Origin of the sequence: Pseudomonas sp. FDAARGOS_380 (assembly GCF_002591235.1) — a bacterium.
Lineage (GTDB): Bacteria > Pseudomonadota > Gammaproteobacteria > Pseudomonadales > Pseudomonadaceae > Aquipseudomonas > Aquipseudomonas salmasensis.
In genome coordinates this window covers 3,357,194-3,413,236 of record NZ_CP023969.1, presented here as the reverse complement: position 1 = coordinate 3,413,236, position 56,043 = coordinate 3,357,194, and the positions used below count along the sequence as shown (strand labels likewise).

Genomic DNA, 56,043 nt, shown 5'->3' with positions numbered 1-56,043 from the left:
CTGTTTACGTGACATCCGGCGCCGTGTCAGCCCCGCTCCCCGATCGGCAGCCAGATTTCCACCGTCCCCGTGCCCTTCCTGGCATCAAAATCCGCGCTGTAGCGCTCGAAATCCGCCCCCATGACCTTGTAGCCCGAATGCGGCAGCCATTCAAACATGATGCGCTCGTAGGTTTGCTCAAGCGCCTGCACCGGCCCGAAGTGGGGGAACACGGCATAGTTGAGCGGCGGGATTTCGATGTACTCGAAATTGCTCGGCACATCCTTTTTAGCCGGGACTTCAACCCCTGCCAGGTAATCGAATTCGCCGTGGTGCGGGTTATGGCACACCCCGTAGGTCACACCGCCGACGCGCTTCTTGAGGTATTTGATACAGGTATCGAACAACTCCCACAGCCGTGGGATATCGCCCACGGTGGCCTTCGAATATCGCCCTTGCACCCCGGCGATCACCAGGGCCTTGCCGGCTTCCAGGCGTGGCTCCAACGGTTGTTTTGTCTGCTGATCCATACGAACAGTCTCCTTCTTATGAGGGAACAAACCCGCATCGAGTATAGGGGCATATCTGCGTTGCACTCCATGTAGAAAAATTTCCTAGCATCTAGACAACTGACCATCATCGCCCGTATTGTCTGCCCCGCAGGCCACCGCAGTGGCCGACGTCGCTCGGACGGTTCCGGGCGCTTACGTACCTCGAGGCAACAATGGCAGACCAAGGTTCGCCGCGCCGCTTTGCGCGCATAGATCGACTCCCCCCGTATGTTTTCAATATCACTGCCGAGCTGAAGATGGCTGCGCGTCGGCGCGGCGAAGACATCATCGACTTGAGCATGGGTAACCCTGACGGCGCCACGCCTCCTCATATCGTGGAGAAAATGGTCACCGTCGCCCAGCGTGAAGACACCCACGGCTACTCCACCTCCAAAGGTATTCCGCGCCTGCGCCGGGCGATTTCGCGCTGGTACAAGGACCGTTACGCGGTAGATATCGACCCGGAGTCCGAAGCCATCGTGACCATCGGTTCCAAGGAAGGCCTGGCGCACTTGATGCTGGCCACCCTGGACCAGGGCGATACCGTACTGGTGCCCAACCCCAGCTACCCGATTCATATCTACGGCGCAGTGATTGCCGGCGCCCAGGTGCGTTCGGTGCCGCTGATACCCGGCGTGGATTTCTTCGCTGAGCTGGAGCGCGCGATTCGCGGCTCGATCCCCAAGCCGAAGATGATGATCCTCGGCTTTCCGTCCAACCCGACCGCGCAGTGTGTGGAACTGGACTTCTTCGAACGGGTGATCGCCCTGGCCAAGCAGTACGACGTACTGGTGGTGCACGACCTGGCCTACGCCGACATCGTCTACGACGGCTGGAAAGCCCCCTCGATCATGCAAGTGCCCGGCGCCAAGGACATTGCGGTGGAGTTTTTCACCCTGTCCAAGAGCTACAACATGGCTGGCTGGCGCATTGGCTTCATGGTGGGCAACCCGGAACTGGTCAACGCCCTGGCGCGCATCAAGAGCTACCACGACTACGGCACCTTCACCCCGCTGCAAGTGGCGGCAATTGCGGCGCTGGAAGGCGACCAACAGTGCGTCAAAGACATCGCCGAGCAGTACCGCCAGCGCCGCAATGTGCTGGTCAAGGGCCTGCATGAGCTGGGCTGGATGGTGGAGAACCCGAAGGCGTCGATGTATGTCTGGGCCAAGATTCCCGAGCAGTACGCGGCCATGGGCTCGCTGGAGTTTGCCAAGAAACTGCTGCTGGAAGCGAAGGTGTGTGTGTCGCCGGGGATCGGCTTTGGTGAGTATGGCGACGATCATGTGCGCTTTGCGCTGATCGAAAACCAGGACCGGATTCGCCAGGCCGTGCGCGGGATTCGCGGGATGTTCAGGGCGGATGGGTTGGTCAGCAAAGCCTGACCTGCCTTACCTGAAGAAACCCAATCAATGTGGGAGCTGGCTTGCCTGCGATGGCAGTGTTGGATTCACTACCGCTATCGCAGGCAAGCCAGCTCCCACATTTGATCAGCTCCCACTCTTGCTTTGGGGTGTGGCTTACACCACCAACGACAGCAACATGATGAAGATCAGCGCCACGATCGACAGAATGGTCTCCATCGCCGTCCAGGTCTTGAACGTCTCGGCCACGGTCATGTTGAAGTACTGCTTGACCAGCCAGAACCCCGCATCGTTGACGTGAGACAGGATCAACGAACCCGCACCCGTCGCCAGCACCAGCAACTCGCGGTTAACCCCAGGGATCATGCCGACCACTGGCACCACAATGCCCGCACCGGTAATGGTCGCAACCGTCGCTGAACCGGTAGCAATCCGAATCACCGCCGCCACCAGCCACGCCAGCAGGATCGGGTTGATCTGCGCGTTCACCGCCATATGGCCGATCACGTCACCCACACCGCTGGTCACCAGCATCTGCTTGAAGCCACCACCGGCACCGATAATCAGGATGATCGCCGCGGTCGGCGCCAGGCTGGCGTCGAGCAACTTGAGGATCTGCTTGGAGTGGATGCCCTGGCGATGGCCAAAGGTGTACAGCGACAACAGCAAGGCCAGCAACAGCGCGGTGATCGGGTGGCCGATCATGTCCATCCAGTTGCGCACCACGTTGCCTTCGGCAAACGCGATATCGGCAAAGGTTTTGAGCAACATCAAGAACACCGGCAGCAGCACGGTGATCAGGGTGATGCTGAAGCTGGGCAGCGACTTGTTATCGGTCTCGCGGGCCAGTTGGTCCACCAGTTCCTGGGACGGGTTACCGGGGATGTACTTGGCGATGAACGTACCGAAGATCGGGCCGGCGATGATGGCGGTCGGCAGCGCGACGATCAGACCGTACAGGATGGTCTTGCCGATGTCTGCGCCAAACACGCCGATGGCCAGCAGCGGGCCCGGGTGCGGTGGCACCAGGCCGTGCACCGCCGAGAGGCCAGCGAGCAGCGGAATACCGATCTTGATCAACGACACACCGGTACGCCGGGCGACGATAAACACCAGCGGGATCAGCAACACAAAGCCGATCTCGAAGAACAGCGGGATGCCCACCAGGAACGCGGCGAACATCATGGCCCACTGGACCTTTTCCTTGCCGAAGGCGCGGATCAGGGTCTGGGCGATCTGATCGGCACCGCCGGACTCGGCCATCATCTTGCCGAGCATCGTGCCCAGCGCGAGGATGATGCCGACAAAGCCGAGCACCCCGCCGAAACCGTCCTGGAACGCCTTGATGATCTTGTCCACGGGCATGCCCGAGGTCAGGCCAAGGAAGCCGGCCGCGATGATCAGTGCAATGAACGGGTGCACCTTGAACTTGGTGATCAGTACGATCAACCCGATGATAGTGACTACTGCATCTAGCAGCAGGTAAGACTCGTGGGACATGCCAAACATGGGGGGTCTCTCCTGTTTGTTGTTGTTATTAAAGCGGGTGTTGAACTTCCTGCCGGGGATAGCGCTATCTTTTCCGGCAAAAAATTAATGAGTAGGTTCAAAGCCGTGCTTGCGCCACCAGATATTGGTCTGCTCGGCCAGCTCCTTCACGCTGTCTTCACTGGCGTTGAGCGCCAGGGTCAGCGGCTCGCCCTTGGGCGATTCGAGGGTGGCGAACTGGCTGTCGATCAGGCTGGCCGGCATGAAATGGCCGGGGCGGTGAGACACGCGGTCGGCAGCGACTTCGCGGGTCAGCTCCAGGAAGACAAAACCCAGGCCCGGCGCGGCTTCGCGCAGGTGGTCACGGTATTTTTTCTTCAGCGCCGAACAGGTCAGTACGGGATGCTCGCCGGCTTTCAACGCGCGGCGCAGTTCATCGCACAGGATGTCGAGCCAGCCGGCGCGGTCGTCGTCGTTGAGGGGGTGGCCGGCGCTCATCTTTTCGATGTTCGCGGCAGGGTGAAAGCTGTCGCCTTCAATGGCAGTGGCGCCGTTGAGGGCGCACAGGGCTTGGCTGACGCTGGACTTGCCACAGCCGGAAACACCCATGATGACCAGGGCGGTAACAGGTTGACTCATGAAACACCTCAGGACGCAGATAGCGCTACCTTTGCATAGCGTAAGGCTAGTGCAAAAACAGGCTTTTCCCGCGCCGACTTGTCATTTTTATGGAGTGACGCGTGCATCCGCTCCAATCATTCGAACCGGATCAGGCAACCCTAGGTTCAATAATTTGCAGCCCTTTGGAGACAGCGCTACCTTAGTGCCTCGATTTTTGTTTGGCAAGCCGCCTGATGACCTCCAAGAACGATAAAAATACCCGCACGACGGGCCGCCCTACCCTCAATGAAGTGGCGCGCCTTGCTGGCGTCAGCCCGATCACCGCCTCCCGCGCCCTGCGCGGCATCAGCACGGTGGCCACCGAACTGGTGGAAAAAGTGCAACAGGCCGCCGCCGAACTGAGCTACGTGGTCAACCCCGCTGCCCGCGCCCTGGCCTCGGCGCAGAGCCATTCGGTGGTGGTGCTGGTGCCGTCACTGTCCAACCTGCTGTTTATCGAAACCCTGGAAGCTATCCATCAGGTACTGCGGCCCAAGGGCTTTGAAGTCCTGATCGGCAACTCCCATTATTCGCGCGATGAAGAAGAAGACCTGTTGCGTAACTACATGGCCTACCAGCCACGGGGGTTGTTGCTGACCGGCTTTGACCGCACCGAAAGCGCGCGACGAATGGTCGAGGCCAGCAATGTGCCCTGTGTGTACATGATGGATCTGGACCCCAATGCCGGGGTGAACTGCGTGGGCTTCTCGCAACTGGCCGCCGGCGAGACCGCGGCCGCGCACTTGCTGTCCCGGGGCCGCAAGCGCCTGGCCTATATCGGCGCACAACTGGACCAACGTACTTTGCTGCGTGGCGAAGGCTTCCGCCGCGCCTTGCAGCAAGCAGGCATGTACGACCCGGCGCTGGAGCTGCTGACACCACGCCCGTCTTCCGTGGGCCTGGGTGGCGAACTGTTTTTGCAACTGCTGGCCGCCCACCCGGATGTGGACGCGATCTTCTTCGGCAACGACGACCTGGCCCAGGGCGCCCTGCTCGAAGCCCTGCGCCACGGCATCAAGGTGCCGGAACGTGTAGCCGTGCTGGGCTTCAACGACCTCCCCGCCTCGTCATTCATGGTGCCGCGCCTGAGTAGCATCAGCACGCCACGGGAAGCCATCGGGCGCCGAGCGGCGGAGCATTTGCTGACGATCATGGCGGGCCACAAGGTGGCCAAGCCGGTGGTGGATATGGGGTTTGAGTTGCAGGTGCGCGAGAGCACCTGAGCGTCGCGCCGAACGCAATCAATGTGGTGCCCGCAGAATCAGCGCCTGGCACAGATCCCCTGTGGGAGCGGGCTTGCTCGCGAAGGCGGCGGGTCAGTTAATCAATCTTTAACTAAACCACCTGAAATCGCCATTTCCCTTTCAACAGGCGGTTGTCAATGTACGCAACCACTCATCGGCCGACACAGAAAACTGTCATAAATGACAGTAGACGCGAACTGTGTACACGGCCTAAATATTAGGCGCAGCCCCCCGCATGCTCATTATTCTCAAGGAGACTCATCATGAATTCGCCCAACAAAATCACTGGCTTTCTAAAAGAGGCTAACCAGAGCTTTGATTCTCACAACATTCTCCACTTGAATACCTTCCCTGGCACAAAAAACACCACACTGGCGTTCATACAGGACAGCCATTTTATTGCATTTGAAATAGATAAGAACTTCGCAGTAGGCACCTATGAACTTCCTTACTCAGAAGAGGAGGGGAATGTTCAAGTTATTTATAACGTACCTAATCCTAATGGGGGTTCGTATCAATATCCGGCCACCTCGGGGACATTTGAAATCGTCAACAACGAAAACAATATCCTTGATGCAAAATTTGCCTTCGAAGCCACCAACGCCGACGACTCAACCGACATTATTACCGTCGAACGTGGCGTGTACTACATCAATAATTTCAATGCTCCTAAATAACCGCTCACACAACCATCCACCTGAAGGCAGCACTGCGCTTGGTCAGGCAAGTGCTTGCCTTTTCTGATCTCTGCCCAACCTCGCTATAGCTCCCAAACGTCTGGTAAATTGCCCCTGTCGTCTGCCCACCTGATACTCAGAGTTCCTACGTAATCGTGTAAGAGCAGTCAGAGCGCTGTGGGACGCCTGTAGGAAGTGCCTGACATTGCAGCAAGTGCCTTGCTCCGCTGCCTACGCTTACGTCAGAATCCGCCGGCTTGTGCGCCTCGGTGGCGGTCTCTAAGGTTTGACGGTCGCTGAATTTCTCGGTGATCGGGTTTAGTAGCCTGAGCTTCCTCACACAAGATGCATGAGCCTATCGATGCTTGATGGTGGCTGTGCGCAGGGCGCCTTCGGGTGCGCCGGGTTTGTGTGGGATACCGGTCTACTAACCTGCGTACAGCTGCCACCCTTCGTTTAGTAGCGATGAGGTATCAGCCCAAAACAGGTATTTCAACAATGCAAAGCATCCATCCCACGCATACGCTTTTCACAGTCATCCCTGATACTTCCCTCGAATCTTTACTGACCAACAGCTACGAAACCGTCTGCTCCGTCAGCACCCTCCTGCTCGACCTATCCGATGACCTCACTGGCAAACACCGCGATGTAGCCCTGGCCATTCATCAATTGAGCGAGCTGAGCGTATTGCTGGTGGGCAAGGCCATGGACCAACACACACCACGCTGCTGAATCCCTGTGGGAGCTGGCTTGCCTGCGATAGCCATAGGTATCTACACAACTTTTGGGCTGTAGCAGCCAACGGTAACCACGATGCGAAGCGAGCCGCTCTTGATCTTGATCTGCTTTTGATCTTAGGCGCCCCGTTAAACCACGCTGGCCGGAATTCGACAGGGATTTGGGGGGTAAACCGGCAGGGATGCCGGTTTAGCCGCCCCGCGCCATGGATGGCGCGTGGCGGCGGCCCCCCAAATCACTGGCGAATTACGGGCACACCGAGCCTAAGCGAGGTGCCGAGTGGTGGGGCAAGAGCGTTTTGCTTACTTTTGCGCTTTTCAAAAGTGAGCCGCCGTCAGGGCGGAACCCTAAGTGGCCGTTGCCTAAATAATGGATATGTACCCGGTCCAACTGTGTTGACTGTTAGGCCGCCTTCGCAGGCAAGCCAGCTCCCACAATTGGATCGTGGGGTGTCAGATAGATAGGCGTCGGCTATCCGGCCGTCACGGGAGCAAGCTCCCTCGCCACAGGTTCAGCGTCGCACCAAAGTTGTGTAGATTACCTATGCTGCGATAGCGGTGTATCAGGCAACACCTTCATTGACTGACACAACGCTATCCCAGGCAAGCCAGCTCCCACATTTTCGACCGTGCCCGCTTCACACCCTCGCCGCCATGCCCGGCCCCTGCTAGATTGGTCATTCTCTTAGATGCCAGGGAAGCACCATGGGCCATTCACTGAAAATCTTGGGTCGTACCTCCTCCATCAACGTGCGCAAAGTACTGTGGACCTGCCAGGAACTGGGCATCGATTATGTGCGCGAAGACTGGGGCACAGGCTTCAAGCCCACTCAATCCCCCGATTTCCTCGCCTTGAACCCCAATGCCCAGGTACCGGTGCTGATCGACGACCATGGCGTGCTGTGGGAGTCCAATACCATTTGCCGCTACCTGGTCGGCCTCTATCAGCGCCATGACTTGCTACCCGTTGAGCCTGCCTTGCGTGCACGGGTCGAACAGTGGATGGACTGGCAGGCCACCGAACTCAACCCCTCGTGGGGCTATGCGTTCCACGCACTGGTGCGTCAAAACCCGGACTATCAGGACCCGCAACGCATCCAGGCGGGTGTGCAGGCCTGGAATGACAAGATGGCCTTGCTGGAACAACAGTTGACCAAAACCTGCGCCTACGTCGCCGGCGAAGAGTTCACCCTCGCAGACATCTTGATAGGCCTTTCTGTGCATCGATGGCAGATGACCCCCATGGAGCGCCCACCCTACCCCGCCATCGCGGCGTATTACCAACGCCTCAGCCAGCACGCCGGCTTCAAGACCTTCGCTCTCGACGGCCATAATTAGAAAAGCAGTTGCGCGCTTTAAGCACTCCCAAACAAAAGCGGTGTGGCTTAAAGCCTACAACTTGCCGCTAACTGAAGGTTATTCATGCCCACACTCGCCGCCTGCGTCTCAGACCCCACCCGTGCCGCCCACATCAGCGCCCGCATCGACCGCCTGCCCGCCGTCGCCACTATTTGGCGCTTGGTGGCATTGCTCTCCATCGGCGGTTTTTTCGAGCTGTATGACCTGTTCCAAACCGCCTATATCAGCCCTGGCCTGATCAGCGACGGGATTTTTCATACCGGCAGCGAAGGTGTGTTCGGCTTCTCGGACCAGGCCGCTTTCGCCTCGGCCACATTCCTGGGCCTGTTCTTCGGGGCCAGCCTGCTCAGCCCCATCGCCGACCGCTTCGGCCGCCGCGCGATCTTTACCTTTGCGTTGGTCTGGTACACGGTGGCCACCGTGTTGATGGGCATTCAGACCTCGGCCGTGGGTATTATCTGCATGCGCTTTCTGGTGGGCATTGGCCTTGGCATCGAACTGGTGACCATCGACGCCTACCTTTCGGAACTGGTGCCCAAGCGCATGCGCAGTTCGGCGTTTGCCTTCGCGTTTTTTATCCAGTTTCTGTCGGTACCGGCCGTGGCGTTGATGTCATGGTGGCTGGTGCCACAGGCGCCGTTCGGTATCGCGGGCTGGCGCTGGGTGGTGCTCTCAAGTGCGGTGTTTGCGCTGTTTATCTGGCAACTGCGCAAGCGCCTGCCGGAGTCACCGCGCTGGCTTGCACAACAGGGCCGCTTCGAAGAAGCCGACACGATCCTGAACAACCTGGAGGCACGCTGCCAAAAGGATCACGGCAAGCCGCTGGACGAGCCGGAGCCCGAAGCGATCAGCGTGCAAGGCAGTGGCCGTTTCGCCGATATCTGGCAGCCGCCCTACCGTCGCCGCGCCTTGATGCTGATCGTGTTTCATGTATTCCAGGCCATCGGCTTCTTCGGCTTTGGCAACTGGCTGCCGGCCTTGCTCTCGGGCCAGGGTGTCAGCGTGACCCACAGCCTGCTCTATGCCTTCATCATCACCCTCGCCTACCCGCTGGGCCCGCTGTTGTTCGTCAAGGTGGCCAACCGCTTTGAAAACAAATGGCAGATTGTCGGCTCGGCCATGGGGGCAGTGATCTTCGGCAGCCTGTTTGCCCTGCAAACCACGGCGTTAGGGCTGATTTTCTGCGGGGTGATGATCACCTTCTGCAACGCCTGGCTGAGCTTCAGTTATCACTCCTACCAGAGCGAATTATTCCCCACCAATATCCGTGCACGGGCGGTGGGGTTCTGTTATTCGTTCAGCCGTTTATCCACGGTGTTCAGCAGTTTGTTGATCGGTTTTATCCTCGAACACCTGGGCACGCCGGGTGTGTTGGCGTTTATCGCCAGCAGCATGTTGATCGTGATGATTACCATCAGTTGGTTCGGGCCACGCACGCGCAACCTGGCGCTGGAGAACATCGCTCACTGACGGCAACGGTTGGCCGCACAAGGAGAAGGCTTGCCGCGCCGACGACTCCCGCCCCAGTAAACACTGGGGTCCGGCACCCGGCACAGTATTTGCTCCAGCTGTCGCACGTCTGTTTTCATAGGTGACCGATCATGCTGGTTAACAACTCTCAAGCGGCGTCAAACGTGCAACAGATCACGCGACCCGACATGGACCCCGCCAACGCCGCCGCCAGTGCGCTGTACAGCGGCGCTTTGCAGGCTGCGCAACACAGCGTTACAGTGCCGGCCGCGCAGAGGGAATTGGACAAGGCCAGCGATCGCATCGACGAAGCCTTCGCCAAGACCCGCGTGCAGTTACAGGCCACGACTAACGGGGCGCGTGCCGAGTTCACCGAATACATGAGCAAATCCCCAGCCGAACGTATTCGTGAACAGTTGCTCAGGGAACAAGGGCTGACCGAAGAACAAGTGCAGGCAATGCCCCAGGAAAAACAAGACGCCATCGCCAAACAAGTGGCCGAGCGCTTGAAGGAGCAGCAACAGCAGCAGATAGCGGCGAAGGCCACTGCTTCGCCAGCCCAAACAGTGAAGGAAACCTTGGCCGCGATCTGAGCCACACAGCAGAGCAACTGTGCGGGCTTGCTCGCGAAAGCAGAGTGCCAGTCACTGATAAGTTGGCTGAAGCACCGCATTCGCGAGCAAGCCCGCTCCCACACTTGGACCTTTTTTACATGGGATCAGCTCAGTGTTCAGTTATTGCAATTGCAACGTCGAATTGAACTGACTGATCGCATCCACCACATGCCGTGCCCCTTCCTGGATCTCGAGGATCACCTGCCCCGCCTCGTTCGCCAACTCCACGCCCAGGCCCGTGCGGCTCAAGCTCGACTGCATGCTCGACACTGCGCTCAACGACAGGTCGTGGTTCTTGCGTACCACGTCCACGATCTCAACGGTGGCCTGGCTGGTGCGTGCAGCGAGGCTGCGCACTTCATCGGCCACCACCGCAAACCCACGCCCGTGCTCGCCCGCGCGCGCGGCTTCAATTGCCGCATTCAGGGCCAGCATGTTGGTTTGTTCGGCAATGCTGCGGATGGTTTGCACGATGGCACCGATGATGTCCGACTGCTTGCTCACCGCATCGATGCTCTGCGCCGCCTGGTTAAGGTCGTGGGACATGGCTTCAATGATCTGCACCGTTTGCTGCACCACCTGCGAGCCCTTGCGGGCGCAGGCATCGTTCTGTACCGAAGTGGCGTGGGCCGAGTCGGCGGCCGTGCGCAGGGTGCTGACTTGCTCGGTGATATCGCTGGCGAACTTCACCACTTTGTACAAGCGCCCATGCGTATCGAAGATGGGGTTGTAAGAGGCTTCCAGAAACAGGGTCTTGCCGTATTTGTTTTTACGTTCGAAGCGGTGGGAGTGAAACTCACCGCGATTGAGTGAAGCCCAAAACGCCTTATACGCCGGGGACTCCACTTCGCTGCGGTGGCAAAACATGCTGTGATGCTGGCCGATGATTTCTTCGCGCGTGTACTGCACCGTGCGCAAGAAGTTGTCGTTGGCATTGAGGATGTGGCCCTGTGGCGTGAATTCGATCACCGCCATGGAACGACTGATGGCGTCGATCAGACTTTGGTTTTCGTGTTCGTGATGGACCCGTGCGGAAATATCCGCCGCCACCTTGATCACACTGCGTACCTGATGGTCGCTGTCCAGCACTGGCAAGTAGCTGGCTTCCAGCCACACTTGCTCACCGCGCTTGTTAAGGCGCATGAAGGTGCCGCTGAGCGCCTCGCCTCGCGCCAGGTCGCGCCACAACTGGTGGTAGGCATCGGTGTGGGTATACGCCTCCTCGCAAAACAGACGGTGATGTTTGCCACGGATCTCCTCGACGCCGTAGCCCATGGTTTGGCAAAAACGTTCGTTGGCATTCAGGATCACTCCCGTGCGGTCGAACTCGATCATCGCCATGGAGCGGCTAATGGCGGCAAGCTTGGCGTTGGCTTCGGTGAGAGCACAGGAAAAACGCTGGATTTCTTGCAGGTCGGATTTGTGCTGGCGGTTGAACATGGTCAGATCACCCTAGATTCCCGGCGCCTGGAGGGCGCATTCCATTCATACGTTGGATATTTCTGGTACACCTGCATGGGGAAATAACCATTGGAAACGCTTTATCGGCCAAGCGTCGTTAACGGTTCTGGGTGAGCATAGACAGGCCTTGGCACTCTGCAAGGCCACTAATCCGCCAGCATTGCTGCTCAGGGATGACCAAGGGGCTTAAAGACAGCCTGCTGCACATCGACTTTTTTCGGGATCAGGCCGTTGGCAAAAAACAGGTCAGCGGTGCGTTGCTGGTTGGCGATGTCGATGGCCTCCAAAGGGCGGATCGGCTCAGGCGAGCGATGTTCGAAGTAGCTTTTGACCACCGCCGGTTGCAGCCCCAAAGTGCCGGCCATCAGCGCGATGCTCGCGTCGGGCTGGTCAAGCGATAGGCGCTGGGCCTTGCCTAGTGTCTGGATAATCGTGGCGATGGCCTCGGGGTGCTGCTTGGCAAACGGGTGGTTGACCACGAAGAAACTGCCCGCAGGGTTCAACCCTTGCCCATCCCCCAGCACGCGTGCCGAACCGTCGATCACGGCGGCCGAGTAGTACGGGTCCCACACTACCCAGGCATCCACCTTGCCTTGTTCGAATGCGGCTCGGCCGTCGGAAGGCGACAGGTACACCACGTTCACATCCTTCCACTGCAACCCGGCGCGCAGCAGGCTCTTGAGGAACAAGTTGTGTGCACTGGAGCCCTTGAGCAACGCCACGCGCTTGCCCTTGAGTTCAGCCACGGTCTGCACGCTACTGGCCTTGGGCACCAGCACCGCTTCGGTCTTGCCCTCGTTAGGCTCGACGGCGAAGTATTGCAAGTCGATCCCGGCCGCCTGGGCGAAGATCGGCGGGATATCGCCAATGTTGCCAATGTCCAGGCTGCCGGCGTTGAGCGCTTCGATCAGTGGCGGGCCGCCGAGAAATTCGGTCCACTGCACCTGGGTGCCGGGCAGCGCCGCTTCAAAAAGTTTGTGCTCACGGGCGAGCACCATGCTGACCGAGCTTTTCTGGTAGCCGATGCGCAGCGTGGAAGGTTCGGCCGCCGAGGTGGGTTGCGCCAGTATCGCCAATGCCAGCAGCGCGCTGCCCAGCAGGTGTTTGATTGCTTTCATAAGTTGCCTCTTGGTGGTTCGATTCACAACAGGGTCAGAGTGGGCACAGCCAGGGCGGGAGGTGCATGGATTTCAGGGCCGGTAACAGGCGATGTCTTCGGCGTGAGCACGGGAGTTGAGGGGGCGGTGCAAGCGGCGCCGGACATAGTGGCTCCTTCTTAATAGGTTGCGGGGTATGTCCGGTGTTCCGGTGAAGCGATCCTAACAAGGCGGCTTATGCTTTAATAATACTTAAAGCGTATTTTTATATAACCATATGCAAGTCCCGCAGAGGCTACAATGCGCGCCTCGCCCTCTGAGTGGTTTTGACATGCACATCGAACGGCTGGCGCCGCCGCTATGGCCCTTACTGAATAAGTTTTACCGCAGCCATGACTCGTCGATGAAGGCACTCAAGGACGGGCAATTGTGGGTGGCGCGCGACAGCGAGATTGTGGCCGGTTTGTGCCTGAGCCCGGTGGTGGGTGGGCAGTGGCTCACGGGGGTGTTTGTGGCGCCGACTCATCGTGGCCAGGGGCTGGCGGCTCGATTGATCGGCGAGGCCGTGGCGAGTTCTGAGGGGACGGTTTGGTTGCTGTGCCATCCGGACCTGGAAGGGTTGTATCAGGGGATGGGGTTCAGCCAGGACACGGTTTTGCCACAATCATTGAGTGAACGGCTGGTGCGCTACAAGCGTAATAAACCGATGATTGCGATGGGGCTCAATGCCCTGGATAAACGCTGACCCATGTGGGAGCTGGCTTGCCTGCGATAGCGGTGGGCCAGCCACCTTATTTGTAGCTGATACACCGCCATCGCAGGCAAGCCAGCTCCCACAGTTGAACTGTAGGTGTGCCAGTAACGTTATTCGTCAGCCGTTGGGTCCAGCTCCGGGAACATCACTTCAATAAACCCGAATTTGCTGAAGTCGGTGATCCGCGACGGGTACAGCCGGCCGATCAAATGGTCGCACTCATGCTGCACCACCCGCGCATGGAAGCCGTCGGCAAAGCGTACGATCGGCTCGCCTTTGGGGTCGAACCCTTCGTAGCGGATCTGCTGGTAACGGTTCACGGCGCCACGCAGGCCGGGCACCGACAGGCAACCTTCATAGCCCTCTTCCAGCACCGGGCTGAGCGGTGTGATCAGCGGGTTGATCAGGATGGTCTGCGGCACCGGTGGCGCGTCCGGGTAGCGTTCGCTGGCTTCGAAACCGAAGATCACCAGTTGCAGGTCCACGCCAATCTGCGGCGCGGCCAGGCCAACGCCGCCCACGTGCTCCATGGTCTGGAACATATCGTCGATCAGTTGCCACAACTCAGGGCTGTCGAACATTTCCGGCGGCACCGGCGGGGCGATACGCAGCAGGCGCTCGTCGCCCATTTTCAGGATTTCACGGATCATTGCTCAGGCTCGGTCATGGGCTTGGAGTGGTCCCGGCCTAGGCCAGAGACGTGTTGTTTTTCATCGGTGTGGCCCGGCTCGCCTATTTCCTTCTCACCAGGGTCCTTGCCCTCGGCAGACATGTGTTCGATCACGGCGTTCATCTCTGCGCCCAGCAACAGTACGGCGGCAGAGATGTAGAAATACAGGAGCAAGACAATGATCGCGCCGATGCTGCCATACATGGCGTTGTAGTCCGCGAAGGTTTTGACGTAGTAGCCAAAGCCCAGGGAGGCGACGATCCATACCACCACGGCCAAGACGGAGCCTGGGGTGATAAAGCGAAATTCCTGCTCCACGTCCGGCATCACGTAGTACATGAGGGCCACGGCGAACATCAACAAGATCACAATCAGCGGCCAGCGCAGGATGGTCCACAGCGTGACCACGAACTCCTGCATGCCGATCTGCCCGGCCAGCCATTCCATGACCTGCGGGCCCAGCACCATCAGCGCGGCGGCGGCCAGCAGCATACCGGCGATGCCCACGGTGTAGAAAATCGACAGCGGGAAACGCTTCCAGATCGGCCGCCCTTCGACCACGTCGTAGGCAGCGTTCATGGCGCTCATCATCAGGCGCACGCCCGCAGAGGCCGTCCACAGCGCGATGACGATACCCACCGAGAGCAAGCCACCCTTGGACTGCTGCAACTGGTCGATCACCGGGTTGACCTGTTCCAGCGCCTGGGGAGGCAACACCAGCTCCGATTGCAGGCGCAGCCAACTGAAGAAGTCCGGCAGGTGCAGGAAGCCGATCAGGGCAATGAGGAACAGCAGGAACGGAAACAACGAGAACAGCATCTGGTAGGCCAGTGCCGAGGCGTAGGTAGGCATCTCGTCATCGACGAATTCCTTGATGGTGCGTACCAGCACCTTGTGCAGCTTGAGACCATCGAGTACCGGAAAAAGCATAGCGTCTCCTTTCGCCGCAAAGAGGTTGAGTTCGTGGGCGACTCAGGGGCCGTTTTCTACATCAAAGTAGCCCATTTGGCGACTTTGAAACAATTTCGAAAGTTTAGTTGCACGCTCAGATACAAAAACGGCCATCCGTGGATGGCCGTCGGGCTGCTGGGGGCTGCCCGCCAGGACGTATTACTCAGTGGCTTTTTTCACTGCGTCCTTGGTCTTGCCCACTGCTTGCTGCGCTTCGCCTTTTTTCTCTTGGATCACGCCTTCAGCACGCAGTTTGTCGTTGTCTGTGACTTTACCGACGCCTTGCTTGATGTTACCCACAGCTTCGTTCGCCAAGCCCTTTACCTTATCGGAAGTGCTGCTCATGGTATTACTCCTGATAACAATCAAATGGTTTTTGGTCACTACGTAGCGGTTGACCTGAAGCGCAACGGCAGAGTTTCAATTATTTTTGCGCAAGCATTTCATCGAATGCGGCAGGTTTGGCTTTATGTTTTGCAGCCAACCCATGAGAATGCCCGGCACATTCAGGCTGCAACGCTGAATAACAGATCCCGTAGGAAGGTTATGAAACTCAATAAAGCACAGGCCATTGCCCGCAGAAACCAGGAACTGGGCGGTGCCGTACTCGGCGTCAACAACTGCCACTTCACCGACCTGGACCGCAAACGCAACATCTGGTGGTTCGACCTGCCGGTGGGGCGCATTGCCGTGGGCCAGTACGAGTGGGTCCACCTGTTGATGCACAACGCCGACACCGACCAGTTGCTGCACCTGAAGGTGCCGACCGTGTTCCTGCGTGAAAAACTCGAAGGGCTGGTGGTGCGCAATGCGGGCAAGCGCAAGCCGGAGATTACCCTGGAGCTAAGCGCGGATAAGGACTCGTTCTTGAAAGATGTTCGCCCCGCCGGTGCGGGTGTGAGCTTCGCGCAGTTCGCCCTGTAAAAACCGTGCGGGCGGCCCTGACAGGCTCTTTGTAGGAGCGAGCTTGCTCGCGAAAAACTCACAGGCACCGCGTTTATCCAGCAAGCACGCGTTACCGTTGACGTTTTTCGCGAGCAAGCTCGCTCCTACATAAAAAACCCCGCATCAGCGGGGTTTTTTATGGGTTACTTTTTGAGGCCTAGCTTCTTAAGCTCTTCATCACGCAATTCACGCCGCAAGATCTTGCCCACGTTGGTGGTCGGCAACGCATCACGGAACTCCACGGCCTTGGGCACCTTGTAGCCGGTGACGTTGGCGCGCATGTGTTCCATCACCTGGTCCTTGGTGAGCGTAGCCCCTGGCTTGACCACGATGAACAGCTTGATGTGCTCACCGGATTTTTCATCCGGCACGCCGATGGCCGCACACTGCAGCACGCCCGGCAGGCCCGCGAGCACGTCTTCCAGCTCGTTGGGGTAGACGTTGAAACCGGAGACCAGAATCATGTCCTTCTTGCGGTCGACGATACGCATGTAGCCGTCTGGCTGGATGATCGCGATGTCGCCGGTCTTCAGCCAGCCCTCGCTGTCGAGCATCTCGTCGGTGGCGTCCTGGCGCTGCCAGTAGCCCTTCATCACTTGCGGACCTTTCACACACAGCTCGCCGGTTTCACCCAGTGCAAGCTCGGTGCCGTCGTCGGCGATGACTTTACACGCGGTGGAAGGCACCGGAATGCCAATGGTGCCGATCTGGATGTGCTGGATCGGGTTGACCGTGGCCACCGGGCTGGTTTCGGTCATGCCGTAACCTTCGCAGATCGCGCAGCCGGTCACCGCCTTCCAACGCTCCGCCGCAGCCAGTTGCAACGCCATGCCGCCCGACAGGGTGACCTTCAGCGCAGAGAAGTCCAGCTTGCGGAAACCTTCGTTGTTGCACAGTGCCACGAACAGGGTGTTGAGGCCGACGAAGCCGCTGAACTTCCACTTCGACAGTTCCTTGACCATCGCCGGCAGGTCGCGCGGGTTGCTGATCAGGATGTTGTGGTTGCCGATCAGCATCATCGCCATGCAATGAAAGGTGAAGGCATAGATGTGGTACAGCGGCAGCGGCGTGATCAGGATCTCGCAGCCTTCGTTGAGGTTGGAGCCCATCAGCGCCTTGCATTGCAGCATGTTGGCGACGAGGTTGCGGTGGGTCAGCATCGCGCCCTTGGCCACGCCGGTGGTACCGCCGGTGTATTGCAACACGGCCACATCGCCGCTGGCCGGGCTGGCATCGTTGACCGGCTGGCCATGGCCCTTGGCGAGTACATCGTTGAACTTGATGGCCTGGGGCAAGTGATAGGCCGGGACCATTTTCTTCACGTACTTGATCACGCTGTTGATCAGCACGCGCTTGAACGGCGAGAGCAGGTCGGCAACTTCGGTGACGATCACGTGCTTGACGGCAGTCTTGGACACGACTTTTTCAGCCAGGTGCGCCATGTTGGCCAGGCAAACCAGGGCCTTGGCCCCAGAATCATTGAACTGGTGTTCCATTTCCCGCGCGGTGTACAGCGGGTTGGTGTTGACCACGATCAGGCCGGCGCGGATCGCACCGAATACCGCGACCGGGTATTGCAGAACGTTGGGCAGTTGCACGGCGATTCGATCGCCAGGCTTCAAGTCGGTATGCTGTTGCAGATAGGCGGCAAATGCGCCGGACAATTCGTACAGTTCACCGTAGGTGATGGTCTTGCCCAGGTTGCTGAAAGCCGGTTTGTTAGCGAAGCGCTGGCAGGACTGCTTCAGTACCGCCTGAATATTCGGATACTCGTCTGGATTGATCTGTGCAGCAATCCCGGCGGGGTACTTATCCTTCCAAAAGTCTTCATTCATGGAAGCCCACTCCTCAGCGACGCGAATTCATCATCGCATTTGATGCGATTATTATTGGTGTATGTTTTTAGGTGAATCTGGCGCTTTCAAGCAGGCCTAGAAGTCACAAAGCGCGCCGAGAGTAGCAGCTTTGCCAAGGGCCGCCTAGAGCCAAAAGAGGGCCCTACAGTCATAAACATGACTCAAGAATATCCAATGGTCACTTTTAGAGCAAAAATTCTATAACACCAGGAATGGCTCTAGAACAAGCTCTCAAGGGTGCAGAATGACGATGTGGGAGCTGGCTTGCCTGCGATAGCGGTGGCTCAGTCAATTCAACACGTGACTGAAACACTGCTATCGCAGCATAGGTATCTACATAACTATGTAGGCTGTAGCAGCCAACGGTAACCACGATGCGAAGCGAGCCGCTCTTGATCTTGATCTGCTTGTGATCTTGATCTCAGGCGCCCCGTCAAACCACGCTGGCCGGAATTCGACAGGGATTTGGGGGGTAAACCGGCAGGGATGCCGGTTTAGCCGCCCCGCGCCATGGATGGCGCGTGGCGGCGGCCCCCCAAATCACTGGCGGATTACGGGCACACCGAGCCTAAGCGAGGTGCCGAGTGGTGGGGCAAGAGCCCTTTGGTTACTTTGGGGCTTTTCCAAAGTGACCCGCCGTCAGGGCGGAACCCTAAGTGGCCGTTACCTAAATAACGGATATGTACCCGGTCCAACTGTGTTAACTGTTAGGCCGCCTTCGCAGGCAAGCCAGCTCCCACATTTTTTGCACCCGGTTTCAATTCAAGCGATGTCGCGCAGCTCCCGGCGCAGAATTTTCCCCACCGGTGTCATCGGCAACGACTCCCTCAACACAATATGCTTGGGCACCTTGTACCCGGTGAAGTTGGCCTTGCAGTACGCCTTCAGTTCCTCAAGGCTCACCCCCTGGGCCCGTGCCACCACGAACAGCTTCACCGCCTCCCCTGTGCGCTCGTCCGGCACGCCGATCACGGCGCAGTTGGCCACGGCCGGGTGGGCCATGATCACGTCTTCGATTTCGTTGGGGTACACGTTGAAACCCGAGACGATGATCAGATCCTTCTTGCGATCCACAATGCTGATGTAGCCATCGGTGTCGATCACCGCAATGTCACCGGTCTTCAACCAGCCATCGGCGTCCAGGGTTTCGGCGGTGGCGGCCGGTTGCTGCCAGTAGCCCTTCATCACTTGCGGGCCCTGAATGCACAACTCGCCACGCTCGCCCAACGGCAGTTCTTGGCCCAGGTCATCCACGACTTTCATCGCCGTACCCGGTACCGGGATGCCCACGGTGCCCAGGCGCGACAGGCCGCCGTAGGGGTTGGTGCTGGCCACCGGCGAGGTTTCGGTAAGGCCATAGCCTTCGCCGATGGCGCAGCCGGTCAATGCCTTCCAGCGTTCCGCCGTGGCCTTGACCAGGGCAGTGCCGCCGGAGTTGGTGATCTTCAGGTGGGAGAAATCCAGGGTCTTGAAATCCGGGTGGTCCATCAGCGCCACAAACAGTGTGTTCAGCCCCAACAGGCCGGAGAACTGCCACTGCTTGAGCTCCTTGATAAACCCGCCGATGTCCCGTGGGTTGGTGATCAGCACGTTGTGGTTGCCGGAGACCATCATGCACATGCAATTGGCCGTGAATGCATAGATGTGGTACAGCGGCAGCGGTGCAATCATCACCTCCTGCCCTTCCTTGATCAGCGGATGGCCGTCGTCGCCCAGTTGCGACATGCACGCCCGCACCTGCTGCATATTCGCCACCAGGTTGCCGTGGGTGAGCATCGCGCCTTTGGCCAGGCCGGTGGTGCCGCCGGTGTATTGCAGCACGGCGACGTCGTCCAGGGTCACCGGATGACGCGTCACCCCAAGGCCCGCGCCCATGCGCAGGGCGCGCTTGAACGACACTGCCCGCGGCAGGTGGTAGGCCGGAACCATCTTCTTGACTTTGTCGACCACGGTGTTGACCAGCCAGCCTTTGGCGGCAGGCATGAAATCGCCCATCCTGGCTTCGATCAGGTAGTCGATCTCGGTGTCGGTGCACACCTCCTGTACCCGCGAACCGAACAGGTTGAGGTAGACCAGCGCGCGCACACCGGCGTCCTTGAACTGGTGGCGCATCTCGCGCGGGGTATACAGCGGGTTAGTGTTGACCACGATCAGCCCGGCGCGCAGTGCGCCGAACACCGCCACCGGGTAATGCAGTACGTTGGGCAACTGCACCGCGATGCGCTCGCCGGGCTTGAGGTCGGTGTGCTGCTGCAGGTAACCGGCAAACGCCGCACTCTGGCGTTCAAGCTCGGCGTAGGTGAGGGTAATGCCCATGCTGCTGAATGCCGGACGGTCGGCGAAGGTCTTGCAGGAACGCTCGAACACCTCGATCACCGACTTGTAGGTGCTGAGGTCGATGGCATTGGGGACGCCCGCCGCGCGTTTGTCATTCCAGAAATCAGGTTGCATTATTCTTGTCCTCTATACCTGAGTGTGTCCGGCCGCTGCCATGCAGATGTGCAGCAATAAGAAGCGGAGCTTTGGGGAAGTTAGCAGCTATGGCCAAACAGGCAAGACGCTGAACTGTGTCATTGATTGTATGAATCTTGCACCTAAGGCGTAGGCAGATACCCCGCCCAGCGGCGGATGAGCTATACAATGCAACCACCCTGAGCAAAGGAAGCCGCCATGAACCACAGCACCTTCTGGCTGACCGCGAACGACCACACCCGTCTGTACGTCAATCAATGGATACCCGACATCCCGCCCAGGGCCGTGGTGATGATCTCTCATGGAATGGCCGAGCATGGCGGCCGCTATGCGCGCCTGGCGCAGGCATTGTGTGCAGCAGGCCTGGGTGTGTATGCGCTGGACCAGCGTGGGCATGGCCGCACTGCAGAGGCCGGCACCGTTGGGCTATATGCTGAAACGGATGGCTGGAACAAAGTAGTGGGCGATCTGGCCAGCCTTAATCAGCACATTGGCCAACAGCATCCAGGGCTGCCGATCATCTTGCTGGGCCACAGTATGGGCAGCTATATCTCCCAGGCGTACTTGCTGCATCACAGCGCCAGCTTGCATGGCGCAATACTCAGCGGCTCGAATTTCCAACCGGTGGCCCTCTACCGTGCAGCGCAGATCATTGCGCGCATCGAGCGAGCGCGCCAAGGCCTGCGAGGGCGCAGTGCGTTGATCGACTTCCTGTCGTTCGGCTCATTCAACAAAGCCTTCAAACCCAATCGCACCGCCTTTGACTGGCTCAGCCGCGACCCGGTTGAAGTGGACAACTACATCAACGACCCACTCTGTGGCTTTCGTTGCACCAATCAACTGTGGATCGACCTGTTGGGCGGCTTGCAGCAGATCAGCAAAGTCTCCAACCTGGCGCAGATCGACCCCGGCCTGCCGATCCTGGTGATGGGCGGCGATTGTGATCCGGTGAGTGAAGGCAAGCGTCTCAAGAACCTGGCCCACGCCCTGCGTGAAGCTGGCTGCCAGCACGTACAATTGACGCTCTACCCGCAGGCGCGCCATGAAGTGTTCAACGAAACCAACCGGGATGAAGTCACCGCCGACCTGCTGGCCTGGCTCGACCAGGCGCTGGCGTTGCGCAGGCCCGCCCGCTGCGAATAGTTTTTGCTTTAAAATCAGCCGATTAATTACCGTTAAGCCACAGGATGCACCTTGAGATGACCCAGGTAACCAACACCCCGTACGAAGCGCTTGAAGTGGGCCAGACTGCCAGCTTCAGCAAAACCGTCGAAGAGCGCGATATCCAGCTGTTCGCCGCCATGTCGGGTGACCACAACCCGGTGCACCTGGACGCCGAATACGCCAAGGCGACCATGTTCAAGGAGCGCATCGCCCATGGCATGTTCAGCGGTGCGCTGATCAGCGCTGCGGTGGCCTGCGAGCTGCCTGGGCCGGGCACGATTTACATCGGCCAGCAGATGACCTTTCAGAAGCCGGTGAAGATCGGCGACACCCTGACCGTGCGCTTGGAAATCCTCGAGAAACTGCCGAAGTTTCGCGTGCGCATTGCCACTCGGGTGTTCAACCAGCGCGATGAGTTGGTGGTAGATGGCGAGGCAGAGATTCTGGCGCCGCGTAAGCAGCAAGTCGTGACCTTGACCGAATTGCCGCCGATCAGCATCGGCTGATCCAGCCGCTGTATAAAACAAATGTGGGAGCGGGCTTGCTCGCGAATGCGGTGTGTCAGTCAATACAACAGTAACTGATCCACCGCTTTCGCGAGCAAGCCCGCTCCCACACTAGGTCCAGCGTATGGCTTACGACTGAGCGCGAGCCTGGTTACGCAGGGCTTTTACCTGGTCGTGGTTGCGCTGTACACCGTGGTACTGACGCTCAACCAAGTCACGAATGCCCACCAGGTTGTGCTTGTTGATCTTCTCGATGGCTTCCTCGTAAGCCTTCAGTGCGTGGTCTTCACCGCGCTCGGCTTCGTTCAATACCGCCTCTTCATCCTTGCCGGTGACCATCGACTTCACGTCGACCCACCCACGGTGCAGGGCGCCGGCAACACTGCCAGACTTCTCTGGATCGCCGCCCAGGGCACGCACAGCCGTTTTCAGCTCTTCGGCAGCGGTACCGCAATCAGCGGAACGCTTGGCAAACAGTGCCTTGAGTTCTGGATGCTTGATGTCTTCAGCGCATTCCTTGAAACCCTTTTGGCCGTCGATGCTGGTCTCGATCAGGTCGTTGAGTACGGAGATCGATTCTTTGTTGATATCAGTCATTTTTCAATTCCTTGTACGGGTTAGAAGGTTGCGTTGGTTATTGCAGCGCCCGTGCCAGGTTTTCAAAAATTATTTTTATGTTTAATTTCAACAAGTTACGAATTATTGAACCATCTGTATCTTGGTTATTTGCATGATCTGTCATTTGGCCTTCATGCAGAATGCCTGTATTTTCGAAAGCCTGGCCTCAACCCTGCGACGCTCATGAATCCCGAAAAACTCGAACTGCTCATCACCCGCCAAATGCCTTTCGGCAAATACAAAGACCGGATCATTGCCGACCTGCCTGGGCCCTACCTTAATTGGTTCGCCCGTGAAGGTTTCCCCCACGGGGAACTGGGCGGTTTGCTGGCCTTGATGCAGGAAATCGACCACAACGGCCTGTCCGAATTGCTCGAACCACTGCGCGCCAAACACGGTAAACCCGCCCCCCGCCACTAAAGAGATTCACCATGCCAAGGAATGCCGATAACGAAGCGTACTGGCAGGCCATCGCTCAGCGCTATGAGTGTGAGCCCGGCCCGATCAACCTGGAAAACGGCTACTTCGGGCGCATGAGCCGCGCGGTGCAGGCCCAATACCTTGAGCACATCAGCTTTATCAACCGCAGCAACGCGGTGCATGTGCGCCAGCGCTTTGAGCAGGGTGAAAACAACGAGATACGGCGCCAGTTGGCCGGGTTGATTGATGTCGACCCGGAGTCGGTCGCTTTCACCCGTAACGCCACCGAAGCCTTGCAGTCGCTGATCCGCAACTACAACCGCCTGCAACCGGGCGACCAGGTGCTGATCAGCGATCTGGAGTACGACACGGTCAAAGGCGCCATGCGCTGGTTGGCAGCGAATCGCGGCGTGGAAGTGATAGAGGTGGCCCACACCCACCCGGCCACTTTCGACAGCCTGGTGCAGACTTACCACGACGCCTTCGCACAGTACCCGCGCCTGAAGCTCATGGCCTTGACCCATGTAACCCATCGCACCGGCCTGGTCATGCCGGTTGCGGCCATTGCCAAGGCCGCGCGCGAACGCGCAATCGACGTGATCCTCGACGGCGCTCACGCCTTGGGCCAGGTCGAATTCAACCTGGCCGAACTGGGCATTCAGTTCGCAGGCTTCAACCTGCACAAATGGATCGGTGCACCGCTGACCCTGGGCTTTTTGTACATCGCACCCGAGCGCCTGGCGGATATCGACCCGGACATGGGCGAGTTTCACTACCCAGCCACCGATGTGCGAGCGCGTACGTCCTACAGCACGCCGAACTTTCCGGCGCTGATGACCTTACCCCTGGTGTTTGAAGAGCATCGACAATTGGGTGGCGCCGCCGCTAAGGGCGCACGCGTCAATTACCTGCGCAACCTGTGGGTGAACCAGGTGCGGCCGTTGGCGGGGATTGAAGTGCTGACTCCGGATGATCCGCGACTGTACTGCGGCATTACGGCCTTCAAGTTCATCGGACGGGATCAGCAAGTGATGGTGGACCGGTTGCTCAAGGAGCATGGTCTGTTCACCACTACGCGCACGGGCGCGGCGTTTGGCACCTGTATCCGGGTGACGCCGGGGCTGGTGACGTCGGCGGCGGACATCAATGCGCTGGTCCACGCGATCACCCAACTAAACACCGATTAAAACTGTGGGAGCTGGCTTGCTCGCGAAAGCGCGATACCAGTCACTAGATGCGTTGACTGACCCGCCGCATTCGCGAGCAAGCCCGCTCCCACATTTGGATCCAGGGTGGTTTTGGGTTTTCATCAGGCAAAAAAAAGCGGCACACCGACCAAGTGCGCCGCAAAAATGCCGTTAAGCACAGCAACAACGATTCTATAAATCAGTCAAGCAGCGCCAGCGCCTGGGCAGTGACTTCCTGGATACGTGCCCAGTCGCCGTTCTTGACCCACTCCGGATCCAGCATCCAGCTCCCGCCCACGCACATCACGTTTTTCAACGCCATGTAGCTCTTGATATTGGCCGGGCCAACACCGCCAGTCGGGCAGAATTTCACTTCGCCGAACGGGCCGCCAAGGGCCTTAATGGCGGCAACGCCACCGCTGACTTCAGCCGGGAACAGTTTGAAGCGGCGATAACCCAGGCCGTAGCCTTCCATGATGCCGGAGGCGTTGCTGATGCCCGGCAGCAGCGGGATCGGGCTGTGCACCGAGGCTTCCAGCAAGTCACGGGTGATACCGGGGGTGACGATAAATTGCGAGCCTGCCACTTCTGCCGCTTCGAGCATGTGACGGTCGAGCACGGTACCGGCACCGGTGCACAGCTCAGGACGTTGCTCGCGCAAGACCTGAATGGCTTTAAGGCCGAACTCGGAACGCAGGGTCACTTCCAACGCGGTCAAACCGCCGGCTGCCAGGGCGTCGGCCAACGGCAGGATGTCCTGCTCGCGGGCAATGGTGATCACCGGCAGGATCCGCGCCTTGGCGCAGAGGCTGTCGATCAAGGCAACTTTATCCGCCATGGACACGGTCGGTTGAGGGCTTTTCATAGCGGCTGATCCTTGGCTCATGGGCACCAGTAAATCTCTAGAGTAGGTTGCAAAAACGCGCGAATCGGCATGGCAGCAACATCGTCGCTGGCCAAGGCGGCGCTCAAGGTCGTCAATTTCGAACTGCCGGAAATCGACAGCACGGTGTAGTCGGCCGTGGCCAGCAACGCACGACTCATGGTCAGGCGCTGGTGCGGCACAGTGGGCGCCAGCATCGGCCAGCAACGGCGGGTACCGTCGGCCTTCAGCGCTTCACTCAGGTTGGGGCTGTTGGGGAACAGCGATGCGGTGTGGCCGTCATCGCCCATGCCCAGCACCAGCACATCAATGGCTGGCAACTCGCCCAGCAGGCGATCGGCCTGCTCGGCAGCGTCTTCTAGGTTGGCGGCAGGGCTGTACAGGCTCATGAACTTCGCCTTGGCCGCCGGGCCTTGCAGCAAGTGTTGCTTCAACAGGCCAGCATTGCTGTCGGCGTGTTCGACCGGCACCCAGCGTTCATCGGCCAGGGTGATGGTGACCTTGGACCAGTCCAGGCCCTGCTTGGCCAGGTTCTGGAAAAACGCCACGGGGCTGCGGCCACCGGACACCACCAACGTCGCCTCGCCACGGGCACTGATGGCCCCGCGCAGTTGCTCGGCCACGTCATTGGCCAGGCCATCGGCCAGCAGCGCAGGCGTACGGTACTCATGGGCAGTGACGCCCTGAGGCAGTTTCAATTCAGATATCGCCATACCACGACCTCCCATCCCGCGTGATCAGTGCAATGGAGCTCATCGGCCCCCAGGACCCCGCCGCATACGGCTTGGGCGCATCACCGGATTTTTTCCACCCGGCGATCAACTGGTCACACCACTTCCACGCGGCTTCGATTTCATCTTTGCGAACAAACAGGTTCTGATTGCCGCGCATCACTTCCAGCAACAATCGCTCGTAGGCATCGGGGATGCGTGCGCTGCGATAGGTGTCGGAAAAATTCAGTTGCAGTGGCCCGCTGCGCAGTTGCATGCCTTTGTCCAGGCCCTGCTCCTTGGTCATCACGCGCAAGGAAATACCTTCGTCCGGCTGCAGGCGGATGATCAGCTTGTTGCTGATCTGCAGGCGCTGCTCGGGGGCGAAGATGTAGTGGGACGGTTCCTTGAAGTGGATGACAATCTGCGACAGCTTTTGCGGCATGCGCTTGCCGGTACGCAGGTAGAACGGCACGCCGGCCCAGCGCCAGTTACGGATATCGGCACGCAGGGCAACGAACGTCTCGGTGTCGCTCTGGGTGTTGGAGTTGTCTTCTTCCAGGTAACCCGGCACGGCTTTACCGGCGCTGTAGCCGGCGATGTACTGGCCGCGCACCACTTGGGTAGTCAGGCCCTCGGGACTGATCGGCGCCAGGGCCTTGAGCACCTTGACCTTCTCGTCGCGGATGCTGTCGGCGGATAGGTCGGCCGGCGGGTCCATGGCAATCAGGCAAAGCAGTTGCAACAGGTGGTTCTGGATCATATCGCGCAGCTGGCCGGCCTTGTCGAAATAGCCCCAACGGCCTTCGATGCCAACCTGCTCGGCCACGGTGATTTCCACGTGGGAAATGTAGTTCTGGTTCCACTGGGTTTCGAACAGGCTGTTGGCGAAACGCAGGGCGATCAGGTTCTGCACCGTCTCTTTGCCCAGGTAGTGGTCGATGCGATAGGTGCGGTTTTCCGGGAAAAACTGCGCCACGGCGTCATTGACTTTGCGCGACGACTCCAGGTCAGAACCGATGGGTTTTTCCAGCACCACGCGGGTATTTTCCGCCAGGCCGACCTTGGACAGGTTTTCGCAGATCGCGCCGTACACCGCCGCCGGGGTGGCGAAGTAGGCAATCAGGCGTTGCTCGCTGCCGACCTTTTCGGCGAGGGCAACGTAGTCGTCGGCCTTCATGAAGTCGACATGCACATACGAAAGGCGCGCGAGGAAACGCTGGGCCACGGCTTCGTCGAGTTCCTTGCCGACGTACTTACGCAATTCTTTTTCGATATGGGCCAGGTGTTGCTGCTCGGAGCCGGCTTCACGGGCCAGGGCCAGGATGCGTGTGTCGTCGTGCAGCAACCCGGCGCCATCGAGTTGGTAAAGGGCAGGAAATAACTTGCGCAGCGCCAGATCACCCAAGGCGCCAAACAGGGCAAAGGTGCAGGGTTCCACGGTTATCGAAGGCATGATGTTTGTTCTTTTATCAAGTTAAGCTACAAATACCTTTTTTCAAGGCATCACTCAAGGAAAAATGTAGTAATAACCACAACATTTTCCGGAAATACGCATTGCGAGTGGTGGTGTTCAGCTACCCTCAGTAGGATAGGCCACCGCGAAAAGCCACTCATCGATTGGTTACCGCCTTTTTATTTGCATCGTCGCCCGAAGGAAAGACTGAATGGACCGCGTGCGAAATCTTCTGGAACAGATCCGGAACCGCCTCGAAGAATTGAACAAGGCCGAGCGCAAAGTCGCTGAAGTGATCCTGCTCAACCCGCAGCAGGCCACACGCTTCTCGATCGCCGCACTCGCCCAGGCCGCCTCGGTCAGTGAACCGACGGTCAACCGTTTCTGCCGTTCGTTCGGTGTCAGCGGTTACCCTGAACTTAAATTGCAGTTGGCGCAAAGCCTGGCCAGTGGCGCCGCGTATGTCAGCCGCGCCGTGGAAGCCGATGATAACCCCGAGGCCTACACCCAGAAGATCTTTGGCAGCGCCATTGCCTCCCTGGACAGTGCCTGCCAGGCCCTGGACCCCGCGCTGATCAGCAAGGCCGTGGACTTGTTGATCCAGGCACGGCAGATCCACTTCTTTGGCCTGGGCGCTTCAGCCCCCGTGGCCATGGACGCGCTGCACAAGTTCTTCCGCTTCAACCTGGCAGTGACCGCCCACGCCGACGTGCTGATGCAACGCATGATCGCCTCGGTGGCGCACACCGGTGAGTTGTTCGTGATCATTTCCTACACTGGCCGTACCCGCGAGCTGGTGGAAGTGGCGCGTATCGCTCGGGAAAACGGTGCATCAGTGTTGGGCGTGACCGCCGAGAACTCGCCGCTGGCCAAGGCCAGTACGGTGAGCCTGAACATCCCGTTGCCGGAAGACACCGATATCTACATGCCGATGACTTCTCGGATTATCCAATTGACGGTGCTGGATGTGCTGGCGACCGGTATGACCTTGCGTCGTGGGGTGGATTTCCAGCCGCATTTGCGCAAGATCAAAGAGAGCTTGAATGACAGCCGGTATCCGGTGGGGGATGAGTTCAACTAAATAGTCGGGCTCTATGCCAGCCGTTCCGGCCTCTTCGCGAGCAAGCCCGCTCCCACACTCGACTGCATTCCATAAGTGGAACTCGGTCTAATGTGGGAGCGGGCTTGCTCGCGAAGGGGCCATCAGCTACACCACTAAACTGCCGCCCGCGCCTGCAAACTCAAATGCGCCCTCTCCCCCGGCGCCAGGCTCGCCGCCGCCATCGCCGCCTCCACGCACACAAACCCCGACGCTTCGTTAAAGCTCACACCCAATAACGGCCGGCTCCCCGGGTGCCACACCACGGTGTCGGCAGTATCGCCCGTGTCGATGCACAGTTCGCGCTGCCAGGCGTGGTCCTTGAGCTGCAATTCACCCTCATGCTGGAACACCCGCTGGCATCCACCATCGACCCGCAATTCACCTTCCTGCTGGCAAACCTGGCGATTGAGCTGGTCATAACCTTGCGCCCCTTCGAGCCCAGACAGCGCTACCTCATCAACGTGACCAATACGCCAGTAAGCGTGCAATGCATGGCTCAACTGGCACGGCAGCTCGTCGTGATGCTCGGTACTCAGGCGCAGTTCCAAGGTGTCGCCCAGGTGCGCGTGCAAGTCCACCTGCCAGTCGCACAGTTGCAATTGCCAGTGCAGGCGCACGCCGTCGTCATCAGTGCTGCTGTCGAGCAGTTTCCAGTCGATCAAGCGGGCCCAACCGTGGGAAGGCCAGGCGTTTTCGCTGGGGTGGCGGCCATACCACGGCCAGCACACCGGCACGCCGCCACGAATGGCGCCGACCTGCGGCCACTTGGCTGCGCACCACAGCCAGGGCTTCTGGCCGGTGGGCTGAAAATGCAACAGTTGCGCACCCTGGCGACTGAACACCGCCTGGCACAGCGGATGGTCGATTACCAACACATCACGCATCTGAAAGCGCTCCCAAGCGAACACCGGACGCTCGCGCAGGGATTTGAAAAAGCGTTGCAGCGGTTGCTCGTGCATGTGCCCAGGTCCCGAATATCACAGTGCCACGCAAAAAAAAGCGGATAGCCATGGCTACCCGCAAATGCGCACAGAGAGAGGAGCTTATCGCAACAGCGTTAGAACGTAGACTGAATTTTCAGGCCCGCGACCAGCGCGTTGTCGACTTTATCCACGCCGCCAGGCTGAACAACGTACTGCAGGTTCGGACGCACAGTCAGCCAGTTGGTGACGTGGAAACCGTAGTTGAGTTCGACGTTGTATTCAGTCTCACGAATCGGCGTGTACAGCGGATTGTCGTAGTCGCTCACGCCCCTGGCGTCGTTGAGCAGCTCAGAGTTCTTCTTCACATCATTGTTGACATGCAGGCGAGCGACGCCAATGCCGACGTCATCTTTTGGACGCGCGTCGAATGGGCCTTTGTACACCAGCATCAACGACTGGTAGTTGTCGACTAGGTTGGTTTCCTTGTCGTGGAACGTCGCGTTGGCAGCGATGTTCAGACCACGGGAAGCGTCGCCGTTATGGGTGGTGAGTTGCTGTTGCGCAACGAACCAGTAACCTTTCTTGCTGCTGCGGGTACGGAAGTCGGCGCCGCTGAGGACCGCATCGTTACCGTTGACGTCTTCACGTACATCCGGAGCATCGGCCGCACTTTTATAGAAGCCCACACGGTATTCGCCCGGCAGGTTATTAACCTTCGGCGACCAGACCAATTCCACCGGGATCACGGTGCCCTTGGTACCGCTACCGCTGAGTTTGAAGCCGTTGCCATGCTCCAACTGCGACGGGTTCTGGTTGTAGGCACCGATCTGCGCATACAGCTCAGGCGTGATGTTGTACTTCACGCGGATAGCGGCCTGGGCGACCGGCCAGTTGTACCAGGTATTGACGTAGTTACCGACCTGGGAGCCGCAGAACGACAGGTTCTGGAAGTCGCAAGGGAAGGTGTTGAAGTCTTCGCCTTCACCGAAGTAACCGAGCTTCACGTCCAACTTGTTGTCGAACATCTGGTGCTGAATCCAGAACTGGGTCAGACGCACCATGTGGCCACGGCCATACACTTCTTGCGAGGAGCTCAAGGTGCCGGCACGCGGGTCGCCAATGCGGTCATTGGAGATGTTCTGGCCATTCCGGTTGGTCAACTGGATCTTGGCCTGGGTGTTATCCCAGCCCCACAGTTTTTGCAGGTCCAGTGCCACGCCCAGACCGAACTGGTCGGAGTAACGACCGGTCTTGTCGTCGTTGTAGCCGCCGTGGGCGTTGTAGCCCATCTCGCCCACGTAGTCGGCCTTGATGTCGATACCTTGCTCGATCAGCTTGGTACGCTCGCCGCCCCAATCGCCGGTCATCCACTTGGAATCGGCGCTGAATGCATCGGCCGCCATCGCATTGGCGGACAATACAAGGGCTGCTGCCGCTGACAGTTGGCAGATCAGCCGGGTGTTGTTGTGTTGCTTTTTCATCCCTACATCCTCGTCTTTATTGTTATTAAACTGTTTTTATCTAACGCGGGTTACATTTTTTAACTAAAACAATCACTTATCTTGCTTAACGGCCCTTGAACTGGGTCACATTGTCGGCATGCCCCTGTGCCGGCAATGAAGCCGCTGTGCCCAATCGCTCACCGGTCTTGGCGTCAAACAGCAATACCTTGGCCGGGTCGAACTGCAAGGTCAGGGTCTCGCCCACTTGCGGTGCCACGTCCGGCGCCAAACGGCAGCAGACCTTGGTGTCGTTGAGCTGCACAAACACCAGGGTGTCCGGGCCGGTCGGCTCGGTTACCTGCACTTCGGCACGAATGCTCGACGAGCCATTACCCTCGCCCGCTGCCAGCACGATCTGCTCCGGGCGCAGGCCCAGGATCACATCGCGGTCTTCCAGCCCGGCGTCATTCATGCCCAGCGCCAACTCGCAACGGGCCTGGCCGCTGTCGAGCACCGCCACCAAATCACCGTTCTGGCGTTTTAGGCGCATGGGAACGAAGTTCATCGGTGGTGAACCGATAAAGCTTGCCACAAACAGGTTGGCAGGGTCGTTGTAAATTTCCTTCGGCGTGCCGAATTGCTGGATGATTCCGTCCTTCATCACCGCCACTTTGTCGCCCAGGGTCATCGCTTCGATCTGGTCGTGGGTCACGTAGACGGTGGTGGTTTTAAGACGCTGGTGCATCAGCTTCATTTCGGTACGCATCTCGACGCGCAGCTTGGCGTCAAGGTTGGACAGTGGTTCGTCGAACAGGTAGATCTTCGGCCGACGCGCCAAGGCACGGCCCATGGCCACACGCTGTTGCTGGCCACCGGACAACTGGCCCGGCTTGCGGTTGAGCAAGTGCTCGATTTGCAGCAGCTTGGCCACGCGCGCCACTTCAGCGTCGATGTCGGCTTGGGGCATCTTGCGGATCTTGAGGCCGAACTCGATGTTCTCGCGCACGCTCATGGTTGGGTACAACGCGTAGGACTGGAACACCATGGCGATGTCACGGTCCTTGGGGCTCATGCCGCTCACGTCTTGATCACCGATCATGATCGCGCCGCCAGTGATGGTCTCAAGGCCGGCGATGCAGTTCATCAGCGTGGATTTACCACAACCCGACGGGCCGACCAGGATGAGGAACTCGCCTTCCTTGATCGACAGTTCGATGTTCTTCAAGGTGTCGGGCAGGCCGGCGCCATAGGTCTTGTTTACATTGCGAAGTTCAAGCGTAGCCATGATTACCCCTTGACCGCGCCGGCCGTGAGGCCGCGCACGAAATACTTGCCTGCGATCACATAGACCAGCAGGGTCGGCAGCCCGGCGATCATCGCCGCCGCCATATCCACGTTATATTCCTTGGCCCCGGTGCTGGTGTTGACCAGGTTGTTCAGCGCCACCGTGATGGGCTGGGAGTCGCCGCTGGAGAACACCACACCGAACAGGAAGTCGTTCCAGATCTGGGTGAACTGCCAGATCAGGCAGACCATGATGATCGGCGTCGACATCGGCAGGATGATCCGGCGGAAGATGGTGAAGAACCCCGCTCCGTCCAGGCGTGCGGCCTTGATCAGCGCATCCGGGATGCTCACGTAGTAGTTACGGAAGAACAGCGTGGTGAACGCCAGGCCGTAGACCACGTGGATAAACACCAGGCCGGTGGTGGTGCTGGCCAGGCCCATCTTGCCGAGGGTGAACGACGCGGGCAGCAGCACGGTCTGGAACGGCAGGAAGCAGCCGAACAGCAGCAGGCCGAAGAACAACTGCGAACCGCGAAAGCGCCAGAACGACAGCACGTAGCCGTTCAAGGCGCCAATGGCGGTAGAGATCAGCACAGCAGGAACGGTGATCTTGATCGAGTTCCAGAAGTAGCCATCCACAGTGGCCCAGGCCTTGACCCAGCCGATGCCGCTGACCACGGTGGGCCAGCTCAGCAGGTTACCGGTGCTGATGTCTTCCGGGGTCTTGAAGCTGGTGAGCAACATCACCACCAGCGGCACCAGGTACAGCAGCACCGCCAGGATCAGCACCGCGTAGATCGCGATGCGGCTCAGGCTGATGGCAGGTTTGGCGGCGAGACTAGTCATTGCGCTTGGTCCTCAGCTCGGAATACAGGTACGGCACGATGATCGCGAGGATCGCACCGAGCATCAGGATTGCACTGGCCGAGCCCATGCCCATCTGGCCGCGACTGAAGGTGAACGAGTACATGAACATCGCCGGCAGGTCGGAGGAGTAGCCCGGGCCGCCTGCGGTCATTGCCGCCACCAGGTCGAAGCTCTTGATCGCAATGTGCGCCAGGATCATCACTGCACTGAAGAACACCGGACGCAGGCTGGGCAGCACCACGCTCCAGTAGATACGCGGCAGGCTTGCGCCGTCGATCTGCGCAGCACGAATGATCGATTGATCAACGCCGCGCAGGCCAGCGAGGAACATCGCCATGATAAAGCCGGAGGCTTGCCACACAGCGGCGATCACCAGGCAGTAGACCACGCGGTCCGGGTCGATCAGCCAATCGAGACGAAAGCCTTCCCAGCCCCAGTCCCGCAGGAGTTTGTCCAGGCCCATGCCCGGGTTGAGCAGCCATTTCCAGGCGGTACCGGTGACGATCATGGAGAGCGCCATCGGGTACAGGTAAATGGTGCGGATAAAGCCTTCGCGGCGGATTTTCTGGTCGAGGAAAATCGCCAGCAGCACACCGATCACCAGGGTGATGCCGATGAACATGCCGCCGAACACGGCCAGGTTCTTGCTCGCCACCCACCAGCGGTCGTTGTCGAACAGCCGCTGATACTGCGCCAGGCCCGCCCATTTGTAGCTGGGCAGGAAGGTCGAGGTGGTGAACGACAGCACGAACGTCCACAGGATGTAGCCATAAAAGCCCACCAGCACGATGAACATGCTCGGCGCCAGCACCAGTTTAGGGAGCCAGCGCTGCAGCACATCGAATGGCGAGGCCTTGCTGAACACAGCAACAGAACTCATGGGAAAATCCAGTACAGGGAAAAAGGACTAGCAGCTGAACCGAACCCTGTAGGAGCGAGCTTGCTCGCGAAGGACTTCAACGATAACGCGTGCATACAGGATGAACGCGGTGACCTTGAGTTTTTCGCGAGCAAGCTCGCTCCTACAGTGGCTGTGTTACTTGGCCGATTTGATCGCCGCGCCAAGCTTCTTGGCCGTGTCGGCCGGGTCGGCTTTCGGGTCGTTGATGAAGTTGGTCACGACATCAAAGAACGCACCCTGCACCGCCAGGGTCGTGGCCATGTTGTGGGCCATGCTTGGCTGCAGGCCACCGGTCTTGGCGTCGGCCAAAAAGTCCTTGGCGGCGGTCTGGGCGCAGGAGTCAAAACCGTAGGACTCCATCTTGGTCAGCATGTCGTTACGCACAGGGATCGAACCCTTGTTGATGCTGAACACCTTCTGGAAGTTTTCACCCAGCACGACTTTGGCGATGTCCTGCTGGCCCGCAGCAGTGCCTTTGTCTTTCTGCTTGAACACCGCCAGGGAGTCGATGTTGTAGGTGAAGGCTTTATCGGTGCCCGGGAACGCTACGCACTCATAATCCTTGCCGGCGACTTTCTTGGCGGCGGTCCATTCGGACTTGGCCCAGTCACCCATGATCTGCATGCCGGCCTTGCCGTTGATGACCTTGCCAGCTTCCAGGTTCCAGTCCTGGCCCTTGCCGTCGACGTCCATGTAGGTCGCGACTTTCTTCAGCTCGGTGAGGGCCTTGACCATCTCTGGGCCAGTCAGGGCGCCGTTATCAAGGTCGACCAGGGCTTTCTTGTAACCATCAGCACCCATGACCGAGAGCACCACAGCTTCGAACACGGTGCTGTCCTGCCAAGGCTGGCCGCCGTGGGCGAGCGCAATGAAGCCTGCAGCCTTGAGCTTGTCGCCCGCTGCGTAGAATTCTTCGAGGGTGGTTGGGTTCTTGGTGATGCCGGCTTTCTTGAAGACTTCCGGGTTGATCCACAGCCAGTTCACGCGGTGGATGTTCACCGGCACGGCGACGTAGTCACCGTCGTATTTCACGGTGTCGGAGACTTTCTTGTCGAGCAGCGAATCCCACTTTTCTTCTTTGGCGACGTCTTTGAGCACGTCGGTGTCGAGCAGGCCAGTCGACGCCCATTCCTGGATGTCGGGGCCTTTGATCTGGGCAACGCCTGGTGGGTTGCCGGCGACCGCGCGGCTTTTGAGCACGGTCATGGCAGTGGCGCCACCGCCGCCTGCTACAGCACCGTCTTTCCAGGTGAAGCCGTCTTTCTCAACTTGGGCCTTCAGGACATCCACAGCCGCTTTTTCACCGCCGGAGGTCCACCAATGCACCACTTCCACCGTACCTTTGGAGTCGGCGGCAAATGCACTGAGGGGGAACAACGAGGCAATGGAAATAGCGACGGCGAGGCGATTAATCGCGTTCATCTGAGTACCTTTTCTTGTTGTTATGCATGCAAGTCTAGAGCTTGCGCTGCACGGAGTTTAAACATGGATTTTCAGGGCGCAGGTAACAAAGGGACGCACAAATGTCACCACTTGGTGACATAGCATCCGCTGCCCAATGCGCTGGCCAAACTGGGTGCCAAGGGCAGTGCAGGCAGCACAACCGCTTGCCAGGCATGGTACAGGTCAGGTTTGCCGCCCCAGATTTTACTGCTGGGTTGGTTGTGCGGGCTGAGTTCGTGGTGCCAACTGCCCTGGAGCCGGTCGATGAAGTGGGTTTCGCAAAATTCCCAGAAGCGTCGGTACCAGGTTTCGTAATGCAGTTCGCCGGTACGTTTGAGCAGCGCCTGAGCGGCGGCGCTGGCTTCAGCATGGGTCCAGTGCAGGCGCTCGCGTACCACCGGGCGCTGGTTCCAATCCAAAGTGTAGACAAGGCCCGGCGCACCATCCACCGCCCAGGCGTACTCGCAGGCACTGGCGAACAGGTCTTTGGCGTCGCTCACCAGCCAGTCTGGCGTGGCCAGCTTAGCCTTGAGGCGCGCAGCTTCCAGGTGCAGCAGCAACCGCGCCCATTCAAAACCATGGCCGGGTGTAATGCCGTAAGGGCGAAAGCCATCGGCGGGGTTGTCTTGGTTGTAACCGAGCAAGGGCTTCCACTGCGCGTCGAAATGCTCGATGACCATGAACTGGTTGCCGGCGGCATGGGTGTGGATCACTCGCTCGACAATGCGCAGCGCGCGGTCCAGCCAGCGTGTATCACCGCTGACATCGGCCAGCGCCAGGAAGGCTTCGGTGGCGTGCATGTTGCTGTTGGCGCCACGATAGGCTTCGACGCCGCTCCAGTCCCGGGCAAAAGATTCGAGCATGACGCCCTCCTCTTCGCTCCAGAAGAACTGGTCGATGATATGGATGGCGTCGTTCATCAATGTTTGTGCACCCGGCGCGCCGGCCACTACGGCAGAGCTGGCCGCGAGGGCCACGAAGGCGTGCAGGTAGGCGGCCTTGCCGGTGTTGCCATCAGCCGCGTGGGGCGCGGCGAACCAGCCACCGTGCTCGCTGTCGCGCAGCGGGCCGCTGAGCGCCGCCACACCGTGCGCCACCAACTCGGCATAACCCGGCAACCCCATGGCATGGGCCATGGCAAAGCTGTGGGTCATGCGCGCAGTGTTCATGGTTTCGGCGCGGACATTGGCCGGCAACTGGCCTTTATCGTCGAGATTGCCGAAACCGTCCGGCAGGCGCGATGCCTTGGCGAACGCCAGCAAGCGCTGGCCTTCGGCGGCGAGCCAGGCGTGATGGGCAGGTGCATTCAGCCAACTGCTGGCAGGCAGTGGATGGGTAGTCATGGGTGGCCCTTATTGTTTTTTTGGGATGACCGGAGTCTAAACAAGGGCGTGGGATGGGCAAGTAACGAAAGGGATGGCAAATGTCACCAAATGGTGACAATCAACACCCTAATCCTAATGTAGGAGCGAGCTTGCTCGCGAAAAGCCAACAAGCGCCGCGCTTATCCAGGAAACCCGCGTGATCGTTAACGTTTTTCGCGAGCAAGCTCGCTCCTACACAAGGCGATTTTCGGTCATTGGCCCAGTGGGGTGGCCGCAGCCGGCGCATTGAGACGCTGATTCAAGTTCTGCACCTGGCTCTGCAAGGTGGTGATATTGCGCGTGGTCTGGATACGGAACACGTCGAATTCCTTGTTGGTCGGTGCGTCGACGTTGGCCGGCTGGTTTTCCTGGGCGCTCTTGAGTACCAGCAGGTCCTGCTCGAGACGGGCGATGGCCGCGCTTGGGTTGCCTTGCTTCTTCAAGGCAGCCACATCGGTGGCCAGGCCCTTGACCTCGGCCTGCGCTGCCGTGAGGCTGGCGACTGCGTCGGTAAGGGCCTGCACCTGGCCTTGCAGCTTGGTGTTGGCCGCTGTCAGTTCGGTGGTGCTGGCACTCATCTGGGCCAGGCGGCTGTCCAGTTCGGTGGCCTGCCCCGCGACGCCCAACTGTTGCTTGCCCTGCTCCTGCAACTGGGCTTCCAGCTGCTTGATCTGCAGTTTCAAGGCTTCGCTGCCGTTGTTCACATTGGCTTCGCTGGCCACGACCTTGCCGGAAATCGCCTGCAGGCGCCCCGCCGCTTCCTCGCTGATGCGGGCAAAACTCTCCTGGGTGGCGACCAACTGCTGGCCCATCAGGGAGATCTGCTGGAAGCTCCACCAGGCCAGGCCCGCGAAGGCGATCAACAGCGCGCCAACCAATGCCCACAACGGCCCAGTGCTGGCGCTCTTGACCTTGACCACGGGCGTCGTTCGCGAACGCACCGACGTCGCGGCGGTCGGCACGAAATCATCGTCATCCCCAAGATCGGCCCGCAGGCTGGGAACGTTGTCGAAGTCGTCTTTAGCATCGTTACGCATGAATCTACCCTGAATCAATGAGATGGCTGGCTGCAAAGCCGAGCGGCAGGAGTATAAACCGCACTCCCGGCGCATGGATCGACTCGGAACCTGGAATTGGGTTCCCGAAGTGTTGCTGCTTATGAGCTTATTGGCGGCCCGGGTCCTGGGCTTTCCACCAGCTGCAGAACTCGTCAAGCGCGGCCCACAGGCTGACCTTGGGCTCGTAGTCGAGATAATGCCTGGCGCGGCTGATGTCGAGGGTGAAATCTTTGTTCATCACCTGCATGCCCAGGCGCGACAATGCCGGCTCAGGCCGCCCCGGCCACATCGCGCAGAAGGCTTCATTCAAGGCTGCCACGCTGTAGGCCACACCGTAGGAGCGGTAACGGGTCACCTGGGGCAATTCCATTTGCCGCATCACGTAGTTCACCACATCCCAGATCGGCACCGGTGCGCCGTTGCTGATGTTGTAGGCTTTGCCCAGGGCCGAGCCGGTGGCGAGTAAACTGCTGAGCAACGCCTCGTTAAGGTTATGCACGCTGGTGAAGTCGACTTTGTTCAAGCCGTCGCCGACGATCGCCAGGCGGTTCTTGCGCTGCATTTTCAGCAGGCGCGGGAAGATGCTCATATCGCCGGCCCCGGTAACAAACCGTGGGCGCAAGGCTATCACTTCCAAGCCGAATTCCTGGGCGCCGAACACCTTCTGCTCGGCCAGGTACTTGGTGGCGGCATAGGGATGCTTGAAACGCTTGGGCACTTGTTCTTCGGTGAGCCCCAGGTGGTCCCTGCCGTCAAAGTAGATCGACGGCGACGACAGGTGCACCAGGCGCCCGACGCGCTGTTTCAGGCAGGCTTCGACGACGTTTTCGGTGACCAGCACGTTGTTTTGGTGGAAGTCCTGATACTTGCCCCACAGCCCGACGGCGCCGGCGCAATGCACCACGGCTTCGACATCGCGGCACAGGTCACGCACCAGGTCGGCGTCATTCAAGTCACCCTGGATAAACTCGGCACCACGCCGTACCAGGTGTTCCACACCCTCGGCGCGCCGCCCGTTGACCCGCACGTCCAGGCCCTGTTCAAGGGCGAAGCGCGCAAAGCGCCCGCCGATGAAGCCGCTTGCGCCGGTGACCAGAATTTTCATGTAGTACTCCGTGTTCTTTCGTTTTTCATCGCTGTTGCCTTGACGCGCGCCATCACTCCAACGGCACCAACCAATGACCACACACATCGGCCAGATGGTCGGTCAACAAGCCCAACAGTTGTCCGCCACTGCGCCAATGATGCCAGTACAGCGGCACATCGATGGGCTTATCTGGCAATAACTCGACCAATACGCCGGTTTCCAACTGGTCGCGCACCTGCAATTCAGGCACCAGCCCCCAGCCCAGGCCGGCTTCCGTCAGGCGGATAAAGCCTTCGGATGACGGGCATAGATGGTGTTCGAAACCACCGTCCACTCCCAGGGATGCCAGGTAGCGGTGCTGCAGGAAATCATCCGGGCCGAACACCAGCGCAGGCGTGCGCGCCAATTGGTCGGCCCGCACGCCCCCAGGAAAATGCCGCGCCAGAAAGGCCGGGCTGGCCAGCGCCCGATAACGCATGGCGCCCAGCAACAGGCTGCGGGCACCGGCCACGGGGCGCTCGCTGGCGCAAATGCAGGCCGCCACTTCACCAGCGCGCATGCGTTTGAGGCCCACGGTCTGGTCTTCGACCACCAGGTCCAGCAGCAAATGCTGTTCGGCGCAGAAGTCGCTGACCGCCTCGGCCCACCAGGTGGCGAGGCTGTCGGCATTCAGGGCAATGCGCAGGCGCTCGGGCATGCCCTCCTCGTCCAGGGCCGGCACCTGGCTTTGCAGGTCACGCTCCAGCAAACGCACCTGCTGCACATGGTTGAGCAGGCGCCGGCCGATATCGGTGGGCGTTGGCGGCGAGGCGCGTATCAACACCGGCTGGCCGATGCGCGCCTCCAATAGCTTGATGCGTTGGGAGATGGCGGACTGCGATAGCCCCAACACTTGGGCACCGCGCTCAAAGCCGGCTTGTTCCACCACCGCCGCCAGGGCGGAAAGCAATTTATAGTCGAACATCAGTTTCTCTAATGAGCGATCAGCAATATTGGTTTTTCTTATACAGCCCCGACCCGCACCATAGCCAGCATCGTTTGAGCATCAACAAGGATCTCCTTCTATGTGGCAAAGCTATATGAACGGTTTGCTGGTGGCCCTCGGGTTGATCATGGCAATCGGCAGCCAAAATGCATTCGTACTCGCGCAAAGCCTGCGCCGCGAACATCACTTACCCGTGGCGGCGCTGTGTGTGATCTGCGACGCACTGCTTGTGGCCGCCGGGGTATTCGGGTTGGCCACCGTGCTGGCGCAAAGCCCGATACTGCTGGCGGTGGCACGCTGGGGCGGCGCTGCGTTCCTGCTGTGGTACGGCGCATGCGCGTTGCGCAGGGCCTGCTCGAAACAGAGCCTGGACCAAAGCGACAGCCTCAAGACGCGCTCATTGCGCGCCGTATTGCTGAGCGCCCTGGCGGTGACCTTGCTCAACCCCCACGTCTACCTGGACACCGTCCTGCTGATCGGCTCCCTGGGCGCGCAACAAACCGAACCGGGTGCCTACGTAGCCGGTGCGGCCAGTGCTTCGTTTCTGTGGTTCGCCACCCTGGCGCTGGGTGCGGCATGGCTGGCACCCTGGCTGGCACGCCCGGCCACCTGGCGCCTGCTGGACCTGCTGGTGGCCGCGATGATGTTCTCGGTGGCCTATCAACTGATCAGCGCCTGAGCAATATTCCAAAACGCGCTGGAACCTCTATCCCACACAGTTGTTGCGTGGTTATGCCGCACCCCCGGTGCTATGATCGGACCCCTGCGCCGCAAAGAGTACAAACTCCCCGGCGCATGTTTGGCCGCCCGTGATCGGCCTTGCGCTCACCGCAACTGACCTGATTAGGAGAATCATCATGGCTTTCGAATTGCCGCCGCTGCCCTACGCACACGATGCCCTGCAGCCGCACATCTCCAAGGAAACCTTGGAATACCACCACGACAAGCACCACAACACCTATGTCGTGAACCTGAACAACCTGGTGCCTGGCACCGAGTTCGAAGGCAAGACCCTGGAAGAGATCGTCAAGTCTTCCTCGGGCGGCATCTTCAACAACGCCGCTCAAGTCTGGAACCACACCTTCTACTGGAACTGCCTGGCGCCAAACGCCGGCGGCCAACCCACCGGCGCGCTTGGCGACGCCATCAACGCTGCGTTCGGTTCGTTCGACAAGTTCAAGGAAGAGTTCACCAAGACTTCGGTCGGCACCTTCGGTTCCGGTTGGGGCTGGTTGGTGAAAAAGGCTGACGGTTCCCTGGCCCTGGCCAGCACCATCGGCGCCGGCAACCCGCTGACCAACGGCGACACCCCGCTGCTGACCTGCGACGTCTGGGAACACGCCTACTACATCGACTACCGCAACGTGCGTCCAAAGTATGTGGAAGCGTTCTGGAACCTGGTCAACTGGAAGTTCGTGGCTGAGCAGTTCGAAGGTAAGGCCTTCACTGCCTAAGTAACGCTTGCAGTAGAAAGAGCCCGGCAATCGCCGGGCTTTTTTATGCGCGCCAGACAGACAGCCCAGAGATACCGGAACTCAACCGTAACAATTGACCACACAACCGTCAGGAGGAATAACCCTCCTGAATGAATGTGGAGAATGACGATGGACCCTATTTCGATGGCAGCAGGCGCAATCCCGATGGTATCGGGCCTTCTCGACAAGGGCCTGGATGTGGCAAAAGGCGCTCTGGACTTGGCGAACAAGCTCGTAGACACGGTCGGCAAGGACGCAAAGGTCGCCGGGGACGCACACCAGTCAGAGGGTAAGTGCAATTATTAAGAGAGTCGTAGAACCGGAAGGCGGATCTGCTCCGCCTTCCCCCCTGCCAAGCCTGCTGCGGACATCCTGTCCTTTTGCCCGCCTGTGAAAGCCCCGCCATAAGTTGTCGCCGCGGCACCTTTATTCAGCAACACCCTCAATTTATCCCAAGCCCCAATGTCCCTTTGACTGCCATCACCAGATTGCCAATACTCATGGCATATTGACGGCCACCCGCATGAGACAAGGAATGCCCCTTTGAAGCTGGAACTCAAGAACAGCTTGTCGGTGAAGTTGCTACGGGTTGTGCTGCTGTCGGCCTTGATCGTGGGTGTGGCGCTGAGCGTGGCGCAGATCGTTTTTGATGCCTACAAGACGCGCCAGGCCGTGGCGGGCGATGCCCAGCGCATCCTCGACATGTTTCGCGACCCCTCGACCCAGGCCGTGTACAGCCTGGATCGCGAGATGGGCATGCAGGTGATCGAAGGCCTGTTCCAGGACGACGCTGTGCGCATGGCCTCTATCGGCCACCCCAACGAGACCATGCTGGCGGAAAAAAGCCGCCCTTTACAGCAGTCCCCCAGCCGCTGGTTGACCGACCTGATTCTTGGCCAGGAACGCTCCTTTACCACTGCGTTGGTGGGCAAGGGCCCCTACAGCGAATATTACGGCGACCTGAGTATCACCCTTGACACCGCCACCTATGGCCGAAGTTTCCTGGTCAGCTCGGTCATCATCTTTATCTCGGGCGTATTGCGCGCCTTGGCCATGGGGCTGGTGCTGTACCTGGTGTATCACTGGATGCTGACCAAGCCGTTGTCGCGGATGATCGAGCACCTGACCTCGATCAACCCGGACCGCCCCAGCGAGCACAAGATCCCTCAGCTCAAGGGCCACGAACGCAACGAACTGGGGCAGTGGATAAACACCGCCAACCAATTGCTCGAATCCATCGAGCGCAATACCCACCTGCGCCACGAGGCCGAATCGAGCCTGTTGCGCATGGCCCAATACGACTTCCTGACCGGCCTTCCGAACCGCCAGAAGTTGCAGGCGCAACTGGACAAGATCCTCACGGACGCTGGCCGCCGGCAACGCCGTGTCGCGGTGTTGTGCGTGGGGCTGGATGACTTCAAGAGCGTCAACGAGCAGTTCACCTACCAGGCCGGCGACAAACTGCTACTGGCCCTGGCCGACCGCCTGCGCGCCCACAGCGGCCGCCTGGGTACGCTCGCCCGCCTGGGCGGCGACCAGTTCGCCCTGGTGCAAGCCGATATCGATCAGCCCTACGAAGCCGCCGAACTGGCGCAAAGTATTCTCGATGACCTGGAGGCTGAATTTGCGCTCGACCATGACCTGATCCGCCTGCGCGCCACCATCGGCATCACGCTGTTTCCGGAGGATGGCGACAGCACCGAGAAGTTGCTGCAAAAAGCCGAGCAGACCATGACCCTGGCCAAGAGCCGCTCGCGCAACCGCTACCAGTTTTATATCGCCAGCGTCGACAGCGAAATGCGCCGGCGCCGTGAACTGGAGAAAGACCTGCGCGATGCCCTGAGCCGTGAGCAGTTGCACCTGGTGTACCAACCGCAAATCAGCTACCGCGACCATCAGGTGGTGGGCGTGGAAGCCCTGCTGCGCTGGCAGCACCCTGAGCACGGGCTGGTACCGCCGGACTTGTTTATCCCGCTGGCGGAACAGAACGGCACCATCATTCCCATTGGCGAATGGGTGTTGGACCAGGCGTGCCGGCAATTGCGCGAATGGCATGACCAGGGCTTCACGGCGCTGCGCATGGCCGTCAACCTGTCCACCGTGCAACTGCACCACACCGAGTTGCCGCGGGTGGTCAACAACCTGATGCAGATCTATCGCCTGCCGCCGCGCAGCCTGGAGCTGGAAGTGACCGAGACCGGCCTGATGGAAGACATCAGCACCGCCGCCCAGCACCTGTTGAGCCTGCGCCGCTCCGGGGCGCTGATCGCCATTGATGACTTCGGCACTGGCTACTCATCCCTGAGTTACCTCAAGAGCCTGCCCCTGGACAAGATCAAGATCGACAAGAGCTTCGTCCAGGACCTGCAGGACGACGACGATGACGCAACCATCGTGCGCGCCATTATCCAACTGGGCAAAAGCCTGGGCATGCAGGTGATTGCCGAAGGGGTGGAGACTGCCGAACAGGAGGCCTACGTCATCTCCGAGGGGTGCCATGAGGGGCAGGGTTATCACTACAGCAAACCGCTGCAGGCCCGGGAGTTGACGGCTTATTTGAAGCAGGCCGAGCGCAATAACGCCGTGAGTCTTTGAATTTACACTTCGATACTCAATATTTCCCGCGTATAAGCCTTTACACAAAATGCAAATCTTTCGCATTATGTCGCAGCGTTTGCGCTCCCCGCGCGCCCTTTCAACAACCGAAGCAGGATGTTCGCCATGATTCGTATGCCCCTGGCCACCGCCAGTCTGCTGGCCATTGCCATTTCTCTCGCCGGTTGCGGCGAAGGTAAAGACAAGGCCGCCGCGCCCCAGGCACCCGCTGCCGCCAGCACTACCGCACCGGCGGCTGCCCCGGCTGGCCAGGTCGACGAAGCGGCCGCCAAGGCCGTGGTCGCGCACTACGCAGACATGGTGTTTGCGGTGTACAGCGATGCCGAATCCACCGCAAAAACCCTGCAGACCGCAATCGACACCTTCCTCGCCAACCCGAACGACGAAACCCTGAAAGCGGCCCGTACCGCCTGGATCGCCGCGCGCGTACCCTACCTGCAGAGCGAAGTATTCCGCTTCGGCAACACCATCATCGACGACTGGGAAGGCCAAGTTAACGCCTGGCCCCTGGACGAAGGCCTGATCGACTACGTCGACAAGTCTTACGAGCACGCACTGGGTAACCCAGGCGCCAACGCCAACATCATCGCCAATAACGAAATCCAGGTGGGCGAAGACAAGGTTGACGTCAAGGACATCACCCCGGAAAAACTCGCCAGCCTCAATGAGCTGGGCGGTTCCGAAGCGAACGTCGCCACCGGCTACCACGCCATCGAATTCCTGCTGTGGGGCCAGGACCTCAACGGCACCGGCCCAGGCGCGGGCAACCGCCCGGCGTCGGACTACATGACCGGTGACGGTGCAACCGGCGGCCACAACGAGCGTCGCCGCACTTACCTGCGTGCGGTCACCCAACTGCTGGTCAGCGACCTGCAGGAAATGGTCGACAACTGGAAGCCCAACGTCGAAGACAACTACCGCGCCACCCTGGAGTCGGAACCTGGCACCGACGGCCTGCGTAAAATGCTGTTCGGCATGGGCAGCCTGTCCCTGGGCGAACTCGCCGGGGAGCGCATGAAAGTGTCCCTGGAAGCCAACTCGCCGGAAGACGAGCAAGACTGCTTCAGCGACAACACCCATTACTCGCACTTCTACGACGCCAAGGGCATCCGTAACGTCTACCTGGGCGAATACACCCGTGTTGACGGCACCAAGCTGACCGGCGCCAGCCTGTCGTCCCTGGTGGCCAAGGCCGACCCGGCAGCCGACGCGGCCCTCAAGGCTGACCTGGCGGCAACCGAAGCGAAGATCCAGGTGATGGTTGACCACGCCAACAACGGCGAGCACTACGACCAATTGATCGCCGCCGACAATGAAAAGGGCAACCAGATCGTACGTGACTCGATCGCCGCCCTGGTCAAGCAGACCGGCTCGATCGAAGCCGCTGCCGGCAAGCTGGGCATCAGCGACCTGAACCCGGACAGTGCTGATCACGAGTTCTGATCAAGCGCAGTTGAAAGAGGCGACCTGCGGGTCGCCTTTTTTATGCGCGCAATAACTGCTGCACCTATCTCTGTGGGAGCTGGCTTGCCTGCGATCCGGACAACTCGGTGATTCAGGCACACCGAGTCGATACCTTCGCAGGCAAGCCACAGTTGACCGCGCCCGGCCACACACTCCACGATGCGAAGCGAGCCGCTCTTGATCTTGATCTGCTTTTGATCTTGATCTTAGGCGCCCCGTCAAACCACGCTGGCCGGAATTCGACAGGGATTTGGGGGGTAAACCGGCAGGGATGCCGGTTTAGCCGCCCCGCGCCATGGATGGCGCGTGGCGGCGGCCCCCCAAATCACTGGCGGATTACGGGCACACCGAGCCTAAGCGAGGTGCCGAGTGGTGGGGCGAGGACCTTTTGGTTACTTTTGGGTCCTTCCAAAAGTGACCCGCTGTCAGAGCGGAACCCTAGGTGGCCGTTACCTAAATAACGGATATGTACCCGGTCCAACTGTGTTGACTGCCAGGCCGCCTTCGCGAGCAAGCCCGCTCCCACAGTTGGATCGTGGGGTGTCAGGTAGATCAGTGTCGGCTGGCAGGCCGTCATCGCAGGCAAGCCAGCTCCCACAGTTGGATCATGGGGGTGTCAGGTAGATAGGCGTCGGCTGGCAGGCCGTCATCGCAGGCAAGCCAGCTCCCACAGTTGGATCGTGGTGTGTCAGGGAGATCTGCGTCGGTTGGTAGTTCGTCACGGGAGCAAGCTCCCTCGCCACAACTTCAGCGTCGCTGCGAAGTTGTGTAGACACCAAGCCACCGCAGCCCTTGGTTTACAAGACCTGCACCGCAGGTAGAATGGCGCCTCTGCCCAATCACCCGAGCGAACTTCATGGCGTTGCCGACCCTGCGTATCATCGGTTTCATCATCGGCATCTTCCTGATCACCCTTGCGGTCGCCATGGTGATCCCGATGGCGACCCTGGTGATCTTCGAACGCACCAGCGACCTGCCCTCGTTCCTGTGGGCCAGCCTGATTACCTTTATCGCCGGGTTGGCGCTGGTCATCCCTGGCCGCCCCGAACATGTGCACCTGCGCCCCAGGGACATGTACCTGCTCACGGTCAGCAGCTGGGTAGTGGTGTGCATCTTTGCCGCCCTGCCCTTTTTGCTGACCCAGCACATCAGCTACACCGACTCGTTCTTTGAAAGCATGTCCGGCATCACCGCCACCGGCTCCACCGTGTTGAGCGGCCTGGACAGCATGTCGCCAGGCATTTTGATGTGGCGCTCGCTGCTGCACTGGCTCGGCGGTATCGGCTTTATCGGCATGGCGGTGGCGATCCTGCCGCTGCTGCGCATTGGTGGCATGCGCCTGTTCCAGACCGAATCTTCGGACCGCTCGGAAAAGGTCATGCCTCGCTCGCATATGGTGGCGCGCTTGATCGTGGCGGCGTATGTGGGCATCACCATCTTCGGTAGCCTGGCCTTCTGGTGGGCCGGAATGGGTGTGTTCGATGCGATCAACCATGCCATGTCGGCGATCTCCACCGGTGGGTTTTCCACTTCGGACGAGTCCCTGGCCCATTGGAAACAACCGGCGGTGCACTGGGTCGCGGTGGTGGTGATGATCCTCGGCAGCTTGCCGTTCGCCCTGTACGTGGCCACCTTGCGCGGCAACCGTCGGGCGCTGATCAAGGACCAGCAAGTGCAAGGCCTGCTCGGCCTGTTGCTGGTGACCTGGCTGGTACTCGGCACCTGGTACTGGTGGACCACCAACCTGCATTGGCTCGATGCCTTGCGCCACGTGGCGCTGAACGTGACGTCGGTGGTGACCACCACCGGCTTTGCACTGGGGGACTACAGCCTGTGGGGCAACTTCTCACTGATGCTGTTTTTCTACCTGGGCTTTATCGGCGGCTGCTCGGGCTCCACCGCGGGCGGTATCAAGATCTTCCGTTTCCAGGTGGCGTACATCCTGCTCAAGGCCAACTTGAATCAGTTGATCCACCCGCGCGCGGTGATCAAGCAGAAGTACAACGGCCATCGCCTCGATGAAGAGATCGTGCGCTCGATTCTGACGTTTTCGTTTTTCTTCGCCATCACCATCTGCATGATCGCCCTGGCCCTGTCACTGCTGGGCGTGGACTGGATGACCGCGTTGACCGGCGCCGCCAGTACCGTATCCGGCGTGGGCCCCGGCTTGGGCGAAACCATCGGCCCGGCCGGCAATTTCGCCACCCTGCCGGATGCCGCCAAGTGGATCCTGTCCCTGGGCATGTTGCTGGGACGCCTGGAGATCATCACCGTGTTTGTGTTGTGCATTCCGGCGTTCTGGCGTCACTGACGCTCGACATTTGCTGCAACCGCGCCCGGTATTCGCCGGGCGTGGCATCGAACCAGCGGCGAAAGGCGCGGAAAAAGTTACTCGGGTCGGCAAACCCCAGCAGGTAGGCGATTTCCAGCAAGGTCATGTTGGGTTGTGCCAGGTACTGCTCGGCCAGTTCGCGCCGGGTGTCATCGAGCAAGGCCTGGAAGCTGGTGCCCTCCTCCTGCAGCCGCCGCTGCAAGGTGCGCTGGGACAGGTGCAACGTCTGGGCCACCGCTTCGCGCTTGGGTTCGCCCTGGGGCAGCAGGCGGCACAGCACCTGACGCGCCTTGTGGGTCACGCGGCTTTCGGAAAAACGCGCCAGGTATTCCCCTGCAAAGCGATCATGCAACAGCGCCATGGCTTCATTGGCTGTGGGCAGCGGCGCCTCCATGTCGGCCTGCTCGAAAATCAACGCGTCATAGGGTGCATTGAATTGCAAAGGCGCGTGGAAGGCGTGTTGGTAGGGCGCCAAGTCCGTCGGCTGGTCGCCTTGCAGCAGCACTTTGCGCGGTTGCAGGGTGCGCCCGGTAAGCCAGCCGCACAGGGCCAAAGCGCTGGCCAGCGAGGCTTCGGCGCTTTGACGGGTGGGCGGCAGGTGATCGCCATGCACTGTCAGAATCAACGCATAGCCTTCGGGTAAAAGTCGGAAACTCAAGTCAGCGCTTTCGGCGATGATGCGCTGGTAGCGCACCAAGCGCATAAAACCTTCGGCCAGGGTGTTGCTGGACATCAACGCATAACCGGCAACATGAAACGAGGCAGGGCGTACCACTTTGCCCATGTTCAGGCCAATCGCCGGGTTGCCCGACACCTCGACCGCACGCTGCCACAGGCGGGTCATGGCGTCTTGCGGGAAGCGCGCATCGGGGTCAGTGAGGGACGCATAATCCAGGCCCAACTGCTTGAACAAGGCCCTGCAATCCAGGCCATCCATTTCCAGCGCCTTGACGATGCCCATCGCCCAGCTTGCAGAAGTTGTTCGTTCGCTCATGGCGTCTTCTTATTGAAAGCAGGCTCAAACGGCAGCCAGGAAGCCAAGGATACTAAAGTGGCATCTATTGTCACTGGCTGTTAGCACTGTTCACTCTAGACTCAAATAAGCTCCCCGCCGCGCACCCGTTGGCGGCACAACAACCAGAGGGCCGGTGACCGTGGAAAACATCAAGAAATTCAACAGTTTTGCCGAGTTCTACCCGTACTACCTGAGCGAACACGGCAACAGCACCTGCCGACGCCTGCACTTTATCGGCACCACCCTGGTAATAGGCATTCTGGCGTACGCCATCGGCAGAGGCTCATTGGTTCTGCTGCTGGCCTTGCCACTCGCGGGCTACAGCTTTGCCTGGATTGGCCACTTCTTCTTCGAAAAGAACCGCCCCGCCACCTTTCAACACCCGTTCTACAGCTTGCTGGGGGATTTTGTGATGTACCGCGACATGATCTTGGGCAAGGTGCCGTTCTAAGACTTGCCCCTTGTAGGAGCGAGCTCGCTCGCGAAGCACCCACAGACACCGCTGGCTACCTGACGCACTGCGTTATCGTTGACGCTTTTCGCGAGCAAGCTCGCTCCTACAGTCTTTTAGGAGAAAAATGGGCGAGACAGTCGAGATAAAAGTCTTTTTGTCATTTACGGTGCTGTATCCTGCCAAGGCTTTTTGAGAGCGCGGAATCACCTGCGATTGAAAAAACAGACCTTGCGAGGAGCGACCACGATGCACGAGATACCTAATCTCCCCTTCCCAAGCCTGCACCCAACTGAGCAGCCAACACCGCAGCAGGCCAGCGACAAGCAGCCTGAGGCCAAAGAAGCAAAACCAGTCGAGCGCGAAAGCCGGGACTGACGCCGTACCAGACCGTGTGGAAAGCGCACCTTTGAGCGCTTTCCACACTGCCTGAATCATCCGAGACCGTCCCTATGACCACTTCCCCTTTCGACACGCCGGACGCCGCTGTACTCGACGCTGCCTTGCAGATGGTCGAAGTCTGGAACCGCCTCAGTGCCGACAAGCAAGCGGCACTGCTCAAGCGCTTTGGCACTCAGGAAAACGCCCTGGCGGCCCTGGTGACCACCCAATTGCTGGCCCCCGCCCAAGCTTGATCGGCTTTAGATCTGACGTTTTACATTTTTGCCGCCCTGCCCGGCCTGCGCGCCGGTATCATTAGCAGCCTATCTTTACCTGCTGCGACAGTGGATCTCTCCCATGCCAGATACCCAGCGCCCCATGGCGGTCACGCTGCAAGTCGTTTCCATCGTGCTGTTTACCTTTATCGGCTACCTGAATATCGGCATCCCCCTGGCCGTATTGCCGGGTTATGTGCATAGCCAACTGGGCTATGGCGCTGTCATCGCCGGGCTGGTGATCAGCGTGCAATACCTGGCAACCCTGCTGAGCCGACCCTATGCCGGCAAGATCATCGACAACCTGGGCAGCAAGCGCGCCGTGCTGATCGGCCTGGTGGGCTGCGGTTTGAGCGGGGTGTTCATGTTGCTGGCGGCGTGGTTTTCCAGCCTGCCGGCCTTCAGCCTCGGCTGCCTGCTGATCGGTCGGCTGGTGCTGGGCAGTGCTGAAAGCCTGGTGGGTTCAGGCGCGATTGGCTGGGGTATCGGCCGTGTCGGCGCGGCGAACACGGCCAAGGTTATTTCCTGGAACGGCATCGCCAGCTACGGCGCGCTGGCGGTCGGTGCGCCGTTGGGGGTGCTGCTGGTCAGCCAGTTGGGGCTGTGGAGCATGGGCGTCAGCATCATTCTATTGGCCGTGCTGGGCGTGCTGTTGGCCTGGAAAAAACAAGCCGCGCCGATTGTACCCGGCGTCCGTTTGCCGTTCATGAATGTGCTGGGCCGCGTGCTGCCCCATGGTTGCGCGCTGGCGCTGGGCTCCATCGGCTTTGGCACCATCGCCACCTTTATCACGCTGTATTACAGCACCCAGCACTGGGATAACGCGGTGTGGGCCTTGAGCCTGTTCGGTGCCAGTTTTATCGGCGCGCGTTTGCTGTTTGGCAATTTGATCAACCGCATTGGCGGGTTTCGCGTCGCCATCGCTTGCCTGTCGGTGGAAGTGCTGGGCCTGCTGTTGCTGTGGCTGGCGCCGGATGCCCAGCTGGCGTTGGCGGGTGCGGCGTTGAGCGGTTTCGGCTTTTCCCTGGTGTTCCCGGCGTTGGGGGTAGAGGCGGTCAACCTGGTGCCGGCTTCCAGCCGTGGCTCGGCGGTGGGCGCCTATTCGCTGTTTATTGATTTGTCCCTGGGCATCACCGGGCCACTGGCGGGCGCCGTGGCGGCAGGCTTTGGCTTTGCCTCGATCTTCCTGTTCGCCGCCCTCGCCGCTTTCGCCGGTTTGCTGCTGAGCGTCTACCTGTACCGCCAGGCGCCCAAGGCCCGGGAAACACGCGACGCCTAGAAGTCGACCTTGCCGCGCCCGGCCTTGATGCTGCCGCGCTTGGTCTTGGACTCCAGGCGGCGTTTCTTCGAGCCCAGGGTAGGCTTGGTCGGACGGCGCTTTTTCTCGACCTTGGTAGCGCTCTGGATCAACTCCACCAGGCGCTCCAGCGCATCGGCGCGGTTCTGCTCCTGGGTGCGATATTGCTGGGCCTTGAGCACCAGCACGCCTTCGCTGGTGATCCGGCTGTCGCGCAACGCCAGCAGGCGCTCCTTGTAGAACTCTGGCAACGACGAGGCCGGAATATCAAACCGCAGGTGCACCGCACTCGACACTTTATTGACGTTCTGCCCACCGGCACCTTGGGCACGAATGGCGGTCAGCTCGATCTCGGCATCGGGCAAGTGTACGTTGTTGGAAATCACCAGCATGGAAAGCGCGAGCCTTGTTAGGAGAGCTTAGAGATACGCCCCCTCAAGCCGAGCGCGGTCAAAAATGTGGGAGCGGGCTTGTGTGGGAGTCGGGCTTGCCCGCGATGCAGGCACCGAGGTGTAACAGGTACACCGCGGTGATGCTATCGCAGGCAAGCCAGCTCCCACACAAGCCCGCTCCCACATTTAGCGCAGTATACGGCCTTACTTCGCCGTCAAGGCTTGGACTGCGACGGACTGCTGCGCCCGCCTGTTCTTGACCCAGTAACAAACGCCCATGAACGCCACCCACACCGGGATCGCGTACACCGAGCGGTCAATGCCTGGAATCATCAACATGGTGCCCAGGATAAACACCACGAACGCTACACAGATGATGTTGCCATACGGGTACCACAGCGCCTTGAACAGCGGCACCTGGCCGATGCGGTTCATGTGCTGGCGGAACTTGAAGTGGGAGAAGCTGATCATCGCCCAGTTGATCACCAACGTGGCCACCACCAGCGACATCAGCAGTTCCAGCGCGTCATGGGGCATCAGGTAGTTCATCAGCACCGCCACCAGGGTGATCGCCGCCGAGGCCAGGATCGAACGCACCGGCACGCCGCGCTTGTCGATCTTCGCCAGCGCCTTGGGCGCGTCGCCCTGCTCGGCCATGCCCAAGAGCATGCGGCTGTTGCAGTAGGTGCCGCTGTTGTACACCGACAGCGCGGCCGTCAGCACCACGAAGTTGAGGATATGCGCGGCCGTGTTACTGCCCAGCATCGAGAACACCTGCACGAACGGGCTACCGCTGTAGGCATCGCCGGAGGCGTTGAGGGTCGCCAAGAGGCTGTCCCATGGTGTGAGCGACAGCAGTACCACCAGGGCACCGATGTAGAAAATCAGGATGCGGTAGATCACCTGATTGATCGCCTTGGGGATCACGGTACGTGGCTGGTCGGCTTCGGCAGCGGTAAAGCCGAGCATTTCCAGGCCGCCGAAGGAGAACATGATGATCGCCATGGCCATCACCAAACCGCCGACGCCATGGGGGAAGAAACCACCATGCTCCCACAGGTTGCTGACCGAGGCTTGCGGGCCGCCGCTGCCGCTGACCAGCAGGTAGCTGCCCAGGGCAATCATGCCGACGATCGCCACCACCTTGATGATGGCGAACCAGAACTCGGCTTCACCGAAGACTTTGACGTTGGCCAGGTTGATCGCGTTGATCAGCACGAAAAACGCCGCCGCCGAAACCCAGGTCGGGATCTCCGGCCACCAGTAGTGCACGTATTTGCCGACGGCCGTCAGCTCCGACATACCCACCAGAATGTACAGAATCCAGCAGTTCCAGCCCGACAAAAAGCCGGCGAAACCGCCCCAGTACTTGTGGGCAAAGTGGCTGAAAGAGCCAGCAACCGGCTCCTCGACAATCATTTCGCCAAGCTGGCGCATGATCATGAAGGCGATAAAGCCGCAGATGGCATAGCCCAGGATCATCGACGGGCCGGCGGATTTGAGCACCCCGGCCGAGCCCAGGAACAGGCCGGTGCCGATGGCGCCACCGAGGGCGATCAACTGGATATGCCGGTTTTTCAGGCCGCGTTTCAGCTCGCCTGAAGAAGAATGGGGTCCACTCATGAAAAGGGTCTCACGCAAGGTTTGAAGAGTTGAATGCAGGTTGCTGCCTTGAATTACCGACTCAAGCAGCGCCGCTCAAACCCCAGCGCAGGCACCAGGAGTACAGCGTCTTTCTAATGGTCATGCGTCACCTGTTTGTTTTTATCTGTGACGAAATCGAACCCGTCCGGCTCGTGGCCAGGCGGAGTGATCAGGGGGATCAAACCCTGAGGTCTTGGCCTTTTGCGTGGGTACGCAAGGGGGGTCACAGTAAAACGCGGCGCATTGTACACCGCTCGACAGCTTCGGCACGCACCGGGAAAGTGCACAGGCGATTCTGTCAGCTAATGCTTACATCAGCGCAACCTCCAACAAAGCCAGGACATTTGCGTAAAGCTGTCGTTACACCCCGGAAAAACTGCGTTACAGCCAGACTTCGGCAGTCCTCAACGGAATTCTGTCGGTAGGCAGCATCTGAAGAATCGCTTCAGCCAATGCACTGTTTTGCCTTAATAAAAAAATCCGCCAAAAAACAGAAGAAAAAATCCAAATGAAACCGTGTCAATAAATTTTTTGCATTTCGAAACACTCTCTTCTAGGTTCTTTGCACTTGCCCGCGAAGCCCGTGGGTGAGCCGTTCTCAATCAACGTCCTCTAGGAGATACACCATGCAAGCACTGGAAAACGACCTGGAAACCGAACTGCAACTCGACGATTGGTTTGAAGCGCCGACCCATGAGGCCGCCGTTGAAATGATGCAAGCCGATGCCGTTGTGCCTTTTGGCACCGCGATGTGGCCTTTCTAAAACCCGGCAGGCACCCGGCAGGCGCTGTGCACGGCGCCTGCCCCCTTACCCAAGGCACAGAAGGACACCCGTCATGGACAAGGCCCGCGCCGTCGAACACTTTCTCTACTACCTTGCGCACCACCCGGCCCTCAACGGCCTGAACCGTCCCACCGTGTTGCTGGGCCATACCGCGCGCTATGACGCCATCGCCCAGGCGATCACCCACGGCAGCGCCGCCCGCTTCAACTTCCAACTGCAACGCCTGGACCTGGCGCCCAGCGACACCCTCGCCCAGGCCATTCAAACCTGCGACCTGTACCTGTTTCTCTACGACTCCTCCACGCTGCCCAACCCCCGCGCCGAAGGCCCGGACTTTATCCGCGCCCTGCAAGGCGTGATGGCCGAGCACTGGAAAAAATCCCTGCTGTTCAAGGATTACGGCGACTATTTCTACGACACCTTCAGCGTCGAGCCCCAACGCATCGCCGACCTCAACGCCACGCTGATCCGGCGCATGGCCCAGGCCAACGTGCTGAGCTTCACCGACAAACACGGTTCGCGCCTGGAAGCGCCGATGAGCAGCATCAAGAAGTGGACCAATATCAACGGCGTCGGCAACCACGACCTGGCCCCCGGCGAAATCGCCACTCACAGCGAAGCCATCAACGGCCAGGTGCGGTTTGTCGGCACCTTCCTCAGCACCATCCCCTTTGCGCGCAAATACGGCGTGCTGCAATCGCCGCTGGAGTTATGGATCGAAAACTCCACCGTTTGCAGCGTGGCCAGCGACGTGCCGGGGCTGGCGGATGATTTCAACAAGTACCTGAATGCCAACCCGTCCAACCGTCGTGTGGAGGAGTTGGGGATTGGTACCAATGAAGGGGTCAAGGACCTGTATGCGCGCAATGCCGGGTTTGAAGAGCGCCATTGCGGGTTGCACCTGGGCTTGGGTGGCGGGCAGAAAGGCAGTCATCACCTGGACCTGATCTTCGCCAGTGGGGTGTTGGCGCTGGATGACAAGCCGGTGTTTGATGGCGCCTTTGCCTTCTAAGCCCCCTTTCGAAACAAATGAAGCTTCAAATGTGGGAGCGGGCTTGCTCGCGAAGGCGGTGTATCAGTTGACACATACATCGACTGACTCACCGCCTTCGCGAGCAAGCCCGCTCCCACATTGAACTGGGTTACCAAAGTTGAGATAAAAAAAACGCCAACCTTAGGGTTGGCGTTTTTGTGCAGCGCTTAACGCATCACTGCGGCTTCTTGCGACCAAAACCAGGGCGCTGGCCGGAACCGGCCGGGGCGCCACGGCGCTTGCCCGAAGGCTCGTCCGCGACCAGTTTCGGGCCAGGGCGCTTGTTCGCCGCTGGCTTGGCTGGACGCTTGGTGCTGGCGTTGTCGGCCGGGCGATCCGCTTCGCCACGGTTGCTGCGACCACCCGCCGGGGCAGGACGCGGCGTACGTGGCGCACGCTCACCTTCTTGACGCGCTGGCGCGGTGGGGCGGCGCTCGCCTTCAATGTGTGGCTGACGCGAGATACGACCGCCGGTGGCCGGTGCATCCAGCGCAGGGCGCAGGGTGCGGGCAACACGTTCGGTACGTGGCACCGGGCGCGACGATTTACGCTGCATGCGCTCAAGCTTGTCTTTGCTCTTGGCGTTCATCTGCGGCATGGCAACCGGCGTCAGGCCCACTTCGGCGCTGAGGATATCGACTTCGTACTGGCTCATTTCGCGCCAGCGGCCCATCGGCAGGTCGGAGTTCAGGAACACCGGGCCAAAACGCACGCGCTTGAGGCGGCTGACCACCAGGCCCTGGGACTCCCACAGGCGACGCACTTCACGGTTACGGCCTTCCATCACCACGCAGTGGTACCAGTGGTTGAAACCTTCGCCACCTGGCGCCTGCTTGATGTCGGTGAACTTGGCCGGGCCGTCTTCGAGCACCACGCCCGCCTTGAGGCGTTCGATCATCTCGTCATCGACTTCACCACGCACACGCACGGCGTATTCACGGTCCATCTCGTAGGACGGGTGCATCAGGCGGTTGGCCAACTCACCGTCAGTGGTGAACATCAGCAAGCCGGTGGTGTTGATGTCCAGGCGGCCGATGTTGATCCAGCGGCCCTCTTTAGGCTTGGGCATCTTGTCGAACACGGTCGGCCGGCCTTCCGGGTCGTCACGGGTGCAGATCTCGCCGTCGGGCT

52 protein-coding genes and 2 pseudogenes (1 of these 54 running past the window's edge) are annotated in these 56,043 nt (G+C 59.7%); 25 read left to right on the top strand and 29 right to left on the bottom strand.

Annotation, left to right across the window (positions count from 1 at the left end; all coding sequences use genetic code 11):
• Positions 1–26: 26 nt before the first annotated feature.
• On the bottom strand, positions 27–509 hold the full coding sequence (locus CRN80_RS15995) for a GyrI-like domain-containing protein (RefSeq protein ID WP_098950546.1): 483 nt from the start codon (positions 507–509) through the stop codon (positions 27–29).
• Between the two features lie 194 nt (positions 510–703).
• Here CRN80_RS15995 and alaC point away from each other — a divergent pair, with 194 nt between their 5' ends.
• Positions 704–1,915: an alanine transaminase gene (gene alaC / locus CRN80_RS15990; RefSeq protein WP_032895593.1), complete on the top strand. Its 1,212-nt coding sequence runs from the start codon at positions 704–706 to the stop codon at positions 1,913–1,915.
• A 135-nt stretch (positions 1,916–2,050) separates the two neighbouring features.
• Here the strand turns inward: alaC and CRN80_RS15985 are convergent, their stop codons facing one another.
• Positions 2,051–3,403 carry a GntP family permease gene (locus tag CRN80_RS15985; protein WP_032895592.1) on the bottom strand — a complete coding sequence of 451 codons (1,353 nt, stop codon included), beginning with the start codon at positions 3,401–3,403 and terminating at the stop codon, positions 2,051–2,053.
• A gap of 84 nt (positions 3,404–3,487) precedes the next feature.
• The gene (locus tag CRN80_RS15980; RefSeq protein WP_098950545.1) at positions 3,488–4,021 is read right to left on the bottom strand and encodes a gluconokinase; all 534 of its coding nucleotides are present in this window, start codon (positions 4,019–4,021) and stop codon (positions 3,488–3,490) included.
• Between the two features lie 212 nt (positions 4,022–4,233).
• On the opposite strand from CRN80_RS15980, the gene CRN80_RS15975 reads away from it, so the two are divergent.
• The 6 genes from CRN80_RS15975 to CRN80_RS15950 all read left to right on the top strand — a co-directional run bounded on the left by CRN80_RS15975 (position 4,234) and on the right by CRN80_RS15950 (position 10,122).
• Positions 4,234–5,265 carry a LacI family DNA-binding transcriptional regulator gene (locus CRN80_RS15975; RefSeq protein WP_169918643.1) on the top strand — a complete coding sequence of 344 codons (1,032 nt, stop codon included), beginning with the start codon at positions 4,234–4,236 and terminating at the stop codon, positions 5,263–5,265.
• Positions 5,266–5,549: 284 nt separating this feature from the next.
• The gene (locus CRN80_RS15970) at positions 5,550–5,963 is read left to right on the top strand and encodes a hypothetical protein (protein WP_098950543.1); all 414 of its coding nucleotides are present in this window, start codon (positions 5,550–5,552) and stop codon (positions 5,961–5,963) included.
• A 498-nt stretch (positions 5,964–6,461) separates the two neighbouring features.
• Positions 6,462–6,695, top strand: a complete 234-nt coding sequence (locus CRN80_RS15965; RefSeq protein ID WP_032895589.1) for a DUF6124 family protein — start codon at positions 6,462–6,464, stop codon at positions 6,693–6,695.
• 710 nt (positions 6,696–7,405) lie between these two features.
• The gene (locus CRN80_RS15960) at positions 7,406–8,038 is read left to right on the top strand and encodes a glutathione S-transferase family protein (RefSeq protein WP_098950542.1); all 633 of its coding nucleotides are present in this window, start codon (positions 7,406–7,408) and stop codon (positions 8,036–8,038) included.
• An 84-nt stretch (positions 8,039–8,122) separates the two neighbouring features.
• Positions 8,123–9,529 (top strand): MFS transporter, encoded by a 1,407-nt coding sequence (locus CRN80_RS15955; RefSeq protein WP_098950541.1) that lies wholly within the window; start codon positions 8,123–8,125, stop codon positions 9,527–9,529.
• Between the two features lie 131 nt (positions 9,530–9,660).
• A complete protein-coding gene (locus tag CRN80_RS15950) occupies positions 9,661–10,122 on the top strand; it encodes a hypothetical protein (protein WP_098950540.1) in 462 nt (153 codons plus the stop codon).
• 141 nt (positions 10,123–10,263) lie between these two features.
• Here CRN80_RS15950 and CRN80_RS32145 read toward each other — a convergent pair.
• The 3 genes and pseudogenes from CRN80_RS32145 to CRN80_RS15940 all read right to left on the bottom strand — a co-directional run.
• Positions 10,264–10,659, bottom strand: a pseudogene (locus CRN80_RS32145) (methyl-accepting chemotaxis protein); the annotation flags it as partial.
• A 198-nt stretch (positions 10,660–10,857) separates the two neighbouring features.
• Positions 10,858–11,478, bottom strand: a pseudogene (locus tag CRN80_RS32140) (PAS domain-containing protein); the annotation flags it as partial.
• A 293-nt stretch (positions 11,479–11,771) separates the two neighbouring features.
• The gene (locus tag CRN80_RS15940; protein ID WP_098950538.1) at positions 11,772–12,722 is read right to left on the bottom strand and encodes an aliphatic sulfonate ABC transporter substrate-binding protein; all 951 of its coding nucleotides are present in this window, start codon (positions 12,720–12,722) and stop codon (positions 11,772–11,774) included.
• Between the two features lie 310 nt (positions 12,723–13,032).
• On the opposite strand from CRN80_RS15940, the gene CRN80_RS15935 reads away from it, so the two are divergent.
• Positions 13,033–13,446 carry a GNAT family N-acetyltransferase gene (locus tag CRN80_RS15935; protein ID WP_098950537.1) on the top strand — a complete coding sequence of 138 codons (414 nt, stop codon included), beginning with the start codon at positions 13,033–13,035 and terminating at the stop codon, positions 13,444–13,446.
• Positions 13,447–13,565: 119 nt separating this feature from the next.
• Here the strand turns inward: CRN80_RS15935 and def are convergent, their stop codons facing one another.
• The 3 genes from def to CRN80_RS15920 form a co-directional block, all read right to left on the bottom strand.
• Entirely contained in the window at positions 13,566–14,105 is a 540-nt protein-coding gene (gene def / locus CRN80_RS15930; RefSeq protein WP_003193731.1) for a peptide deformylase, read from the bottom strand.
• Positions 14,102–15,055, bottom strand: a complete 954-nt coding sequence (locus tag CRN80_RS15925) for a YihY/virulence factor BrkB family protein (RefSeq protein WP_032895581.1) — start codon at positions 15,053–15,055, stop codon at positions 14,102–14,104. Before CRN80_RS15925 ends, def begins: the two co-directional genes overlap by 4 nt.
• A 180-nt stretch (positions 15,056–15,235) precedes the next feature.
• On the bottom strand, positions 15,236–15,421 hold the full coding sequence (locus tag CRN80_RS15920; RefSeq protein WP_003193737.1) for a CsbD family protein: 186 nt from the start codon (positions 15,419–15,421) through the stop codon (positions 15,236–15,238).
• 201 nt (positions 15,422–15,622) lie between these two features.
• On the opposite strand from CRN80_RS15920, the gene CRN80_RS15915 reads away from it, so the two are divergent.
• Positions 15,623–16,000, top strand: coding sequence for a hypothetical protein (locus CRN80_RS15915; protein ID WP_098950536.1), 378 nt, complete (start codon positions 15,623–15,625; stop codon positions 15,998–16,000).
• 164 nt (positions 16,001–16,164) lie between these two features.
• Here CRN80_RS15915 and fadD1 read toward each other — a convergent pair whose 3' ends face one another.
• Positions 16,165–17,856 (bottom strand): long-chain-fatty-acid--CoA ligase FadD1, encoded by a 1,692-nt coding sequence (gene fadD1 / locus CRN80_RS15910; protein WP_098950535.1) that lies wholly within the window; start codon positions 17,854–17,856, stop codon positions 16,165–16,167.
• Between the two features lie 783 nt (positions 17,857–18,639).
• Positions 18,640–20,328: a long-chain-fatty-acid--CoA ligase FadD2 gene (gene fadD2 / locus CRN80_RS15900; protein ID WP_003193743.1), complete on the bottom strand. Its 1,689-nt coding sequence runs from the start codon at positions 20,326–20,328 to the stop codon at positions 18,640–18,642.
• A gap of 219 nt (positions 20,329–20,547) precedes the next feature.
• On the opposite strand from fadD2, the gene CRN80_RS15895 reads away from it, so the two are divergent.
• Positions 20,548–21,492, top strand: a complete 945-nt coding sequence (locus CRN80_RS15895; protein ID WP_098950534.1) for an alpha/beta hydrolase — start codon at positions 20,548–20,550, stop codon at positions 21,490–21,492.
• 56 nt (positions 21,493–21,548) lie between these two features.
• Entirely contained in the window at positions 21,549–22,019 is a 471-nt protein-coding gene (locus CRN80_RS15890; protein WP_003193747.1) for a MaoC family dehydratase, read from the top strand.
• A gap of 129 nt (positions 22,020–22,148) precedes the next feature.
• Here the strand turns inward: CRN80_RS15890 and CRN80_RS15885 are convergent, their stop codons facing one another.
• Positions 22,149–22,616, bottom strand: coding sequence for a PA2169 family four-helix-bundle protein (locus tag CRN80_RS15885; protein WP_098950533.1), 468 nt, complete (start codon positions 22,614–22,616; stop codon positions 22,149–22,151).
• 204 nt (positions 22,617–22,820) lie between these two features.
• On the opposite strand from CRN80_RS15885, the gene CRN80_RS15880 reads away from it, so the two are divergent.
• Positions 22,821–23,057: a DUF3820 family protein gene (locus CRN80_RS15880; RefSeq protein WP_098950532.1), complete on the top strand. Its 237-nt coding sequence runs from the start codon at positions 22,821–22,823 to the stop codon at positions 23,055–23,057.
• Between the two features lie 11 nt (positions 23,058–23,068).
• Positions 23,069–24,244 (top strand): aminotransferase class V-fold PLP-dependent enzyme, encoded by a 1,176-nt coding sequence (locus CRN80_RS15875; protein WP_098950531.1) that lies wholly within the window; start codon positions 23,069–23,071, stop codon positions 24,242–24,244.
• Between the two features lie 199 nt (positions 24,245–24,443).
• Here the strand turns inward: CRN80_RS15875 and CRN80_RS15870 are convergent, their stop codons facing one another.
• Genes CRN80_RS15870 through zwf form a run of 3 tightly spaced genes read right to left on the bottom strand, consistent with a single transcriptional unit; the run spans position 24,444 to position 27,293 of the window.
• Positions 24,444–25,109, bottom strand: coding sequence for a bifunctional 4-hydroxy-2-oxoglutarate aldolase/2-dehydro-3-deoxy-phosphogluconate aldolase (locus tag CRN80_RS15870; protein WP_026067364.1), 666 nt, complete (start codon positions 25,107–25,109; stop codon positions 24,444–24,446).
• Positions 25,110–25,126: 17 nt separating this feature from the next.
• Positions 25,127–25,840: a 6-phosphogluconolactonase gene (pgl, locus tag CRN80_RS15865; RefSeq protein WP_098950530.1), complete on the bottom strand. Its 714-nt coding sequence runs from the start codon at positions 25,838–25,840 to the stop codon at positions 25,127–25,129.
• Complete coding sequence (gene zwf, locus CRN80_RS15860; RefSeq protein WP_098950529.1) at positions 25,827–27,293, bottom strand: glucose-6-phosphate dehydrogenase; 1,467 nt, start codon at positions 27,291–27,293, stop codon at positions 25,827–25,829. Before zwf ends, pgl begins: the two co-directional genes overlap by 14 nt.
• 220 nt (positions 27,294–27,513) lie before the next feature.
• On the opposite strand from zwf, the gene CRN80_RS15855 reads away from it, so the two are divergent.
• Positions 27,514–28,374: a MurR/RpiR family transcriptional regulator gene (locus CRN80_RS15855; protein ID WP_169856377.1), complete on the top strand. Its 861-nt coding sequence runs from the start codon at positions 27,514–27,516 to the stop codon at positions 28,372–28,374.
• A 134-nt stretch (positions 28,375–28,508) separates the two neighbouring features.
• Here the strand turns inward: CRN80_RS15855 and CRN80_RS15850 are convergent, their stop codons facing one another.
• From CRN80_RS15850 to CRN80_RS15805, 10 genes are all read right to left on the bottom strand, one after another.
• On the bottom strand, positions 28,509–29,354 hold the full coding sequence (locus CRN80_RS15850; RefSeq protein WP_032895574.1) for a D-hexose-6-phosphate mutarotase: 846 nt from the start codon (positions 29,352–29,354) through the stop codon (positions 28,509–28,511).
• A gap of 98 nt (positions 29,355–29,452) precedes the next feature.
• On the bottom strand, positions 29,453–30,799 hold the full coding sequence (locus tag CRN80_RS15845; protein WP_003193760.1) for a carbohydrate porin: 1,347 nt from the start codon (positions 30,797–30,799) through the stop codon (positions 29,453–29,455).
• A gap of 85 nt (positions 30,800–30,884) precedes the next feature.
• Complete coding sequence (locus CRN80_RS15840) at positions 30,885–32,045, bottom strand: ABC transporter ATP-binding protein (RefSeq protein ID WP_044267736.1); 1,161 nt, start codon at positions 32,043–32,045, stop codon at positions 30,885–30,887.
• A gap of 2 nt (positions 32,046–32,047) precedes the next feature.
• Positions 32,048–32,893 (bottom strand): carbohydrate ABC transporter permease, encoded by an 846-nt coding sequence (locus CRN80_RS15835; protein WP_003193763.1) that lies wholly within the window; start codon positions 32,891–32,893, stop codon positions 32,048–32,050.
• Positions 32,886–33,794: a carbohydrate ABC transporter permease gene (locus CRN80_RS15830; protein ID WP_003193765.1), complete on the bottom strand. Its 909-nt coding sequence runs from the start codon at positions 33,792–33,794 to the stop codon at positions 32,886–32,888. The genes CRN80_RS15835 and CRN80_RS15830 overlap by 8 nt, the downstream gene beginning before the upstream one ends.
• Positions 33,795–33,950: 156 nt before the next feature.
• Positions 33,951–35,237, bottom strand: coding sequence for an ABC transporter substrate-binding protein (locus tag CRN80_RS15825; RefSeq protein ID WP_003193767.1), 1,287 nt, complete (start codon positions 35,235–35,237; stop codon positions 33,951–33,953).
• Positions 35,238–35,341: 104 nt separating this feature from the next.
• Positions 35,342–36,601 carry an AGE family epimerase/isomerase gene (locus tag CRN80_RS15820; RefSeq protein ID WP_098950528.1) on the bottom strand — a complete coding sequence of 420 codons (1,260 nt, stop codon included), beginning with the start codon at positions 36,599–36,601 and terminating at the stop codon, positions 35,342–35,344.
• A 233-nt stretch (positions 36,602–36,834) separates the two neighbouring features.
• Positions 36,835–37,659 carry an ATPase gene (locus tag CRN80_RS15815; RefSeq protein WP_098950527.1) on the bottom strand — a complete coding sequence of 275 codons (825 nt, stop codon included), beginning with the start codon at positions 37,657–37,659 and terminating at the stop codon, positions 36,835–36,837.
• A 127-nt stretch (positions 37,660–37,786) separates the two neighbouring features.
• Entirely contained in the window at positions 37,787–38,785 is a 999-nt protein-coding gene (locus CRN80_RS15810; protein WP_098950526.1) for an NAD(P)-dependent oxidoreductase, read from the bottom strand.
• A gap of 52 nt (positions 38,786–38,837) precedes the next feature.
• Complete coding sequence (locus tag CRN80_RS15805) at positions 38,838–39,731, bottom strand: LysR family transcriptional regulator ArgP (protein WP_003193773.1); 894 nt, start codon at positions 39,729–39,731, stop codon at positions 38,838–38,840.
• A 100-nt stretch (positions 39,732–39,831) separates the two neighbouring features.
• On the opposite strand from CRN80_RS15805, the gene CRN80_RS15800 reads away from it, so the two are divergent.
• The 6 genes from CRN80_RS15800 (at position 39,832) to CRN80_RS15775 (ending at position 47,618) form a co-directional block, all read left to right on the top strand.
• Positions 39,832–40,431, top strand: coding sequence for a LysE/ArgO family amino acid transporter (locus tag CRN80_RS15800; protein WP_032895568.1), 600 nt, complete (start codon positions 39,832–39,834; stop codon positions 40,429–40,431).
• 178 nt (positions 40,432–40,609) lie between these two features.
• Positions 40,610–41,206 carry a superoxide dismutase gene (locus tag CRN80_RS15795; protein ID WP_032895567.1) on the top strand — a complete coding sequence of 199 codons (597 nt, stop codon included), beginning with the start codon at positions 40,610–40,612 and terminating at the stop codon, positions 41,204–41,206.
• A gap of 150 nt (positions 41,207–41,356) precedes the next feature.
• Entirely contained in the window at positions 41,357–41,533 is a 177-nt protein-coding gene (locus CRN80_RS31235) for a hypothetical protein (RefSeq protein ID WP_156995569.1), read from the top strand.
• 237 nt (positions 41,534–41,770) lie between these two features.
• Positions 41,771–43,822, top strand: a complete 2,052-nt coding sequence (locus CRN80_RS15785; protein ID WP_098950525.1) for a bifunctional diguanylate cyclase/phosphodiesterase — start codon at positions 41,771–41,773, stop codon at positions 43,820–43,822.
• A gap of 126 nt (positions 43,823–43,948) precedes the next feature.
• On the top strand, positions 43,949–45,286 hold the full coding sequence (locus CRN80_RS15780; RefSeq protein ID WP_032895564.1) for an imelysin family protein: 1,338 nt from the start codon (positions 43,949–43,951) through the stop codon (positions 45,284–45,286).
• Between the two features lie 877 nt (positions 45,287–46,163).
• A complete protein-coding gene (locus CRN80_RS15775; RefSeq protein ID WP_003193780.1) occupies positions 46,164–47,618 on the top strand; it encodes a TrkH family potassium uptake protein in 1,455 nt (484 codons plus the stop codon).
• Here the strand turns inward: CRN80_RS15775 and CRN80_RS15770 are convergent.
• Positions 47,575–48,633 (bottom strand): AraC family transcriptional regulator, encoded by a 1,059-nt coding sequence (locus CRN80_RS15770; protein WP_032895563.1) that lies wholly within the window; start codon positions 48,631–48,633, stop codon positions 47,575–47,577. The two genes, CRN80_RS15775 and CRN80_RS15770, sit on opposite strands and share 44 nt — an antisense overlap.
• Positions 48,634–48,793: 160 nt before the next feature.
• Here CRN80_RS15770 and CRN80_RS15765 point away from each other — a divergent pair, with 160 nt between their 5' ends.
• From CRN80_RS15765 to CRN80_RS15755, 3 genes are all read left to right on the top strand, one after another.
• Positions 48,794–49,105 carry a DUF962 domain-containing protein gene (locus tag CRN80_RS15765; protein WP_034128574.1) on the top strand — a complete coding sequence of 104 codons (312 nt, stop codon included), beginning with the start codon at positions 48,794–48,796 and terminating at the stop codon, positions 49,103–49,105.
• Positions 49,106–49,557: 452 nt separating this feature from the next.
• Positions 49,558–49,740 (top strand): hypothetical protein, encoded by a 183-nt coding sequence (locus tag CRN80_RS15760; RefSeq protein WP_032895562.1) that lies wholly within the window; start codon positions 49,558–49,560, stop codon positions 49,738–49,740.
• A 103-nt stretch (positions 49,741–49,843) separates the two neighbouring features.
• Positions 49,844–51,040 carry an MFS transporter gene (locus CRN80_RS15755; RefSeq protein WP_032895561.1) on the top strand — a complete coding sequence of 399 codons (1,197 nt, stop codon included), beginning with the start codon at positions 49,844–49,846 and terminating at the stop codon, positions 51,038–51,040.
• On the opposite strand, the gene arfB is transcribed toward CRN80_RS15755, so the two are convergent.
• Together arfB and CRN80_RS15745 are read right to left on the bottom strand one after the other, a co-directional pair.
• Complete coding sequence (arfB, locus tag CRN80_RS15750; protein WP_032895560.1) at positions 51,037–51,450, bottom strand: alternative ribosome rescue aminoacyl-tRNA hydrolase ArfB; 414 nt, start codon at positions 51,448–51,450, stop codon at positions 51,037–51,039. The two genes, CRN80_RS15755 and arfB, sit on opposite strands and share 4 nt — an antisense overlap.
• A 204-nt stretch (positions 51,451–51,654) precedes the next feature.
• Positions 51,655–53,073 carry an amino acid permease gene (locus CRN80_RS15745; protein ID WP_098950524.1) on the bottom strand — a complete coding sequence of 473 codons (1,419 nt, stop codon included), beginning with the start codon at positions 53,071–53,073 and terminating at the stop codon, positions 51,655–51,657.
• Positions 53,074–53,720: 647 nt separating this feature from the next.
• On the opposite strand from CRN80_RS15745, the gene CRN80_RS31230 reads away from it, so the two are divergent.
• Together CRN80_RS31230 and CRN80_RS15740 are read left to right on the top strand one after the other, a co-directional pair.
• On the top strand, positions 53,721–53,858 hold the full coding sequence (locus CRN80_RS31230; protein ID WP_003175756.1) for a hypothetical protein: 138 nt from the start codon (positions 53,721–53,723) through the stop codon (positions 53,856–53,858).
• Positions 53,859–53,931: 73 nt separating this feature from the next.
• Entirely contained in the window at positions 53,932–54,891 is a 960-nt protein-coding gene (locus CRN80_RS15740; protein ID WP_098950523.1) for a leucyl aminopeptidase, read from the top strand.
• A 196-nt stretch (positions 54,892–55,087) separates the two neighbouring features.
• Here CRN80_RS15740 and rluB read toward each other — a convergent pair whose 3' ends face one another.
• On the bottom strand, positions 55,088–56,043 hold the 3' portion of the coding sequence (gene rluB / locus CRN80_RS15735; protein WP_032895557.1) for a 23S rRNA pseudouridine(2605) synthase RluB. The gene runs 253 nt beyond the window's last position; the window shows 956 of its 1,209 coding nt (coding positions 254–1,209); its start codon lies beyond the right edge, outside the window; the stop codon is at positions 55,088–55,090.

What these genes read in the sequence shown, in the direction of transcription:
- CRN80_RS15755 (WP_032895561.1), top strand. Translation starts at nt 49,844, where the DNA reads ATGCCAGATACCCAGCGCCCCATGGCGGTCACGCTGCAAGTCGTTTCC.
- CRN80_RS15940 (WP_098950538.1), bottom strand. Translation starts at nt 12,722, where the DNA reads ATGAAAGCAATCAAACACCTGCTGGGCAGCGCGCTGCTGGCATTGGCG.
- CRN80_RS31235 (WP_156995569.1), top strand. Translation starts at nt 41,357, where the DNA reads ATGGACCCTATTTCGATGGCAGCAGGCGCAATCCCGATGGTATCGGGC.
- CRN80_RS15995 (WP_098950546.1), bottom strand. Translation starts at nt 509, where the DNA reads ATGGATCAGCAGACAAAACAACCGTTGGAGCCACGCCTGGAAGCCGGC.
- CRN80_RS15980 (WP_098950545.1), bottom strand. Translation starts at nt 4,021, where the DNA reads ATGAGTCAACCTGTTACCGCCCTGGTCATCATGGGTGTTTCCGGCTGT.
- CRN80_RS15920 (WP_003193737.1), bottom strand. Translation starts at nt 15,421, where the DNA reads ATGAGCAGCACTTCCGATAAGGTAAAGGGCTTGGCGAACGAAGCTGTG.
- CRN80_RS15950 (WP_098950540.1), top strand. Translation starts at nt 9,661, where the DNA reads ATGCTGGTTAACAACTCTCAAGCGGCGTCAAACGTGCAACAGATCACG.
- CRN80_RS15830 (WP_003193765.1), bottom strand. Translation starts at nt 33,794, where the DNA reads ATGAGTTCTGTTGCTGTGTTCAGCAAGGCCTCGCCATTCGATGTGCTG.
- CRN80_RS15760 (WP_032895562.1), top strand. Translation starts at nt 49,558, where the DNA reads ATGACCACTTCCCCTTTCGACACGCCGGACGCCGCTGTACTCGACGCT.
- CRN80_RS15925 (WP_032895581.1), bottom strand. Translation starts at nt 15,055, where the DNA reads ATGCTTTTTCCGGTACTCGATGGTCTCAAGCTGCACAAGGTGCTGGTA.
- CRN80_RS15840 (WP_044267736.1), bottom strand. Translation starts at nt 32,045, where the DNA reads ATGGCTACGCTTGAACTTCGCAATGTAAACAAGACCTATGGCGCCGGC.
- alaC (WP_032895593.1), top strand. Translation starts at nt 704, where the DNA reads ATGGCAGACCAAGGTTCGCCGCGCCGCTTTGCGCGCATAGATCGACTC.
- CRN80_RS31230 (WP_003175756.1), top strand. Translation starts at nt 53,721, where the DNA reads ATGCAAGCACTGGAAAACGACCTGGAAACCGAACTGCAACTCGACGAT.
- CRN80_RS15985 (WP_032895592.1), bottom strand. Translation starts at nt 3,403, where the DNA reads ATGTTTGGCATGTCCCACGAGTCTTACCTGCTGCTAGATGCAGTAGTC.
- CRN80_RS15740 (WP_098950523.1), top strand. Translation starts at nt 53,932, where the DNA reads ATGGACAAGGCCCGCGCCGTCGAACACTTTCTCTACTACCTTGCGCAC.
- CRN80_RS15885 (WP_098950533.1), bottom strand. Translation starts at nt 22,616, where the DNA reads ATGACTGATATCAACAAAGAATCGATCTCCGTACTCAACGACCTGATC.
- CRN80_RS15870 (WP_026067364.1), bottom strand. Translation starts at nt 25,109, where the DNA reads ATGAAAAGCCCTCAACCGACCGTGTCCATGGCGGATAAAGTTGCCTTG.
- CRN80_RS15820 (WP_098950528.1), bottom strand. Translation starts at nt 36,601, where the DNA reads ATGACTACCCATCCACTGCCTGCCAGCAGTTGGCTGAATGCACCTGCC.
- CRN80_RS15955 (WP_098950541.1), top strand. Translation starts at nt 8,123, where the DNA reads ATGCCCACACTCGCCGCCTGCGTCTCAGACCCCACCCGTGCCGCCCAC.
- CRN80_RS15815 (WP_098950527.1), bottom strand. Translation starts at nt 37,659, where the DNA reads ATGCGTAACGATGCTAAAGACGACTTCGACAACGTTCCCAGCCTGCGG.
- CRN80_RS15960 (WP_098950542.1), top strand. Translation starts at nt 7,406, where the DNA reads ATGGGCCATTCACTGAAAATCTTGGGTCGTACCTCCTCCATCAACGTG.
- CRN80_RS15745 (WP_098950524.1), bottom strand. Translation starts at nt 53,073, where the DNA reads ATGAGTGGACCCCATTCTTCTTCAGGCGAGCTGAAACGCGGCCTGAAA.
- CRN80_RS15825 (WP_003193767.1), bottom strand. Translation starts at nt 35,237, where the DNA reads ATGAACGCGATTAATCGCCTCGCCGTCGCTATTTCCATTGCCTCGTTG.
- CRN80_RS15850 (WP_032895574.1), bottom strand. Translation starts at nt 29,354, where the DNA reads ATGCACGAGCAACCGCTGCAACGCTTTTTCAAATCCCTGCGCGAGCGT.
- CRN80_RS15965 (WP_032895589.1), top strand. Translation starts at nt 6,462, where the DNA reads ATGCAAAGCATCCATCCCACGCATACGCTTTTCACAGTCATCCCTGAT.
- CRN80_RS15890 (WP_003193747.1), top strand. Translation starts at nt 21,549, where the DNA reads ATGACCCAGGTAACCAACACCCCGTACGAAGCGCTTGAAGTGGGCCAG.
- fadD2 (WP_003193743.1), bottom strand. Translation starts at nt 20,328, where the DNA reads ATGCAACCTGATTTCTGGAATGACAAACGCGCGGCGGGCGTCCCCAAT.
- CRN80_RS15800 (WP_032895568.1), top strand. Translation starts at nt 39,832, where the DNA reads ATGTGGCAAAGCTATATGAACGGTTTGCTGGTGGCCCTCGGGTTGATC.
- pgl (WP_098950530.1), bottom strand. Translation starts at nt 25,840, where the DNA reads ATGGCGATATCTGAATTGAAACTGCCTCAGGGCGTCACTGCCCATGAG.
- CRN80_RS15805 (WP_003193773.1), bottom strand. Translation starts at nt 39,731, where the DNA reads ATGTTCGACTATAAATTGCTTTCCGCCCTGGCGGCGGTGGTGGAACAA.
- def (WP_003193731.1), bottom strand. Translation starts at nt 14,105, where the DNA reads ATGATCCGTGAAATCCTGAAAATGGGCGACGAGCGCCTGCTGCGTATC.
- arfB (WP_032895560.1), bottom strand. Translation starts at nt 51,450, where the DNA reads ATGCTGGTGATTTCCAACAACGTACACTTGCCCGATGCCGAGATCGAG.
- CRN80_RS15895 (WP_098950534.1), top strand. Translation starts at nt 20,548, where the DNA reads ATGAACCACAGCACCTTCTGGCTGACCGCGAACGACCACACCCGTCTG.
- CRN80_RS15845 (WP_003193760.1), bottom strand. Translation starts at nt 30,799, where the DNA reads ATGAAAAAGCAACACAACAACACCCGGCTGATCTGCCAACTGTCAGCG.
- CRN80_RS15795 (WP_032895567.1), top strand. Translation starts at nt 40,610, where the DNA reads ATGGCTTTCGAATTGCCGCCGCTGCCCTACGCACACGATGCCCTGCAG.
- CRN80_RS15810 (WP_098950526.1), bottom strand. Translation starts at nt 38,785, where the DNA reads ATGAAAATTCTGGTCACCGGCGCAAGCGGCTTCATCGGCGGGCGCTTT.
- CRN80_RS15775 (WP_003193780.1), top strand. Translation starts at nt 46,164, where the DNA reads ATGGCGTTGCCGACCCTGCGTATCATCGGTTTCATCATCGGCATCTTC.
- CRN80_RS15880 (WP_098950532.1), top strand. Translation starts at nt 22,821, where the DNA reads ATGAATCCCGAAAAACTCGAACTGCTCATCACCCGCCAAATGCCTTTC.
- CRN80_RS15770 (WP_032895563.1), bottom strand. Translation starts at nt 48,633, where the DNA reads ATGAGCGAACGAACAACTTCTGCAAGCTGGGCGATGGGCATCGTCAAG.
- fadD1 (WP_098950535.1), bottom strand. Translation starts at nt 17,856, where the DNA reads ATGAATGAAGACTTTTGGAAGGATAAGTACCCCGCCGGGATTGCTGCA.
- CRN80_RS15915 (WP_098950536.1), top strand. Translation starts at nt 15,623, where the DNA reads ATGAAACTCAATAAAGCACAGGCCATTGCCCGCAGAAACCAGGAACTG.
- zwf (WP_098950529.1), bottom strand. Translation starts at nt 27,293, where the DNA reads ATGCCTTCGATAACCGTGGAACCCTGCACCTTTGCCCTGTTTGGCGCC.
- CRN80_RS15835 (WP_003193763.1), bottom strand. Translation starts at nt 32,893, where the DNA reads ATGACTAGTCTCGCCGCCAAACCTGCCATCAGCCTGAGCCGCATCGCG.
- CRN80_RS15935 (WP_098950537.1), top strand. Translation starts at nt 13,033, where the DNA reads ATGCACATCGAACGGCTGGCGCCGCCGCTATGGCCCTTACTGAATAAG.
- CRN80_RS15780 (WP_032895564.1), top strand. Translation starts at nt 43,949, where the DNA reads ATGATTCGTATGCCCCTGGCCACCGCCAGTCTGCTGGCCATTGCCATT.
- CRN80_RS15970 (WP_098950543.1), top strand. Translation starts at nt 5,550, where the DNA reads ATGAATTCGCCCAACAAAATCACTGGCTTTCTAAAAGAGGCTAACCAG.
- CRN80_RS15875 (WP_098950531.1), top strand. Translation starts at nt 23,069, where the DNA reads ATGCCAAGGAATGCCGATAACGAAGCGTACTGGCAGGCCATCGCTCAG.